Source organism: Dehalococcoidia bacterium (genome assembly GCA_030018455.1).
Lineage (GTDB): Bacteria > Chloroflexota > Dehalococcoidia > DSTF01 > JALHUB01 > JASEFU01.
Genome location: JASEFU010000005.1, coordinates 57,672 through 115,342 on the forward strand (window position 1 = coordinate 57,672; position 57,671 = coordinate 115,342).

The 57,671-nt window shown below is 65.8% G+C and carries 49 protein-coding genes (2 of these 49 cut by a window edge); 31 read left to right on the forward strand and 18 right to left on the reverse strand.

Going from position 1 to position 57,671, the window contains the following annotated elements:
• A protein-coding gene (locus tag QME71_07720) for a hypothetical protein (GenBank protein MDI6858181.1) crosses the window boundary here: on the reverse strand, positions 1–3,033 show its 5' portion. The gene continues 585 nt to the left of window position 1, outside the view; 3,033 of the gene's 3,618 nt are visible here — the first part of the coding sequence; the start codon lies at positions 3,031–3,033; its stop codon lies beyond the left edge, outside the window.
• Between the two features lie 520 nt (positions 3,034–3,553).
• Here QME71_07720 and QME71_07725 point away from each other — a divergent pair.
• From QME71_07725 to QME71_07755, 7 genes are all read left to right on the forward strand, one after another.
• Entirely contained in the window at positions 3,554–6,466 is a 2,913-nt protein-coding gene (locus tag QME71_07725) for a cohesin domain-containing protein (protein ID MDI6858182.1), read from the forward strand.
• Positions 6,451–8,055 (forward strand): hypothetical protein, encoded by a 1,605-nt coding sequence (locus QME71_07730; GenBank protein ID MDI6858183.1) that lies wholly within the window; start codon positions 6,451–6,453, stop codon positions 8,053–8,055. Before QME71_07725 ends, QME71_07730 begins: the two co-directional genes overlap by 16 nt.
• A gap of 104 nt (positions 8,056–8,159) precedes the next feature.
• The gene (locus QME71_07735; GenBank protein ID MDI6858184.1) at positions 8,160–8,867 is read left to right on the forward strand and encodes a cohesin domain-containing protein; all 708 of its coding nucleotides are present in this window, start codon (positions 8,160–8,162) and stop codon (positions 8,865–8,867) included.
• A 291-nt stretch (positions 8,868–9,158) separates the two neighbouring features.
• A complete protein-coding gene (locus tag QME71_07740) occupies positions 9,159–9,752 on the forward strand; it encodes a sigma-70 family RNA polymerase sigma factor (protein ID MDI6858185.1) in 594 nt (197 codons plus the stop codon).
• Position 9,753: 1 nt separating this feature from the next.
• The gene (locus QME71_07745) at positions 9,754–11,271 is read left to right on the forward strand and encodes a DUF5667 domain-containing protein (protein MDI6858186.1); all 1,518 of its coding nucleotides are present in this window, start codon (positions 9,754–9,756) and stop codon (positions 11,269–11,271) included.
• Between the two features lie 643 nt (positions 11,272–11,914).
• On the forward strand, positions 11,915–12,667 hold the full coding sequence (locus tag QME71_07750; GenBank protein ID MDI6858187.1) for a hypothetical protein: 753 nt from the start codon (positions 11,915–11,917) through the stop codon (positions 12,665–12,667).
• A gap of 84 nt (positions 12,668–12,751) precedes the next feature.
• Positions 12,752–13,513, forward strand: a complete 762-nt coding sequence (locus QME71_07755) for a hypothetical protein (GenBank protein ID MDI6858188.1) — start codon at positions 12,752–12,754, stop codon at positions 13,511–13,513.
• Positions 13,514–14,216: 703 nt separating this feature from the next.
• Here the strand turns inward: QME71_07755 and QME71_07760 are convergent.
• Complete coding sequence (locus tag QME71_07760; GenBank protein ID MDI6858189.1) at positions 14,217–15,812, reverse strand: HAMP domain-containing sensor histidine kinase; 1,596 nt, start codon at positions 15,810–15,812, stop codon at positions 14,217–14,219.
• Positions 15,802–16,491 (reverse strand): response regulator transcription factor, encoded by a 690-nt coding sequence (locus QME71_07765; GenBank protein MDI6858190.1) that lies wholly within the window; start codon positions 16,489–16,491, stop codon positions 15,802–15,804. Before QME71_07765 ends, QME71_07760 begins: the two co-directional genes overlap by 11 nt.
• 250 nt (positions 16,492–16,741) lie before the next feature.
• On the opposite strand from QME71_07765, the gene QME71_07770 reads away from it, so the two are divergent.
• From QME71_07770 to QME71_07785, 4 genes are all read left to right on the forward strand, one after another.
• Positions 16,742–17,290, forward strand: a complete 549-nt coding sequence (locus tag QME71_07770; GenBank protein MDI6858191.1) for a DUF2680 domain-containing protein — start codon at positions 16,742–16,744, stop codon at positions 17,288–17,290.
• A gap of 115 nt (positions 17,291–17,405) precedes the next feature.
• Positions 17,406–18,431 carry an alpha/beta hydrolase gene (locus tag QME71_07775; GenBank protein MDI6858192.1) on the forward strand — a complete coding sequence of 342 codons (1,026 nt, stop codon included), beginning with the start codon at positions 17,406–17,408 and terminating at the stop codon, positions 18,429–18,431.
• A 54-nt stretch (positions 18,432–18,485) separates the two neighbouring features.
• Positions 18,486–20,054 (forward strand): hypothetical protein, encoded by a 1,569-nt coding sequence (locus QME71_07780; GenBank protein MDI6858193.1) that lies wholly within the window; start codon positions 18,486–18,488, stop codon positions 20,052–20,054.
• A 15-nt stretch (positions 20,055–20,069) separates the two neighbouring features.
• Complete coding sequence (locus QME71_07785) at positions 20,070–20,921, forward strand: hypothetical protein (GenBank protein MDI6858194.1); 852 nt, start codon at positions 20,070–20,072, stop codon at positions 20,919–20,921.
• A gap of 94 nt (positions 20,922–21,015) precedes the next feature.
• Here QME71_07785 and QME71_07790 read toward each other — a convergent pair whose 3' ends face one another.
• From QME71_07790 to coaE, 5 genes are all read right to left on the reverse strand, one after another.
• Positions 21,016–24,249, reverse strand: a complete 3,234-nt coding sequence (locus QME71_07790) for a hypothetical protein (protein MDI6858195.1) — start codon at positions 24,247–24,249, stop codon at positions 21,016–21,018.
• 34 nt (positions 24,250–24,283) lie between these two features.
• Entirely contained in the window at positions 24,284–25,048 is a 765-nt protein-coding gene (locus tag QME71_07795) for a peptidylprolyl isomerase (GenBank protein MDI6858196.1), read from the reverse strand.
• 59 nt (positions 25,049–25,107) lie between these two features.
• Positions 25,108–25,644 carry a peptidylprolyl isomerase gene (locus QME71_07800; protein ID MDI6858197.1) on the reverse strand — a complete coding sequence of 179 codons (537 nt, stop codon included), beginning with the start codon at positions 25,642–25,644 and terminating at the stop codon, positions 25,108–25,110.
• A 176-nt stretch (positions 25,645–25,820) separates the two neighbouring features.
• Complete coding sequence (locus tag QME71_07805) at positions 25,821–26,705, reverse strand: CbbQ/NirQ/NorQ/GpvN family protein (GenBank protein ID MDI6858198.1); 885 nt, start codon at positions 26,703–26,705, stop codon at positions 25,821–25,823.
• Positions 26,706–26,722: 17 nt separating this feature from the next.
• On the reverse strand, positions 26,723–27,349 hold the full coding sequence (gene coaE / locus QME71_07810; GenBank protein MDI6858199.1) for a dephospho-CoA kinase: 627 nt from the start codon (positions 27,347–27,349) through the stop codon (positions 26,723–26,725).
• Positions 27,350–27,795: 446 nt separating this feature from the next.
• Between coaE and QME71_07815 the strand changes: the two genes are divergently transcribed.
• From QME71_07815 to QME71_07830, 4 genes are all read left to right on the forward strand, one after another.
• On the forward strand, positions 27,796–27,990 hold the full coding sequence (locus QME71_07815) for a hypothetical protein (protein MDI6858200.1): 195 nt from the start codon (positions 27,796–27,798) through the stop codon (positions 27,988–27,990).
• 59 nt (positions 27,991–28,049) lie between these two features.
• Positions 28,050–28,766: a DUF364 domain-containing protein gene (locus QME71_07820; protein MDI6858201.1), complete on the forward strand. Its 717-nt coding sequence runs from the start codon at positions 28,050–28,052 to the stop codon at positions 28,764–28,766.
• Between the two features lie 118 nt (positions 28,767–28,884).
• Positions 28,885–29,868, forward strand: coding sequence for a diguanylate cyclase (locus tag QME71_07825; protein ID MDI6858202.1), 984 nt, complete (start codon positions 28,885–28,887; stop codon positions 29,866–29,868).
• Positions 29,869–30,026: 158 nt separating this feature from the next.
• Complete coding sequence (locus QME71_07830) at positions 30,027–31,409, forward strand: FAD-dependent oxidoreductase (GenBank protein ID MDI6858203.1); 1,383 nt, start codon at positions 30,027–30,029, stop codon at positions 31,407–31,409.
• Between the two features lie 4 nt (positions 31,410–31,413).
• Here QME71_07830 and QME71_07835 read toward each other — a convergent pair whose 3' ends face one another.
• Positions 31,414–32,106 (reverse strand): phosphatase PAP2 family protein, encoded by a 693-nt coding sequence (locus QME71_07835; protein MDI6858204.1) that lies wholly within the window; start codon positions 32,104–32,106, stop codon positions 31,414–31,416.
• Positions 32,107–32,461: 355 nt separating this feature from the next.
• Here QME71_07835 and QME71_07840 point away from each other — a divergent pair, with 355 nt between their 5' ends.
• The 5 genes from QME71_07840 to QME71_07860 all read left to right on the forward strand — a co-directional run bounded on the left by QME71_07840 (position 32,462) and on the right by QME71_07860 (position 38,447).
• Positions 32,462–34,120 (forward strand): ABC transporter substrate-binding protein, encoded by a 1,659-nt coding sequence (locus QME71_07840; GenBank protein ID MDI6858205.1) that lies wholly within the window; start codon positions 32,462–32,464, stop codon positions 34,118–34,120.
• 120 nt (positions 34,121–34,240) lie between these two features.
• The gene (locus QME71_07845; GenBank protein MDI6858206.1) at positions 34,241–35,896 is read left to right on the forward strand and encodes an ABC transporter substrate-binding protein; all 1,656 of its coding nucleotides are present in this window, start codon (positions 34,241–34,243) and stop codon (positions 35,894–35,896) included.
• Between the two features lie 77 nt (positions 35,897–35,973).
• Positions 35,974–36,423 carry a GNAT family N-acetyltransferase gene (locus QME71_07850; GenBank protein MDI6858207.1) on the forward strand — a complete coding sequence of 150 codons (450 nt, stop codon included), beginning with the start codon at positions 35,974–35,976 and terminating at the stop codon, positions 36,421–36,423.
• Positions 36,424–36,457: 34 nt separating this feature from the next.
• Positions 36,458–37,834 carry a GMC family oxidoreductase gene (locus QME71_07855; protein ID MDI6858208.1) on the forward strand — a complete coding sequence of 459 codons (1,377 nt, stop codon included), beginning with the start codon at positions 36,458–36,460 and terminating at the stop codon, positions 37,832–37,834.
• A 169-nt stretch (positions 37,835–38,003) separates the two neighbouring features.
• On the forward strand, positions 38,004–38,447 hold the full coding sequence (locus QME71_07860) for a MarR family transcriptional regulator (protein MDI6858209.1): 444 nt from the start codon (positions 38,004–38,006) through the stop codon (positions 38,445–38,447).
• A 15-nt stretch (positions 38,448–38,462) separates the two neighbouring features.
• On the opposite strand, the gene QME71_07865 is transcribed toward QME71_07860, so the two are convergent.
• The 5 genes from QME71_07865 to lipA all read right to left on the reverse strand — a co-directional run bounded on the left by QME71_07865 (position 38,463) and on the right by lipA (position 43,722).
• Positions 38,463–39,173: a glycerophosphodiester phosphodiesterase gene (locus QME71_07865; GenBank protein ID MDI6858210.1), complete on the reverse strand. Its 711-nt coding sequence runs from the start codon at positions 39,171–39,173 to the stop codon at positions 38,463–38,465.
• 37 nt (positions 39,174–39,210) lie between these two features.
• Complete coding sequence (locus QME71_07870) at positions 39,211–40,392, reverse strand: glycosyltransferase (protein ID MDI6858211.1); 1,182 nt, start codon at positions 40,390–40,392, stop codon at positions 39,211–39,213.
• Positions 40,389–41,987, reverse strand: coding sequence for a glycosyltransferase family 39 protein (locus QME71_07875; GenBank protein ID MDI6858212.1), 1,599 nt, complete (start codon positions 41,985–41,987; stop codon positions 40,389–40,391). The genes QME71_07870 and QME71_07875 overlap by 4 nt, the downstream gene beginning before the upstream one ends.
• A 125-nt stretch (positions 41,988–42,112) precedes the next feature.
• On the reverse strand, positions 42,113–42,547 hold the full coding sequence (locus QME71_07880) for a protease inhibitor I42 family protein (protein MDI6858213.1): 435 nt from the start codon (positions 42,545–42,547) through the stop codon (positions 42,113–42,115).
• 278 nt (positions 42,548–42,825) lie between these two features.
• Positions 42,826–43,722, reverse strand: coding sequence for a lipoyl synthase (gene lipA / locus QME71_07885; GenBank protein ID MDI6858214.1), 897 nt, complete (start codon positions 43,720–43,722; stop codon positions 42,826–42,828).
• Between the two features lie 113 nt (positions 43,723–43,835).
• On the opposite strand from lipA, the gene QME71_07890 reads away from it, so the two are divergent.
• Positions 43,836–44,498, forward strand: a complete 663-nt coding sequence (locus tag QME71_07890) for a response regulator transcription factor (protein ID MDI6858215.1) — start codon at positions 43,836–43,838, stop codon at positions 44,496–44,498.
• A gap of 173 nt (positions 44,499–44,671) precedes the next feature.
• The gene (locus QME71_07895) at positions 44,672–44,917 is read left to right on the forward strand and encodes an SWIM zinc finger family protein (protein MDI6858216.1); all 246 of its coding nucleotides are present in this window, start codon (positions 44,672–44,674) and stop codon (positions 44,915–44,917) included.
• A gap of 19 nt (positions 44,918–44,936) precedes the next feature.
• Here QME71_07895 and galE read toward each other — a convergent pair whose 3' ends face one another.
• The 3 genes from galE to QME71_07910 form a co-directional block, all read right to left on the reverse strand.
• Entirely contained in the window at positions 44,937–45,914 is a 978-nt protein-coding gene (galE, locus tag QME71_07900) for a UDP-glucose 4-epimerase GalE (GenBank protein MDI6858217.1), read from the reverse strand.
• Complete coding sequence (gene fabF / locus QME71_07905) at positions 45,911–47,167, reverse strand: beta-ketoacyl-ACP synthase II (GenBank protein MDI6858218.1); 1,257 nt, start codon at positions 47,165–47,167, stop codon at positions 45,911–45,913. The genes galE and fabF overlap by 4 nt, the downstream gene beginning before the upstream one ends.
• A 62-nt stretch (positions 47,168–47,229) precedes the next feature.
• A complete protein-coding gene (locus QME71_07910; protein MDI6858219.1) occupies positions 47,230–48,576 on the reverse strand; it encodes a folylpolyglutamate synthase/dihydrofolate synthase family protein in 1,347 nt (448 codons plus the stop codon).
• 179 nt (positions 48,577–48,755) lie between these two features.
• Here QME71_07910 and fbp point away from each other — a divergent pair, with 179 nt between their 5' ends.
• From fbp to moaC, 4 genes are read left to right on the forward strand one after another with little or no spacing between them, the layout of a single operon-like run.
• Positions 48,756–49,850 carry a fructose-1,6-bisphosphate aldolase/phosphatase gene (gene fbp / locus QME71_07915; protein ID MDI6858220.1) on the forward strand — a complete coding sequence of 365 codons (1,095 nt, stop codon included), beginning with the start codon at positions 48,756–48,758 and terminating at the stop codon, positions 49,848–49,850.
• A gap of 17 nt (positions 49,851–49,867) precedes the next feature.
• Positions 49,868–50,479: an RdgB/HAM1 family non-canonical purine NTP pyrophosphatase gene (rdgB, locus tag QME71_07920; protein ID MDI6858221.1), complete on the forward strand. Its 612-nt coding sequence runs from the start codon at positions 49,868–49,870 to the stop codon at positions 50,477–50,479.
• A complete protein-coding gene (moaA, locus tag QME71_07925; protein ID MDI6858222.1) occupies positions 50,472–51,494 on the forward strand; it encodes a GTP 3',8-cyclase MoaA in 1,023 nt (340 codons plus the stop codon). The genes rdgB and moaA overlap by 8 nt, the downstream gene beginning before the upstream one ends.
• Positions 51,495–51,520: 26 nt before the next feature.
• Positions 51,521–51,997, forward strand: a complete 477-nt coding sequence (gene moaC / locus QME71_07930) for a cyclic pyranopterin monophosphate synthase MoaC (GenBank protein MDI6858223.1) — start codon at positions 51,521–51,523, stop codon at positions 51,995–51,997.
• Positions 51,998–52,046: 49 nt separating this feature from the next.
• Here the strand turns inward: moaC and QME71_07935 are convergent, their stop codons facing one another.
• Complete coding sequence (locus QME71_07935) at positions 52,047–52,754, reverse strand: thioredoxin domain-containing protein (GenBank protein MDI6858224.1); 708 nt, start codon at positions 52,752–52,754, stop codon at positions 52,047–52,049.
• A gap of 340 nt (positions 52,755–53,094) precedes the next feature.
• Here QME71_07935 and QME71_07940 point away from each other — a divergent pair, with 340 nt between their 5' ends.
• The 5 genes from QME71_07940 to QME71_07960 all read left to right on the forward strand — a co-directional run.
• Positions 53,095–54,414, forward strand: coding sequence for an MFS transporter (locus QME71_07940; GenBank protein MDI6858225.1), 1,320 nt, complete (start codon positions 53,095–53,097; stop codon positions 54,412–54,414).
• A 181-nt stretch (positions 54,415–54,595) separates the two neighbouring features.
• Entirely contained in the window at positions 54,596–55,462 is an 867-nt protein-coding gene (locus tag QME71_07945) for a transketolase (GenBank protein MDI6858226.1), read from the forward strand.
• Position 55,463: 1 nt separating this feature from the next.
• Positions 55,464–56,438, forward strand: coding sequence for a transketolase C-terminal domain-containing protein (locus QME71_07950; protein ID MDI6858227.1), 975 nt, complete (start codon positions 55,464–55,466; stop codon positions 56,436–56,438).
• A complete protein-coding gene (locus tag QME71_07955) occupies positions 56,435–57,541 on the forward strand; it encodes a DUF362 domain-containing protein (protein ID MDI6858228.1) in 1,107 nt (368 codons plus the stop codon). The genes QME71_07950 and QME71_07955 overlap by 4 nt, the downstream gene beginning before the upstream one ends.
• A gap of 22 nt (positions 57,542–57,563) precedes the next feature.
• Positions 57,564–57,671: the 5' portion of a lysylphosphatidylglycerol synthase transmembrane domain-containing protein gene (locus QME71_07960; GenBank protein ID MDI6858229.1), read on the forward strand. 972 nt of this gene lie beyond the right edge of the window; only the first 108 of its 1,080 coding nucleotides appear in the window; its start codon is at positions 57,564–57,566; its stop codon lies off the right edge, out of view.

The following is a 57,671-nucleotide window of genomic DNA, read 5'->3' on the forward strand; positions in this document are numbered from 1 at the left end:
TGCCGGGTCTGTGCCGAGGATGGACTCGACACCGTCGACGCAGCGGTCACCGTCGGTGTCGGCGACGTACGGGTCGGTGCTCACTGTGGCTTCGGCAACGTCGACTATGGCGTCGTTGTCGTCGTCCTGGTCGCAAGCGTCCCCCTGGGTGTCGGCGGTGGGGTTGCTGGAGACACCACCGGCGAGGAAGGGGCCGTTAGGCCTGCCGCGGCCCTCGTTGTTGGCCTGGTCGGGGTTGAAGATGAGCGGGCAGTTATCGTCGCTGTCCGCGGCCTCGCCGGCCTCGTTCAGGTAGATGGAGCCGAGACCGACCTCGTCAACGTCTGTCTTGCCGTCGCCGTCCGTGTCGGTAGCCTTGCAGCCGGGGTCGGCGGGAGGAGCGGCGTCCTTCTTGCCGTCCAGGTCGTTATCGATGCCGTCGGCGCAGGTGCCCGCAATCCACGCCTCCGGCTTGCTTGCGGCATTGTAGGGGTTGGAATCGAGGGCGCGCTCGTCAGCGTCGGAGGCGCCATCGCTGTCGGAGTCGGTGGCGTCGCAGCCGGGGTCGGCGGCGTCGGTGCGGCCGTCGGTGTCGTTGTCGATACCGTCGGCGCAGTTGCCGGCAACCCGGGCCTCGGGGACGCTGTTGGCGGCGCCGCCTAGAGGCGCTGCGGCGTAGTCGTCTTCCGGCTTGTCGAGGAGGCCGTCACCGTCGGTGTCGGGGTTCAGCGGGTTGGAGAACTGGAACAACTCGAGGTAGTCGGAAGCGCCGTCGCCGTCGGAGTCGGCGAGGAGCGGGTTGGAGCCCCAGGCGACTTCGAGACCGTCCGGCAGGCCGTCGCAGTCCATGTCGGCTGCGGTATCGAATTGGATCTTCTGCGCGGACGGCGCGGTGGAGCCCTCATTCAGCTCGATGGCAGGGCAGAGGACTCCGTTCGGTGAGTCGTCCGCGTCGACCGGGCGGCCGGGCTGGGCGAAAGCGGGATCGGCCAGGCAGTCGCCGTCGTCGTCGATGCCCGCGGGCATGTCGGGATCTGCGCGGCTTTCAGCGGCGCTGATCCAGCCGTAGCCGGGCGCGTTGGGGTCAGTGTCGAGGTCGACAGCGCCGTCGTCGTCGAACCACGTGCAGCGCCAGGTGTACCAGCGCTCGACGTAGCGGACGTCGCTGCGGCTGGCTGTGTCGGCGGCGCTGCCAGGCTTGTACGACATGCGGGCGTCTGCAACGGACTCGTGGGTTATCCACGCCGGGAAGAGGCCGGTGTTGTCGTCCTTGCCGTCGGCGTCATTCGCGCTGTCCCAGCAGCGGACGGTGATGGTGTCCCACTGGACGTTGTTGCTGGGGTTGGAGTCGGCGTTGCCCACGGGGACCTCAACGGCCTTTATCGGGACAAGGTAAGTGCCCTCGGTGGCGGGACACGTAATATCGAGCTCAGCCGTGAGGGCGATCTGGGGGCCGTTGGGCTCGTTGAGACCGACCTTGAGCCCCGCGCAAGCGCTTCCGCCGCCGGCTATGCAGCTAACAGACGTCGGCGTGAGGGGAGCGTTGGTGTCGGGGTCTGAGCCGTAGACTGCCGCGACCGAGGTGTTGTCGAAGTTGACGGTGATGTCGTAGGTGCCGCCGCCGTCGAGGTCGGGCGCTTCGGCTACCAGGTAGACATCGCTGGAGGCGCCGTTGGTGTGGCTGTAGTTGCGCAGCAGCGCCGTCATCTTCACGGTCGCCGTGTCGTTCAGCAGGAGCTGGACCTGGTCAGCAACCGACCTGCCGTCGGTCGTGATGGGCGGGTTCAGGCTTGAGCTTCCGCCGTAGGATACGGGCGCCCCCTCAAGCGTGATGACCTGCTTGTCAACGCTGCTGGCGGTGGAGCTGCAGTTCACGCGGATGGCAAAGCCGGCGACGTTGCTCTCGAGGTCGCTGTCGAAGGTGCCGGCCTTGGGGTAGGCGACATCCTTGATGGCGACGATGTAGTCGCCAGTGGCCTGGCAGTCGATGTTCAGCGTGCCGGTGTACTCGATCGCCGTGGCGACGGCGAGGTTATCCTCTGAGAAGCTGATCTGGGCGGTGCCGCCGCCGGCGACGGCCGGATCGCTGTCGTCCACCCAGGCGGTGCCGTTCCAGTGCTTCTGGTCGACGCTGCCGCCCCAGGTGGCGGCCACGCCGGCTGGAGCCTCGACGTGCCAGACGTCCTTGAAGTCGCCTGCCTCGGGTCCGGTGTTGACCACGCGCTTGACCACGTTAACGGTGCTGTCGCCGGAAACGAGGTTGGGCGAGGCCCACCAGCCGCGCACCTGCTTGTCGGAGCACTCGTAGACGCCGGTGTCACAGGGGGCGGCGCCGTCGCCGCGCAGAGGCGGCGTACCGGTCATGCCGACAGGCGTGGTCCATGTGCCCATGGTGTGGGACTTGGCCTCGCCGCCGCCTTGCGAGCAGGTGTTCGTGGGCGGCTCGGGGCCGCCGCCGGTCCAGACCATGCTTGCGCCCGTGCCCGGGTGCCACGGGAGCTGCATCGTCAGGATCTCCAGCGGCAGTGGGTTGGGGAGCGGATACGCGGTGGTTTTCGCCAGCCAGATGTGCGTGATGTCGGTCGTGAAGCGGGCCGACATTGGGAAGATGGCTCCCCTGGCCACCAGGTACTCCTTGCCCGCCGCTATGATGTCTGTGCTCCCCTCGTCAAACGTGTAGGGGGTGCAGCAGCTGGTGCCGGGCGCCGCCACGGCATCCCACTCGGCAGGGCTGGCGGAGTTGCAGAACAGGTCGACGCCCGTGAGGAAGTCGCCGAGCGGGTCCCCGTCGTTGACGGCGATGTCGGGGCTTCCCAGCATCCCGTGGCTGTAGGTGGCGTAACTGTCCGTGCGCTTCCCGAAGGACACCGTCTCCGGGGTGAAGCTGTACGCGTCTGTCCACTGTCCGAGGGCGGTGGTGCTCGTTCCCTGGTCGCCCTCGAAGATGCCTACGGGCTGGACGGGGCGGGTAATGCTGCCGCCCGCCGAGGCGCTAAATGCCCATAGGGCTGCTAATAGAATCGCTGCAAGTACGACTAGATAGCTACGTCTCATTCCATTGTTCCTCCTTGTTTGAACCGTGGACGCTTGTACAAACAGAAAAGCCGACCGCGGGGCCGGCCTCCCTTCCTGATTGCTGAAGCATTCCAGTGCTTGACTCCGGCGGCCCCGCCATCCGCCGGACATCGCTGTTCCGCAATCGGCTCAACTGTTGTGTTCGAGATTATACAACTACTGTCAACTTTCGTCCAGCAGGCGCCGGGAGTCTTTTCCGCTGCCCGCGGGGAGCCCGGCAGCCGCAGATCCCGAACGAAAAACGGGCAGAGATTTTAACGTCTTTTCTGACATTACATAACAGGCGGCGCCGAACGAAGGGCTATAATTAAGCCGCGAAGTTGCGCCCGGAGAGAGGCGCGCTTCTCTTGAACGCAGCGCTTGCAGCGATTATGGTAAGTGACAGCGCCCTGCCGCCGGCTGGTAGACAGGCAGCGAGCCTCTCAACGATACCCCCGCCAGCGCGAAGAATGGAGACGGCGGCGGTTTCGGCCGACTAACATACTAGGGGTCTCGCTTCTTGAAAGCGTGGCACTGGTTACTTGTTGTCTTTCTCGCGCTGCTGGCGCCGGGGCTGCTGCTGCTCGCCCAGAAGGACAGGGCCTCGGCGCAGCAGGCGGTGATGCGCGTCGACCCGCCGTGGCAGGAAGTGACGCCGGGGAGCCAGTTCGTCGTGCGCATCATGGTCGACGACGTGTCGAACTTGGGGGCGTACGAATTCATCCTCCAGTATGATCCCGCAATCGTAAGCTATAACATCGTCGCCAACGGGCCCTTCCTCGGAAGCACGGGACGGAGCGTCTTCTGCCCCTCGCCCATCCTCGACGCGAACACCGTGCGCTTCGGCTGCGTCAGCAGCGACTCGGGGACGCCGGGACCCGACGGTTCGGGGCTGCTGGCGGAAGTCCTTCTCACCGCCGTCAACGAGGGCGCAAGCCCGCTCGACCTCATATTGGTCAGTCTGGCCGACCCATGGGCGGTGGATATTCCAGCCTACCCGCAGAACGGCTCCGTGAGCGTCGTCGCCGGCACGCCGGGGCCGACGCTAACCCCCACGCTCAGCCCGACGCCCACCCTATCGCCCACGCCCACCCTGTCCCCGACGCCAACGCTCTCGCCCACGCCGGCGCCCCCGGTCACGTGCAACGCCGGCCCCGGCGATACGGTCGTCTGTCTCTACCCCACGGGACAGGTCGTGGAGAACGGACAGAACTTCAGCGTGAACGTGGTTGTGGAGAACGTGACTAACCTCGGCGCCTATCAGTTAGCGCTCCAGTTCGACCCCCTGATCGTAAGCTATGTGACCGCCGCCAACGGGCCGTTCCTCGGCAGCACGGGACGCATCGTCGACTGCGACCCGCCGAGCCTTGCCAGCAACTACGTCCGGCTCATCTGCCGCACCCTGGGCGCCGAGCCCGATGGCCCGTCCGGGACCGGCATACTGTCGACCGTCTCCCTTCGCGGTATCAGGGAGGGGATCGGCATGATGAACCTTGCCGACATGGTGCTGGCGGACATCGCCGCCCACCCTATTCCCGCTGAGACGATGGGCGCGTCGGTAGTTGTGGTCCCGGCGCCCACGCCCACGCCGACCGCCACCGTGACACCGGGACCCAGCCCGACGCCGTCGATAACGCCTACGCCCAGCAACACGCCGCCCCCCACGGCTACACCGACGGTGGGGCCGACGCGCACGCCGACGCCGACGCCCGGGCCGGTGACCGTCAAGATCGATCCGGCTTCCCAGAGGGCGACGGTGGGGAACCCGTTCTCGGTGGACGTGGTGGTGGAGAACGTGGTCAATCTGGGCGCCTATGAGTTCCGGCTCGGCTTCGACCCCGCGATCGTGAGCTACATGAGCCTGGTCAACGGCCCCTTCCTCGGCAGTAGCGGCCGCGTCGTGGACTGCTCTCCGCCTATCGTCGAGACCGACTCCGCTGCCATCGTCTGCCGCACGCTGGGCGCGGAACCGGACGGCCCGAGCGGGACGGGCGTGCTGGCGACGGCAACTTTCCTGCCGGTCGCCACCGGCACAGCCTTCCTGGATATCAGAAACACAATCCTTGCCAGTCCGCGGGCGACGGTAATACCGGCGAACGAGCAGGACGGGTCGGTCGCTGTCGATCCGGCGCCTACGCCTACGCCCACGCTCACCTATACCCCCGGCCCTTCGCCCACGCCGACGTCGACACCCTCGCCCACGGTCACGCGGACGCCTACCAGCACCCCCACCATCGGGCCGACGCCGACACGAACGCCAACGCCGGGCCCCGTCATCGTGAGGGTTGAGCCAGTGTGGCAGAGAGTGCCGGTGGGGACGCAGTTCACCGTCGATCTTGTGGTGGAGAACGTCATCAATCTGGGCGCGTATGAGTTCACGGTCGCATTCGACCCCAGCATTCTTCAATACGTTAGCGTGTCCAACGGGCCGTTCCTGGGGAGCAGCGGACGAAACGTCAACTGCCTGCCGCCGGAAAGCGACGGGGCAACGGTGAGGATGGTGTGCGTGACGTTGGGAGCGGAGCCGAACGGACCCAGCGGCACCGGCGTTCTGGCCACGATCAGGTTCCTTCCCATAGCCTTGGGAACGGGAATGATCGATTTGAGGGAGGTGATCCTCACCGATCCCATGGCGAACGAGATCCCCGCCGGCCTTCAGGACGGTTCTGTGACCACCGAGCCGGCACACACTCCCACACCGACCTCGCCTCCGACGAGCACTTATACGCCGGGGCCGAGCCCGACGCCGACCGTCACAGCGACGCCCGGCGGCCCCACGCTTACGCCCACCCCAACGCCGACGCGCATCCCCGGACAGGCGCTGGTGAAGATCGACCCGGCGTCGCAGCAAGCGGCGCCCGGCGAGTACTTCGACGTGAACGTGCGCGTGGAGAACGTCAACAACCTGGGCGCGTACGAGTTCACGCTCCAGTTTGATCCGCAGGTGATCAGCTACGTAACGGTAGCGAACGGAACATTCCTCGGCAGCAGCGGGAGATCGGTGTTCTGTCCTCCGCCCATCATCGACGTCGGCACCGTCCGCTTCGGCTGCGTCAGCTCCGACGGCTCGACCCCCGGCCCGAGCGGTTCGGGGCAGCTTGCCCAGATCGTCTTTCAGGCGGCGACGGAAGGGACGAGCCCGCTCAATTTCGTGATGGTGGCGCTGGCCGATCCCTGGGGCAACGATATTGGAGCCGGCGCAAGCGGAGGTTCGGTGACGGTGTCTTCCGGCTCGGTGCTGGCTGAGCCCGCCTTCCACATAGGGGTGCTGATGGCCGGAATCGGGCTTGCCGGCAGCGTCGGCCTGCTGATGCGCCGATCGGCTTCGGCGCCTCGCGGAAACCCGCTTTCCGCCGTTCGTCTGCCTGCCGCGGCGGAAAGCGCATTGAGAGCTGTAATGACCTTCGTGAGGTCGTTGTGGAAGAGAAGCTGAGGAAAGCGGGGAGAGCGCTTGTCGCGCGCTACATCGCCGCTGCAGAGACGGCGCGGTGGTGGCGCCTTTCATCGGGGAACAACACGAGACGGGAGAGGCGCCTGCGGCGGCTTCTCAGGAGAAACCTCAGGCGGCTGGTCAGTCTCTACTTCGCGCTGATTCGTGAGGGGTACGACGCCGCGCCGGCACTGAGGCGCAGGCTTTGGGGAGGGCTGGGGGGCGGCGGGACACTTGGAAAGAGCAGACTTTTCCCGGTCATCGTCCTGTCGTCGTGTGCGGCAATCATTGCGTTCTGGTCCGTGTCATCGTTCGTGCGCGGTTCGACCGCCACTGCGGCCGATCCGGTTGTCCTCTTCAAGAACCCATCTTCGGCTGACCTCTGGCTCTGCAATGAAGGGTCCGGCGATGGCCCCGGTCAGGGTGAAGTGGTGTTCACCGAGGAGGTGACGAACGTCGATAGCGGTCTCGGCTCCTTCGAATTCATGATCTTCTTCAGCAGGAACGTGGTCCGGGTCAGCGTTGAGGAGGGTCCCTTTTTAAGCAGCACAGGCCGGGAGACTCAGTGTCACAAGATCGATTTCGAGAACGCGGTGCGTTTCGGCTGCACGTCCACGGGCAGCGAACCCGGCCCAACGGGATCGGGGGTGCTCGCCTACATTACCGTCAGCCCGAACCCCGATCTGCGTTTGAGGCCCACTGCCAGGAACGGCGTGGTGCTTCGCCTGCTGAACGATTCCTGGCAAGCGGAGCTCTCGGACGTGACGGGGGAACCCATCCCCATAGACAGCGTGCAGAGCGCCACCGTCCTCGTTCGGGCGCTTGAAGGCGACTTCAACTACGATTGCCGGGTGAACGTGTTCGACGAACAGGCCGTCTCCGTCCGGTACGGCTCCTTCTTCGGTCTGCAACTCTACGATACCTTCTACGACGTGGAGCCGGCGATACCTGACTTCGATATCGACATCAAGGACCTTCAGTTCGTGTACGGTAGGGACGGAAACCAGTGCGAAGAAAGGGAAGAGACTCCTACGCCGACGCCGACGTCCACGGGTACTCCCCTGACATCGACGCCGACTGCTACAGGCACGCCTCCGACATCGACGCCGACGTCCACGGGTACTCCCCCGACATCGACGCCGACGGCCACCGGCACGCCTCCGACATCGACGCCGACGTCCACGGGTACTCCCCCGACATCGACGCCGACGGCCACCGGCACGCCCCCGACCGCAACACCAACGTCTGCCACGCCATCCGCGACGCCGACCTCCGTTGATCACACCCGGACGCCTGCTCCCACCGCCGGAACGTCTACGGCCACGCCGACCGCCACACAGAGCGCCGCCCCGGCGACGGTCACGCCTGCGCCTGCCGTCACTACTGCGCCGGAGACACCGGCCCCTGAAAGGACCACCGCTCCCACCGGACGCCAGCCCGGTGAGGCCGACGAATTGCCGGGTGCCGGCGTGGGGGCCGGTTCCGCCGGGCAGGCCTATCTTGGCTTGCTGGCCGGAGCGTTTCTCGTTGTCAGCGGCTGGGCGCTCATCGCAGCGGGCCTGCGGCGGGGGCAGACGCGCGGGGAAGAATAGATGATATGTCTACCGTCGCCGGAGCGTTATCATCTTGAGGTTGCCCGCGTTTCCCAATATCATCTTAACTACCTGTCAAACGACCGCAGGAAGAGGTGACCAGCATGAAGAATAGGCGCTATGGCGGCAGCCTGATGAAAGCGGCGGCACTGGGGTTCGTGCTCATGCTCGGTGCCCTCGGCACGGTCTCTGCCCAAGATGTCAAGCCGCGGGTGCTCGTGGAGGCGCCCGGGGAAGAGATAGAGATCAAAGAGGGGGGACCAAACTTCCAGGTGAACATCCTGGTGGAAAACGTCGAGAATCTGGCCGCCTTTCAGTTCAGCCTCTCCTACGACCCTTCGATTCTCAAGTACGTAGAAGTGAAGGAAGGGACCTTTCTCGGGAGCGGCGGGCGAGAGCCGAAGTGCCTCGATCCTCGCGTTGAGCCCGGCGATCCGGAAGTGCTCAGGTTCAATTGCGTGACAATGGGCTCGCCCGTTTCCCTGGGCGGCCCTGCAGGGCCCAGCGGCTCTGGTGTGCTGGCGACGGTGACCTTCTCGCCGGTCGGAGGAGGGACAGCCGCGCTTGAGCTTCTTGAGGGACGCCTTGTCGCAGCGGAAATCGACGAAGAAGAAATGCCCGTTGAGTTGGAAACGACGATTGCAAACGCCACTGTGGAAGTGATCCCACTCCCGACTCCCACGCCGGCGGAGGGAGGATCGTCCGGGCTGGGGGGCATCTCGTGGTTCGTTCTGGGGCCGATCATAGGGATCGGCGTTGTCCTTGTTGCGGGCGCCGCGGCCTTCACGCTGGCGCGGAGAAGAGAGCCGTAGGGCAGCCCGCTATTTCGTGAGCCATCATGCCGAGGAGAAAGCGCGTCTCTGTGCCTTCTCCTCCTGACATTCGACGCCGCTTCCGCAGCGGGACGCCTCTTCGATTGCGCTTCGCCGCCCAAGGGAACGGGAAGCTCGATCCGGCCAGCAGGCCTCTTTCGCCTTCCCCAAGGTTAACTTTTCTCCGACATGTGCGTTGTATCATGTGAAATCATGGCGGTAGACGGACCGGCTGGCGGCCGATATTATGTGGGTATTAGAAAGAGCTTCCAACTGGATGGGAGTTGACGGTTGGAGTTCATTTCCACCGCCGCATCTTCATCGGCCGAAGTCCAGCAGGAGACTATCGAAAGGGCCAAGAAGGGCGACCAGCAGGCCCTCGGGGAAATCTATGACTGGTATCTGCCGCGGGTCTATCGGTATGTGCTGGCGCGGGTGGGGAGCGTAGTCGAGGCGGAAGACCTTACGGAAGACATATTCCTGCGGATGCTAGGGGCCATGAAGGAGTACCGGCTGCAGAATATACCCTTTTCGGCGTGGCTGTTTCGCATTGCGCACAACCACCTTGTCAGCCATTTCCGGAAGAGCGCCGTGCGCGGCTTTCCGGTCATGGTCGACGACAGCTTCGCCGACACGCGACCCGGCCCGGCGGCGGCGGTGGAGCAGCGGCTCACGATGGAGGACGTGGTGCGGGCGGCCCGGAAGCTGCCGGAGGCGCAACGAGAGATAATCGCGCTGCGGTTTGCCGTCGGACTTTCCATCGCGGAGACGGCGCAGGTGCTGGGAAAGCGCGAGGGCAACGTGAAATCGCTCCAGCACAAGGCGGTAACAAAGCTGCAGCAGATGCTGATAGGCAAGCGAGAGCACCTGAGGGCAGAGGCGTAGCTTGGGCAAGTTCGAAGACCATCTGAACGAGTGCTTGACGGCGCTGCTGAACGGGGAGCGCACGGTCGAGGAGTGTCTTGCGCTCTACCCGGAGGAGGCGCGGCGCCTGGAGCCACTGCTTAGGACGGGCCTTTCCTTGAAGGGGGCGCTGCAGGTCGAGCCACGCGCGGCATTCGCCGAAGCGGCAAGAGGGCGGCTCCTGGAGATGAGCGGTCAAAGCCTCAGCGACGCCTTGAACGCCGGCCCCCGGCCCTCGTTCGCAAGGGCGGCGCGGCAGCGCTTCCTCGCGGCGGCGCAAAAGATGTTCGAGGCGCGGCAGCGCTGGCGGTTCCCTCTGCCCGCACCGTCGTTGCGCGCGCTGAGCGTCACCGTGTCCGCAGTTGTCATCGTCTTCTTCAGCCTCGGGACGTTCCTTGTCGCCACCTCCGGCGACGCGCTGCCGGGCGACTGGCGCTACCCGGTCAAGAGAGCGTCCGAGAACGTGCGAATGACCTTCACCTTCGATGGCGACGCCCGCCGCGACCTACGGCTTAGCCTGGCTTCCGAACGACTTTCGGAGATAGAGGAACTCGCGAAGAGGGGCCGCAGCATTGACGCGGGCCTCCTGAAAGACCTGCGAGGACAGACGGCATCCGCTCTCGGCAGTCTGAATGCCTCCCAGATCCAGCCGGAGAAGGCGAAGGAAATCGTCGAGCTGGCGAAGAAACAAAAAGAAGTGCTGGCCAGCGTTCAGCCACTGGTGGCGCCGGAAGACCAGGAGTTGCTGAAGGCGGCAGAGGAGACCTCCGATGCGGCCTACGTGAAAGCGGCGCAAGCGATGGCGCTCGCCCTATTCGAGGAGAAGAGCGGCGCGGCGGCCAAAGAGGTGCAAGAAAAGAAGGAGGAGTCTCCTGTCGAGTCGAAGTTGAAGGAGGCGCAGGAAGGCACGGACATGCCTATCGCGCCTGTGCCGGCGGAGGGCGGGAGCACGGCCGAGGCGCCGTCAGAGACGCTTTCGCCGGAGCCGCCGGAGGCCGCTGCATCGCCGCCGCTGGCCGTGATCGAGCACGGCGTGGACGAGGGCGGCGTCACGTGGACGTGGGACCGCGTGGTCATAGGGAGGTTCTCTGTTAAGGTGCCCGGCGAGGGAAGCGGCTGGCACTTCGTCGGTTTCGATTTCTCCGGCGACAACACCGCTCCCGCTCCCAACATGCTCCGGCTCGCGAACGCGGACAACACGGCGGTCGTCGTCATCAACCCTCGCAGCGGCGACACCTTCTGGTACCAGTACAAGGACGGCCTGTTCGACGAATTCATCGTGCGGGTAGCGGTCAGCGGCGATGTATGGCAGGCGAGTCCCGAGGCGCTCTCTGCCTTCCACGCCACGAACGGCCTCATCGTAATGGAAATCGTCAACTCGATAGAGATCGAGCCTCCGCCCACGGCGACGCCCGCGCCGGCCGCCACTTCGACGCCGGAAGGGACGGCCACGGTCGCCGCCGAGGGCTCGACCACAGCGAGCCCACGTCCCTCGCCATAAGAGCCGCTCCGGCTCGGGCCCCGGCCTTCCGCCAACGCCTCTTCTCCCCCCCCCGATGCCGATCGAGAATTCCGCAGAAACTGTTCGCGTAACCGCTTAGCGAGGGGTTGACAAAAGGTGTATAATCCCGTCGCTTAGACGACAGGGCTTAGCCCGAAAATTTCGTCCACCTCGTTGGAACGGGGTGTGGTTCCCCCAGGGGGCAGCGGAGCAGGCAACATGGTGGCGGGGGTTGTCTGCGGGGATGCCCGACTGCTTCTGTCTGAGTCGGAATGAAGCCGGCCAATCAGAGGTTTGGTCGGCTTTTGCTTTTTCTCATCTGTGACCCGCTTTCGAATCGGACGAGTGAATCTTCACTGTCGGCTCGGCGGGCGGCGGAGTAGAAGGTAGGGCTCGATCAGCGTATAAGACCAGACACGGGAAAAGGCCCCGGTGGCGGCATCCACCGAGGCCAGAGCTAAGGAATGCGGGCGCACACCCTAGCCTTTTCTATTCTATTTGTCGGCCGAGTAGGGAGTCAAACGTAATCGGTTGTCGACCGGAAAGGAGGTGACGGCGAGATAACTGCGGCGGGGAGGGAGACCCTGCCGAAAGAATCACCAGGACGGACCTACCGGAGGAAGCGAAAGGAGAACAAGGAAGGATGAAGAATCTGGCTCTCGTGATCGCGCTGGCCGTCCTCATCGGGGCGCTTGCCTCAGCGGGTGCCGGTGACGTGGCAGCGCACCAAGGATTCGAGAACTGCGCTTTCGGCAACGTTGCGGACGATGACGGTGATACGCTTGTCAACGATGGATGTCCGGTAGTCGGGACTCAGGGAGAAGACTTGAACCAGTGCGCCGCATGGAACACGTGGGACGATGACGGCGATACGGTTGCTAACGATGGCTGCTTTGGTGGCCCACCGGCAGCGGGCGCGAAAGGCCAGCCGGAGGTGACCAATGCCTGCGCCAATGCCACGGACGATGACAATATGGACGGCATGATCAACGACGGTTGTCCCGCTTTCGCTGCCCCAGAAGTCGCATGCCAGGACAACCAAGACAACGATGGCGACGGGCGAATTAATGACGGCTGTCCCGCCGTGGGCAACATGAGCGAAGGCTGCGCAGGCGTGATCGGGCCGCCATTCCCGGTGTTGGACATAAACCAGTGCGACGAGCCTCCGGGAGCTGCCGTGGACGACGACGGCGACGGAGCAGGCCCGTGGCCTGACACGCAACTGAATGACGGATGTCCTTCGCCGGTCGGCGGCGTGCAAGCGCTCCCGGATGCTCCCACCGACGCCGGTTCGGGCAACACAACGTTCTACGCCGCGGTTTCAGCGGCCGGGCTGCTGGCCCTGGTGGCCGTGACGGGGAGCGGCTGGTATGCAAGGAGGCGCTCGCTGAGATAGACGGTTAGAGTCACCAACATGGGTCGCCAAAGGAGAGTCAAGAGGCGGCCGTCGAGACGTCAGTTTTCGAGACGCCGCGGGGGAGTGATCGCGATTGCCGCCGCCGCCATCGCGGTCGCGGCGATTGCGGTCGGCGCGTTGCTGTTGCGGTCGGACTCCGCTGAACAATCCGCCTTGTCCGCCGCCATCGTCGACCAGCTCAGCCTGACGGCTCCCAACCCATCGTTCGCTGAGGAGGCCGGCGAGCTGCTGACGAACGCGGGCTACGAGGTCGACTACGTCCCCGGCGATGAGACGACGGTAGAGTTCTACCGCTACCTCCCGGCTAGGAAATACGACATCGTGCTCTTCCGCAATCACGCAGCGCGCCGCCCTGATGTTTTGGCCGCGCGCCTGCCCGATGAGGCGGCGCTGTTTACGTCTGAGGCGTACGACAGGAACCGGTACATCGAGGACCAGGACTCGCTTCGCCTGGTCAAGGTCAGCTATCCCGGCGCTGAGGAGGTGTTCTTCGGGATCAGGTCCGACTTCATCGTCTCCCGGATGGAGGGCGACTTCGGCGGCGCACTGATCGTCCTGATGGGGTGCGACGGGCTCACCACCGATCGCACGGCGGCGGCGTTCGTGGCGAAGGGGGCGGGAGCGGTCATCGGCTGGGACGGCCTGGTCACCGCCGACCACACGGACAAGGCGACGGCGAGCCTGTTGCGCCATCTGCTGATTGAAGGGCTGACGGCCGAAGAGGCGGTGGAAGCGGCGGCGAGCGAGGTCGGGCCTGACCCCGCGTACGGCAGCACAGTAAAGGTTGTATCAGTCGCCGCGCATTCTGGCGGGACCCCAAATTAGGAGGCGATGATGAGAATAGTCCAGATTGTCTGCGCAGCCCTCATCGCGGCAGGGATGATGGGATCGTCCGGCATGCAGGCTTTCGCTGTCACGCCGACTCCCTCCCTCACCCCGACGAATACGGCTCCCCCACCGCCTACTCCCACTCGGACTCCCACCCCCACCCCTACCCCTACCCCTTCCCCCTCCGTGACCCCTACTCCCACGAATACGCCGGTCTCAGGCGTCTTCTGCTATTGTCTGGCTAAAGACATTGTTCCGACCGGCAGTGGCACAATCGTGAATGTCCCTTCTCAGTCGGAATTCTGCAGCCCAGACTGCTACTATCTCCACACAGAAGTCACCGTCACAGCATACGGCATTGCGGGGTATGGCTGGTCGTCGTGGTCGGGGACTGACAACAATTTGGCCAACCCGACCACAGTGACAATGAGTTGGGCCAAAATCGTGACGGCCTACTTCGTATTGTTACCCACGCCTACGCCCCCGCCTCCGCCTCCACCCCCGTTATCGGTGGGCGGCATGCAGGCTGTGCCGGAACCGCTTGCCGATGCAAATCGCGGCCCTCCGGCGCTGCCCCTTGTCGCGACGGGCGGGGGAACACTCGCTGCAGCCGCAGTGGCCGCACTGGGGGGTCTGTATGTGCGGAGGCGTCACTTGCGTTAGGCCGAAAGTGAATCGCGCAAGAAAGAATCTCTTGTTCTCAGAGACCGCTGAGGGCGGGGAAGGCGATGGTGAAGGCTGAGCCGCGGCCCGGCTCGCTCGCCGCCGACACCGTTCCCCCCTGCGCCTCCGCAAGCTTCTTGACTATCGCCAGCCCCAGCCCGCTGCCGCTTCCGCGTGCCCGCGCCGCGTCGACCCGGTAGAAGCGGTCGAAGATGCGCGGCAGGTGCTCGGCGGCGATGCCGGGCCCCGTGTCCTCGACGCTCAGCGTGACACTCCCGCCGGACGCGCCGGCCCGCACCGTCACGCGGCCGCCCTTCGGCGTGTGCTTGAGGGCGTTGTCAAGCAAGTTGCCGACGATCTGGAGCGTGCGCTCGCGGTCGACCAGCGCCGCCGGGAGCGGCTGGGCCTCCAGATCGAGCGTGACCCCCGCCTGCTGCGCCTGCGGCAGCGCCCGCGTGACCGCCTGTCGCGCCAGCTCGGCGAGGTCGGTGGGGGCGCGCTCCAGCCGCAGCTCGCCCGATTCGGCGAGGGCGATGTCGCGGAGGTCGGTGATGAGCTTGCTAAGCAGGGCGGCCTCGTCGCGGATGACGGCCGCGTGCTCCTGGTCGGCGGGGATGACGCCGTCGATAAAGCCCTGCGCCGTGCCCTGGATGACGGCAAGCGGGGAGCGCAGCTCGTGGGCGATGTCGGCGAGGAGGCGGCGCCGCGTCTCGCGGTCGCTTTCAAGGGCGGCCGCCATCTGGTTGAACGACAGGGCGAGGTCGGCGGCCTCAGAGGGCGACGTCAGGTCGACGCGGTGCCCGAAGTCCCCGGCGGCGATCCTGCGGGCGGCGACCGCCAGGCGGCGGAGCGGCCGCGTGAACCCGTTGACGAGCGCTACGGCCAGCAGCGCGGCGATGGCGAGAGCGGAGAGCCCGCCCGCGAGAAGGGCAAGCCTTATCCTATCGAGGAAATCGCTGACACCCTGTTCGAGGAATGTGCCGCCGCCGGAGTAGACCACCAGCGTACCCACGCGCTCGCCGTCCAGCAGGACAGGGATGCTCTCGGTCTCGCGGCCCTGTCCCTGCGCGCTTGCTTCCAACTCCGCGCCCATCGCCGGCGCGACGTAGGCCGTGTCTTCGCTTCCCCCGTACCAGTCACCATCGCCGGCGCCTTCCGGCGCGCCCTGCTGCCGCTGTTCCGTCTGGCCGCCCGGGCCCATGGGCGCGTCGCCGGGGGCAGTCTCGCCTCCCGACGTCGAGCCTTGTCCGCGGCCGGGGCCCTGCCCGTCGCCCTGCCCGTCGCCGGGCGTCTGGCCATCACCGGGACCGGTCTCGCCGCCGGGGCCGCCGGGACCCCTGCCGGGCGAAGAATCGGCGACGGCGGCGCCTTGGGCGTCGAGGAGCTGGACGCGGCCCCCCGGGCTGGGCACCGACGATATGACGGACTCGACGCCCTCCCAGCTCCCCTGGGCCGCGTAGTAATCGCCCAGGTTCTCCACGAGCGTTTCCACGTAGGCGGCGTCGACGCTGGAGCGATACGAATCGAACTCGCGCGTGGCCGTTCGTTCGGCGATGACGGCTGCGATACCCACGGCGAGGGCGACAATGAAGATAAAGGAAAGGGCAAGACGGAGTCGCAGGCTACGAAGCATCTCCCGCCTCCAGTCGGTAGCCGACGCCGTGCACCGTTACCACGTACTTCGGGCGGCGCGGGTCGGGCTCCAGTTTCTGCCGCAGGTTCTTTATGTGGCTGTCGATGGCGCGCTCGTACCCCTCGTAGCTGTCGCCCTGCACCGCCTCCAGCAGTTGCAGGCGCGTGTAGACGACGCCGGGGTGGCGGGCCATCGTGTGGAGAATGGCGAACTCGGTGGGAGTGAGGTGGACGCGTCGCTCCCCCAGTCGCACCTCGTGGCGGCTGGGGTCGATGAAGAGCGGGCCGAGCGTGAGCGGCGCCCGCGGCTCGGCGGGACGCGCCCGTCGCAGGATGGCGCGAACACGCGCAAGCAGCTCCTTCGGCTCGAAGGGCTTGACCACGTAGTCGTCGGCGCCCAGCTCGAGGCCGACCACTTTGTCGACGGGGTCGTCGCGGGCGGTGAGCATGATCACCGGCACGTCGGACGACTGCCGGAGCGAGCGCATGACGTCCCACCCGGATATTTCGGGCAGCATGAGGTCGAGGATGAGGAGCGACGGCTTCTCGCGCCTCGCCGCTTCGAGGGCGCTGCGGCCGTCGAACGCCGCGGCCACGCGATAGCCGTCCTTCTCCAGGTAGGCGCGGACGATCTCGACCATGTGCTTGTCGTCGTCGACAACCAGTATCTTCTCTTTCATGTTGCCTCCGCTGCTATCTGTTGAGGCCGCGCTCGGCGCCGCCGCCGTCTCTCATCACACATAGTCTACGCGAAATATGTGCAGGATTCTTGGAGGAATTGTGGAGATTTCCCCTTTTTCCGCTTCCCGGGCGGGGCCTCAATCTCCATGCGATCTCCATCCTGTTTCCACTGCCCTTACACACGCCGCCGCTAAGCTGAAAGTGGATGCGGGAGGACCGCAAGAGCACACAGAGTAAGGAGGAAGAGTGATGGGAAAGAGACTGGCTGTAGTGGGCGGCGCGATCGCGGCGGTGGCCGTGGGCGTCTTGCTCTTCGGGACGGTGTTCGCGGCCGGGCCGGGACCCAACGCGGGCAACGGGGTCGACATCGGCGGGAGGGACATACCGGTGGCCGTGGCGTCGGAGCTGACGGGGCTAACGGAGGAGCAACTGCTCGCCGAGCTCGAAGGCGGCACGACTATCCCGGCGCTGCTGGAGGAGAAGGGGATCGACCTTTCGGTCTTCCACCAGGAGGTAGCGGAGGCGCGCCAGGCGGCGGTAGACGCGGCGGTGGCGGCAGGCACGCTCACGCAGGAGCAGGCGCAGCGCATGCTGGAGCGCATGGAGCAGAACCAGGCCTCGCCGGGCCCGCACGGACCGCAGTACGGTGAAGGCCGGCAGCTCGGCGAGTGCGACGGCGACGGCGAGCAGCACCGCTACGGCTCCGCTTCGGTTGCGGCGGCTGGCAAGAGCTGGGGTGAGCCTGGCGAAGGCACGGGCCCCGGCCTCGAGCACCGCTACGGCGGCTCGACCCGGTAGGCTTTCGAGCCATCGGTTGAATGGGGAGAGAGGCGGAGAACGCCTCTCTTCTCTCTTTTTCGTGGGGTATTCTGCGCCGATCTTGTTGACAGAAGGCATACAATGGTGAGGCTGAATGCGGGGGTACCCCAAAGTGGGCTGTTTTCGCCGTCTTCTTTTGCCTGCGCTATCGATTGCGCTGGCGCTGCTCGCAGCCGCGCCTGCCGCCGGCGCCGACGGGCAGCGGTACCGCGATGAGGTTTTCGACTCCGTGCTCGTCACGAGCGATATCGCGTACGGCGAGGCGATCGACGAGCACGGCGAGCTCGAGACGCTCTACCTCGATCTGTACGAGCCGGAGGGCGACGCGGCGACGGGGCGCCCCGCGCTCGTCTGGATTCACGGCGGCGGCTTCACTGGCGGCGACAAGGCGGACTCGCTGCACGTCGAGATTGCGACCCGCTTCGCAAAACGCGGTTACGTGGCGGCGTCGATCAACTACCGTCTGCGCGAGGGCGAATACTTCGAGCCGAACGACCCGGAGCTGCCGCTGGCCATCGCCGACGCGCAGCACGACGCCCAGGCAGCCGTGCGCTGGCTGAGGGCGAACGCCGCCTCCTACCGGATCGACCCCGGGCGCATCGCCGTCGGCGGCAGCTCGGCGGGGGCCGTCACCTCCCTCTACGTCACGTACAACTCGAGCGACCCCGGCGACAGCGGGAACCCCGGCTACCCGTCAGATGTTTCCGCGGGCGTCTCCGTCTCCGGCGCCATGGCCCCGCTGCTGATCGAGGCGGGGGAGCCGCCGGCGATGATGGTGCACGGCGTCGAAGACACGCGCGTCCCCTACGACCTAGCGCTTCAGGTGGTGGCGCGGGCGCAGGCGGTTGGGGTTACAGTGGAGTTCCACCCGCTGGATGGCATTGGGCACGGCGTGTGGACGCTGTACAAGGAGCCCGTCATCGCCTGGATGTCCGACTTCCTCTACCGGCAGGTCGCGTCACCCCCCGTCGGGGGCTTGGCGGAGCCGGCAGCGCTGCCGGCGGAGTGCGAAACATCGGTGCCGTTCGCGCCGATCGCCGCTGCCGCGGGGCTCGGCGGAGGCCTGCTCCTTGCCGTCGCATCCGTTGCCTTGCACAAACGGCTGTTTCGCTCCTCCTGATCGTCGGCTACAATGTCGGCGCCGTCATGACGGCAGCAGTGAAAGGCATTCGAAGTGAAGTGGCTCCCTATCCGCGCCGCAATCATCGCCGCCGTCGCGGCCCTTGTCGTCGCCCTCGCCTCGGCCCAGGCGCTGCCGACCACGCGGGTGAGCGTGAGCAGCGAGGGGCTGGAGGGCAACGGCAGGAGCTTCGAGCCCGCGATCAGCGGCGACGGTCGCTTCGTCGCCTTTCAGTCGTGGGCGTCGAATCTGGTCGAAGGGGACACCAACGTCTGCCGCGTGTTCCCGACGTTCGACACCGGCAACTGCCCGGACATCTTCGTTCACGACCGCGAGACGGGCACGACGGAGCGCGTCAACGTAAGCAGCGCAGGCGAGCAGGCGAACAGCTGGAGCTACAACCCCGACGTCAGCGGCGACGGGCGCTTCGTGAGCTTCGTCTCGGGGGCGTCGAACCTGGTGGAGGACGACACGAACGTTTCCTTCTATCCGGACGGGATGCCCTACCCGATGGAAGACGTCTTCGTGCGTGACCGCGAGACCGGACGGACGGCGCGCGTCAGCGTCGGCAGCGATGGCGCTCAGGCGAACGGGCCGAGCGACCGCGCCGCGATCAGCGACGACGGCCGCTACGTCGCCTTCCTCTCGACCGCCGACAACCTGGTGTCGGGCGACACGAACGGCCAGCGCGACGTCTTCCGCCACGATCTGCAGACCGGCGAGACGCTCCGCGTGAACGTCAACAGCGCTGGCGTCGAGGCGAACGGCTGGAGCTACCACGTCACCATCAGCGCCGACGGCCGCTTTGTCGGGTTCAGCTCCAGCGCTTCGAACCTCGTCGCCCCTCCCGAGGCGGAGATGGACATCGACGCGTTCCTGTGGGACGCGGAAAGCGGCCGCGTGGAACTGATCAGCGCGCCGAGCGGCACGGAACCAGCGGGCCCCTACGGCGAAGCGCCGTTCGTAAGCGCCGACGGGAGATGGGCGGTATTCAGCAGCGGCAACCCGAACCTCGTTCCCAGCGCAGATATGATCGAGGACGTCTTTCTGCGCGACAGGCTGACCGGCGAGACGCGTCGGATTAGCCTGACGATGGACGGGCGGGAGGCGGGCTCGGCGAGCTTTGTCATGGGGCTCACGTCCGACGGTCGCTTCGCCGTCTATCGCACCGCCTCGCCCGCCATCGTCCCCGGCGACACGAACGACCGCGAGGACGTCTTCGTCTGGGACAGGCTGACCGGGCAGACGGTGCGGGCGAGTGTGGACAGCGCCGGCCGTGAGGCGAACGGGCACAGTGAGATGGCGGAAATCAGTGACGACGGCCGCATCGTCGCCTTCCAGTCCGACGCGACCAATCTTGTCCCCGCGGACACCAACGGCGCCACCGATGTCTTTGCCCGCGAGATCGTAGTCTCTCCGGCGCCTTCGCCCACGCCTACGGCCGTCGCGACCCCAACGGCGCCGCCGGCAACCCCGGTCGCGCCCCCGCCCACGGGGGACGGACCGGGCGCCGCGGAGACTCCGTTCAATAGATTGGGACAGGGGCTCGTCGCTCTCGTCGCGGCGTGGTTGCTCGTAACGGCGGTGGGAGCGACGCTGAGCCGCAGACATCGCCCGCGGTAGGGCGGAGGTTCCGGCATGGCTCCTTCCGCACCGGGTGGAAAGGCCACGCGCGGACCCCGAAGGCGCCGCTTCTCGTGGCTGCCCGGAGCCCTTTTCCCCGTCGTCGCCGTCATCGCCGCCGTTGCCCTTGCGCTCTTTTTCGCCCGCAGCGAGGAGTCGACCTATCGGGCGGTCATCGTCGACCAGCTTGCGCTCACGGAGCCGAACGCTGCTTTTGTCGCGAACGTCACGGGAATGCTCGAGCGCGCAGGCTACGAGGTCGACTACGTCCCCGGCGAAGAGGTAACGGTCGACTTCTACCGCGGGCTGCCGTCGCGGGGGTATGAGCTGTTGGTGCTGCGCGTCCACACGGCAAGGTTCGAGGAGGAGAGCCTGACGATGCCCGACCCGGAGAAGAAGCAGGAGCTGCTGCAGACGTTCGGGCAGGACGTCTTCCTGTTCACCTCCGAGCCGTACGACCAGTCGAAGTACGCGCAGGAGCGGGAGCGGCGGCAGTTGTTCGCGGTGCGCTACCGGCAGGGCGGCGACGAGCGGTACTTCGGGGTGACGCCGCACTTCGTCCAGTCGACGATGCGCGGCGATTTCGGCGGCGCGACAATAGTGCTGATGGGCTGCGACGGCCTCCTGTTCGATAACACGCCGCGGGCGCTGGTGGAGCGGGGAGCGAAGGCGGTCATCGGCTGGGACGGGCTGGTATCGGGGGCGCACACGGACGCGGCGGCGGAGGCGCTGCTGCGTCACTTGCTGGAGGGCGCAACACTGGGGCAGGCGGTGCAGAAGACGATGTCGGAAGTGGGGCGGGAGCCGGCGTACGGGAACTCGCTGCGCGTCTACCCGCAGGCCGCCGCCGTCGAGACCATTCGCTAGCGGTTCGCGGAATACGACCCCTGCATTTGCCCGTGGCCCCGGCGGGCAAGCCTGCTCGCCTGAGGCGGGATGCCCGCCCTATTACAGCGCGGTCCTATTCGGTGAGGCGTCGGTAGAGGGTGGGCAGGCGGTCGGGCAGGGCCTCGATGTCGCCCAGGACCTCGTAGTCGATCTCCTCGCACATCTGGCCCAGGTAGTCGTGTCCCTCCTTGTCCACCGTCAGACAGAACGGCACGATGCCCTTTCGCTTCGCCTCCAGCAGCGCCTGGTGCGTGTCGTGAATGGCGTACTCGCGCTCCGTGCGGTCGCGCCCGTAGCCGTGGTCCTGTGGCCGGCCGTCGGAGACGAGGAAGAGGATGCGAACCTTCGCCTCGTAGCCTTCCAGCTTCGACGTCGCGTGGCGGATCGCCGGCCCCATGCGCGTAGAGCGGATCGGCGCCACCTTATCGATGCGCGCGCGCACCTGCTCGGCGAGCGGCTCGTCGAGGTCCTTGAGCACGTAGAACTCGACGTTCTCGCGCCCGTAGCCGGAAAAGCCGTAAATGCCGTACGCGTCGCCTATCGCTTCGAGGGCGCTGATCAGGAGGACGATGCTCTCCTTTTCGAGGTCGATGATCCGTTTGGGCGGGCTGAGAATCGCTTGCGCCTTGCGCTGCGCCAGCCACTCGTAGTAGCGGCGGGGGTCGTCTCCGAAGTCCTCCTCGGCGTACTTCTGCTTCCGCTTCTCGATCTCCTCGTCCGTCGAAGCGCTCATATCGAGCAGGAAGGCGACGGCGACCTGCCGCTCGATCTTGTTGCGACGCCAGTAGACCTTGTCGGTGAAGCTATGGCCCGTGCGCCGCTCCGTCAGGTAATCGATAACGAGGTCGATGTCGAAGTCCTCGCCGTCGTGGAGCCGCTTGATCTTGCGGAAGAGCTCGGGACGGAGCTGCTCGAACTGCTTGCGCGTTTTGGCGGCGAGTCCGCTGTAGCGCTGTAGCGTCTCTTCGTAGTACGTCTGCTCCCCCTCTTCGAGAGGACGCTGGAGCACGCGGCACCAGCGCGGCCTGTAGTCGGAGGCGCGGAAGTCCCACTCATCGTACCAAAAGACCTCCGGCTCGGCCGATGATGTCTGCTCTTCCTCGACGACGCCGTCGACGGGCTGGCCGTCCTTCATCTCGAGCTTCTGATCGGGGATAGGGGTGCCCGCCTCCTTCTCGAGGTTGGTGAGGAAGAGGCCGACGGTCGACGACAGGTCGCCCTCGGCCATGGCGCCGATGCTTATTTCGACGCTCTTTTCGAGAAGCTCCTTCAGTTGCTCTGGAGTGAGCGGCGCCAGCCCTTCCGGCGCCTCGACGCCTTCCTGAAGGCGAAGCCGCATAAGGAGCTGGACGAGCTCCGGCTTGAAGTCGCCGCGGAACTCGACGGGCTGCGGGCTCTCGTACTCCTCTTCGGTGCCCGTGGGCAGCGGCGTGCCGGAGGCGTCCGCGCTGCCCTTCGGCTTCATGAGCATGAACTCCATGCTCTCTTCGTCCATGAGCTCCCAGTCCAACCCGTCGATGTCCTGGACGCTGAGGTTGGGCAGGCGGGATGTCAGCTCGTAGAGTCTGAGGGCCGCCTCAGCCGAGTCCTCGACGCGGGCCTGCGGTTGGCGGACGGCGTGCAGCAGGCGCAGCCCTTCGATCATAAACGCCTCGAGCGAGCGCGGCCAGAGCATCGTGTGGGCGCCGTCGATGCTGGCGCGGACCAGGTTTTCGAGGAACGCCTGGCGCAGCGGCAGGCCGGGCAGAGGAGGGCGGCGCGCCAGCTCGCGCTGCTGGACGAGACGCCAGGAGCGGCGTATTCCCGGGTACTCGCGCGTCAGCAGGAAATCGACGCGGGCGTCCTCCGTGATCGTGAACAGGTCGGCGGCAAGGCGGCGGTCCGGAAAGAGGTCGAAGAAGCGTTCCATATCGGTGAGCGGCGCGGTGTCCTTGGAGCGCTTCGTGGGCCGCCCGCTCTTCAGCCGCCGTCGTCGCGAGGAGAAGATGTTCCCCCTGCGCTTGAAGTTGAAGAGGAAGCTGCCGAACTCGAGGTGGCCCGCCTGGTGGGTCGCGTACACCTTGTAGACGGCGAAGTTTTCTTTCTTGCTCTCGAACTCTTCGATGGTGGGAGGGAGATAGACCGCCGTCCCCTCGGTGGAAGGCAGCTCCGAGGCGACCCAGCCAATCCCTTTCTCGGCCAGCGAACTCGAGGGATGGATACAGACGTTGGCTCCTGTCAGCGCCTTGCAGTAGAGGCGGAGGATGTCGCTCACGCGGGACAGGTCGACGCGATGAGAGAGGCGCTCGAGGACCTCCTCGCCCTTGCCCGACTGCAAGCGGAAGAACGCTTCGCCGCCTTCCCGGGTTTCGCGCAATATTCGGGTTCCCGCCGCGTGCCACTGGCCGAGGCTTTCGGCGTCGATGCGCGCGAGGACCTCCGGTCCGCTCTTCAGGAACTCCATGGCTGCGATCGGTGAACTGGCGGCGAGGTCTTCCGCCATGGAGAGGAGCCGCGGATGCTCGTGGCCCTCGACGCGGCCGAGCGCTGCTGCCGCCTCTGCGAATAGCTGGTACGAGCGCGGCCCGACGGCGTCGGCGACGCTTCCGGCGAGTTGCATGAAGCGCGCGCGATGAGCGGCCTCGACGTTCTTCACCAGATTCGGGCCGTTCTCGCAGTAGTTGCGCGCGTCCGCCCAGCTCGACCTGACTATCGCGTGCGCGAGCTCGACGAACCCCTTCCTGTCGGCCGGTTCCAGTTCGGAGAAGAGGCGGGGCATCGCCTCCAGACAGCTCCCTGCGAGTTCATAGGACCTCTCAGCGAGGATTTCGATGAGTCCCTGGACGTGCTGGAGCTCTGCCACCCTCACCGAATCGAGAAGTCGGGCAGTAATGGAGAAGAAAAGCGAAGCCAGAGAGACCGATTTCCAGTTTCCCTGGTAGAGACGGCGCCCCATGGCGGCCCAATGATCGAGTTCGGCGAGGGAGAGCCGGCCCGCGCACTCCGGCCCTGCCTGAAAGTAGGCGGCGGCGATAATAGAAGAGTGGTCTGCCAGCTCCCGCCCTATGCGGGTCCAGCGACGAAGAGCGTCGAACGGCACAATGCGGATGACCTTCGGGCTGGCCCGAAAGTACTCGATGGCGGCTTCCCACGAGCGGAGCGACTGGCCGGCGAGGGCGATGCCTTCTTCGGCCCAGGTCCTGAGTTGCTCAGGGGAGAGGCGACCGGCCATCTCGCCGGCAGCCAAACGGATCTCTTTCGGCAGGCTCGCTGAGAAATCGGCGAGGCGTCTCTCGTACTCCCTTAGCTCCTGCTCCCTGTCGTCCACCGCTTCACCAGACCCCCGCGTTTGAGCGCCGCTGCTATTGCCCCTCCTGGATGACGATCTCCAGTATCTTGTCACCGGGGGTCGCATCCCGCTGAGGATTGTGGGGCGTCAACGACTCCAGGACGTCGAGTCCTGACGTTACCTCGCCGAAGATTGTATACTGGCCGTCGAGCTCAGGCGCTTCCTCGAACACGATGAAGAACTGACTTCCGCTCACCGGGGTGCCGCGGCCGCCACTCGACATACCGACGGTCCCTGCCAGGAACTTGCGGTCGCTGAGCTCCTCCGGTATGAAGTATCCCGGCCCGCCGCGGACCGGGTCGTAGAAACCGCGCTCGGAGGGGTCTCCCGCCTGCGCGAAGGGGTGCGGGATTCCCTCCGGCAGCGGCTTTTGTGCTACGCGGAAGAAGGTGAGGCCGTCGTAGAAGCCGGAGCAGGCAAGAAACACGAAGTTGTTGACGGTGTAGGGGGCGATATCCGGCAGGAGCTTGATGATGATGTCGCCCTTTTCCGTGCGTATGGTCGCGGAGTAGGAGAGGTTGGGGTCGATTATCATCGGGGGCATGCTTGACCACTGCCGCTGGTTGGTCTTCAGGCAGAGAGAGGCGAAATCGGCCGTCCTGGTGGGAATGGGGCCTTCAGGCGCGGGCACAGTGGCGAAGGGTGTGGCCCGAATCTGGGTGCCGCCTCCCGACTTCACTACAATCTTGTCGCTGTTGTCGCTGCCGCAGGCGGTCCACGCGAGGGTGGCAGTGAGCGCAACTGCGGCGAGTGTCGCGGGCGAGAGGAGTCTTCTCATTTCACCCTCCTCAATTTGAGAATAGCTCCCCCTGCATGAAAAACGCGCACAAAACGCGTCTATTTCTCTTCGACCGTTATCTCCAGCACCTTGTCGCCGGCGAACTGCGGGTTTTCCTCCGGGTTACGCGGGGTTATGCTTTCCACAACGTCCATGCCGGCGGTCACCTGTCCGAACACGGTGTAGCGTCCGTTCAGGCGCGGCTGCGGCTCCAGACAGATGAAGAACTGGCTGCCGTTGGTGTTCGGGCCGCGGTTGGCCATGCCCAGCGTGCCCTTCTCGAAGCCGCGGCTGCTTATCTCGTCCTGTATCACGTAGCCGGGGCCGCCGCCGCCCGTTCCCGTGGGGTCGCCGGTCTGGGCGACGAAGCCGGGCAACACACGGTGGAAGGTGACGCCGTCGTAGAAGCCTTTGCAGGCGAGAAAGACGAAGTTGTTGACGGTGACGGGCGCCACATCCGGAAAGAGTTCGACCGTGATGTCGCCCTTCTCGGTCTTGATAACGGCGGTGTAGCTTTTCGCCGGGTCGATTATGGTCGGCGGCGGGGCGGTGAACTGCTTCTCGCCCGACTTCTGGCAAGCCTCGGCGAAGCTCATGACCCGCGTGGGCAGAGGTGCCGACGTGGGCTGCTCGGTTGCCGCTTGCGAAGGCGTATCTACGGGCTGCGACTGCCCGTCTCCGTCCTCGTCTCCGCAGGCCAGGATGGCGAGCGATACGATGGCGCCGCCGAGGACAAGCGCTCTGATTAAGGTGTGTTTCATTCCCCGCTTCCTTACTCGAATATGGACGAGACGACCTCTTCGATGCTGCGCTGCAATTCGATGTCGTCGGTCAGCGCCCACACGACCGCCGACTGGCAGGCCTGGAGGGGCTCGATGCCCCTGGCCATCAGCTTGCCCGCGTAGATGAGGAGCCGCGTGCTCACCCCTTCTGCCAGGCCGTGCTCCTTCAGGTTGCGCACCTTCTCGCCCAGCTTCGCGAGGTCGGCGGCGATGTCCTCCGATATTTGCGCCTCGTGGGCGATGATCTGCGTCTCCTGCTCGCGGCTCGGGTAACCGAACTCGATGGCGATGAAGCGCTGGCGGGTGCTGTGCTTGAGGTCTTTCAGCACGCTTTGGTAACCAGGGTTATACGATATGACGAGCAGAAATCCGGGCGCCGCCTCGACAATCTGTCCGCGCTTCTCGATGGGCAGGATGCGGCGGTGATCGGTCAGAGGGTGGATGAGGACGGTGGTGTCTTTGCGCGCCTCAACGACCTCGTCGAGGTAGCAAATCGCTCCCGCCTTGACTGCGCGCGTGAGGGGGCCGTCGATCCAGCGCGTCTCTTCGCCCTCGAGCAGATAGCGGCCGACGAGGTCGCTGGCGGTGAGGTCCTCGTGGCAGGCGACGGTGACGAGGGGAAGGCCGTGGACCTTCTCGTTCCGACCCGCGTTGGTGACGTCTTTGATGATGGTGAGCGGCCTTCCCAGCCTCCAGGCCATGTACTCGATGAAGCGTGTCTTGCCAGAGCCGGTGGGGCCTTTGAGGAGGACGGGTATCTGCTGCTCGAAGGCGGCGGTGAAGAGAGGGACCTCGTCGTTGACGGGGAGATAATAGGGCTCCTCGAAGGCGTAGTACTCTTCGATGGCGTACTGGCGATAGTTCTGCTCTTCCACTCGTTGCTCGACCACGACTAAGTTACCTCTTTGCGGCTACCCGCCCTTATCCGACGCTGCAGCTCCTGCCAGAGTTCCTCGACCCGCTGCTTGAGCTCCTCGATACTCCCGTTGTTCTCGATTATCACGTCGGCGCGGCGCCGGCGCTCCTCGTTGCTGAGCTGCGAACGTATGCGCGCGTCGGCCTGCTCCGCCGACATCCCCTTCGTCTCCATCAGCCGCTGCCGGGTCACCCGCGGCGACGCGAGCACCACCCACACCTCGTCGGCGAGCGGCCGCCAGCCCGCCTCGATGAGTACGGCCGCTTCCAGAACGGCGACGGCGGTCCCGCGCGACCGCAGCGCTTCCAGATCCTGCGCCATCATCTTTGCCATCTCCGGCCAGACGATGGCGTTCAGGCGCTCACGCTGCCTCGGATCGGCGAATACGCGCTGTCCCAGCTTCGCGCGGTCGATCTCACCGTTCTCGTCGAGTACCTCTCGGCCGAAACTGGCGACCACGCGTTCGTAGACGGGGGTGCCCTTGCGATAGGACCGGTGTCCCACCTCGTCGGCATTGACGAGGGCGGCGCCCTTTTCAGCGAGCATCCTGGCGACAAGGCTCTTGCCGCTGCCGATGCCGCCGGTAAGTCCGATTGTTATCATGCCCGTCCAAAAAAGGCGCCCTTCTCGGGAAGGGCCCGCCGACTCACCGGGTGCTTTACGGTAATTCTAAGCGGACTTCCGATAGGCGGTCAAGTTGGGGAGGGAGGGGGTGGCCTGTCTGCGGATAGGGACAGATAAGCAGATGCGAGGGGCAGCCGCCGCGATGGCGGTTCGATGATCCACGTAGCCGAGGCTTCCCAGCCTCGGCCGGTAACGGCCCCACCAAATTGAGGCGGCTGGCAAGCTTCGGAACGCGGTGGAGCCTGCAGCCGGTGCACGGGTGGGGAACGGATGCGAGGGGGCGCGTTCATGCCGTATCGCGCTGCGCTTCAATGGGGACAGGCTGATCAAGATGGCGGAAGTAGGGTAACATACTTGTAGGAGCGCGCTCCCGCGCTCGTCGAATAGATGGGTCCCTTTCGTCAAGAATGGAGGGCAACGAGCAGATGACAGCGGAGGCGAGTCGAGAGGCGGTGGCGTTCGAGCCACACGATATCATGGAGCTGGCCCAGATTATCGTCGATCACGATGAGAAGGCCGCCTACGAGTTTCTGAAAGAGCGCGTCTACAAGCGGATTGTCTCCGCCCAGGCGATGCGTATAGAGCACGCTAAGCGGGGCCGTCATCTCGATCTGGACTGAGTGGTCTGAGCGCGGCAGCGGAAGGGGTCGCGCGCCCTCTGCTGCCTGGCCGTGAAGCTGTGGCTATACTTGCGGAAATCATCGAGACGCTGACCTCCGACGCCGCCGTGCGCGAGTTGCGCGCTGGCCCCTACTGGGTCGCCGTTTGGAGCCGCTACTGCGGCCTCGCCTCCACGCTTGCCGACCCTACTCGAATAGATGTCGAAAAGCTCGAACTCGCGTCCGCGCGGTCGCTCGCCCAGATGGCAGTCTCGCCCGTGTGGAAGGAGGCCGGCATCGGCATCGCGGCGATAAACTCGCTGCTGGAGGTCGATGAGACGCGTTGCCGGGACCTGAACGCGCGCGACCTGCTTATGGAGCGGGGCGCCGGGAAGAGGGTGGCGCTGGTGGGGCACTTCCCGTTCGTTCCCCAGCTCCGCGATGCCGTCGGCGAGCTTTCAGTGCTGGAGCTGCAGCCGCGGCCGGGCGATCTACCGGCATCGGAGGCCCCGCGCGTAGTCCCGGAAGCGGACGTTGTCGCCATCACCGGGACGGCTCTGGTGAACGGGACGATGGAAGACCTTCTCGGCTACTGCCGCCCGCAGAGCCTGGTGGTGCTGCTGGGACCAACGGTGCCCCTCTCGCCGGTGCTGTTCGACTACGGCGTGGACGTGATATGCGGTACGCGTGTCATCGATCCGCCAGCCATTCTCGCGCAGGTGGAGGCGGGCAGGAGTTACCGCGAGATGACCGGCGTGCGCATGCTGGCGATGCAGCGCGACGCGCAGGCGGGCTGAAGCCGGCTGCGCTCCCAAAGTCCCTATGTCTCAGAAGCTGTTGTTGCCGATAATTCCCTAGGGGACGCGGATTGCTGTCTCGGGGTGAACTGTGTCCGATGGTGCTTTGTCTGAAGGTGTGGCTCCCCGCGTAGTGCGCCACGCCTGTCTTGAGCTGGTGCGTGCGCTCCGGCAGATGCACGCGGCCCCAACTTCGGGCGCGCTGGCAGATGCTCTGCAGTCGCTCGTTGCCCCTGCCATCGGCGCCTCTGTAGCGTGCGTTCTTCTCGATGACGGTAGCGGCATGCTGGCGTTGTTATCAGGGGAGAGGGAGTCCGTGTCCGAGTTGTCGGCGCTGCGGCTGAGAGTTGCCGAAAAAGGGCCGGTGAGCGACCTCCTCGTAAGCGGTGAGATGATCATCTCCGACAGTCCGGCCGATGTGCTCGGCGACGCTGCCCCCGCCGTGCCCGCTCGTCGCATCATGCTCTGCCGTCTCGAATGGGAGGAAGAGAAGCTGGGCGTCGTCCTCTTCGGTGACGAGGGCGACGGCATGGATCTGGAGTTGTGTCCGGAGGTGGCGGGACACCTGTCGCTGGCGCTCGTTCGCTTGCGGGCGGCGCGAAGGACGTACCGGTACGGGGGCATCGACCCGATCCGCTGGATGTTCGACCGGGAGTGGTTCGAGGCGCGTCTCGAGGAGGAGACGGCGCGGTCGAGGCGCTACGGCCATCCGCTGGCCCTGCTGCTCCTCAGCTTCCAGAACCTGGACGAGATGGTGGAAAAGGGGGGGCGGCAGCAAAGCGAGGTGTTCCTGCGACGTCTGGCCGCCGTGATACGCGGCGAGATCAGGACTCACGACGTGTTGGCGGCGTTCGGCGACGCCGGGGTCGCAGTCCTCTTGCCCGAGACAACGCGGTCCGCCGCTGTCGCCATCCGACACCGCATTGCGTCGCGAGTCCTCCAACTGAGGCCCGCCGGCCCCGACGTCGCCGGCTGGAGACCCGATCTTCTCGTCGGGCTGGCGGCCTACCCGGAGGACGGGGACTCGGCCGGAGCCCTGATTGCCGCCGCAGAGTCGAGCCTGGCCCGCACCGGGCACGAAGAGCTGGAGAAGCCGGCCTGAGGCGGGTCGGGCCGCGCCTTTCTGCCTGACAGAAGTGTCCAACAAAGGAAACGCGCAGAGGATGGCCGCGCCCTCCGCATCCCTCTATAATTGGAGGCCGGGCCGCCTGCGTGGAGACCAGCCGGACTTGCGGCCTTCTGAGCAGGGAGTGTCGAAACATGAGCAAGCAGCAGAAGAAGCTCGTAGTCATCGGCGGGGGCGCCGCGGGAATGAGCGCCGCGACGACAGCACGGCGCCTTCGCCCCGATTGGCAGATCACCGTCCTGGAACGCGGTTCGCACGTCTCCTTCATACTCTGCGGTCTGCCCTATTTCATCTGCAACACCGTCAAAGACCTCGAAAGCCTCGTCGTCTACACGCCGGAGTACTTCCGGAAGGAGCGCGATATCGATGTGCGTATCCGGCATGAGGTGCGGCGCATCGATTCCCGCGAGCAGGTCGTAGAGGCTCTGGCAGTGGACACACGCGAGAAAGAGACGCTGCGCTACGACAGCCTTGTCATCGCCGCAGGCGCCAATGCCGTCCGCCCCAATATCCCCGGTATCGGTCTGAGGGGCGTCTTCACGCTGCGTTCGCTCGAGAGCGGGGTACAGATCAAGGACTATCTTAAGACGCGGCGGGTACGCAGGGCAGCCCTCATCGGCGGCGGCTATATCGGGCTGGAGATGGCGGAAGCGATGCGCACTCTGGGGCTGCGGGCCGCAATCGTCGAGGCGACGGACTCATTGATGCCCGGGAGCGAGCCGGAGATCGCGCAGCTCATCGAGGAGGAGGTCAGACGCCACCAGGTCGAGGTGCGGAAGCAACAACTCGCGCTGCGCTTTGAGCCCGACGCCACGGGCGCGGTACAGAGGGTGGTGACCGACCAGGGGGAGCTTCCGGCGGAAATAGTGATCGTTGCCGTCGGCGCAAGCCCGGACGCGAGCGTGGCCCGGGAAGGCGGCGTCGCCCTGGGCGAGACCCGCGCCATCGCTGTCGATGAAAGGATGCGCACCAACGTCCCGAACATTTACGCTGCCGGCGATTGCGCCGAGACGCGTCATCTGATAACGGGCAAGGCGATGTACGTGCCGCTGGGCACCACGGCGAACAAGCAGGGGCGCGTCGCGGGAGAAAATGCGGTTGGGGGCGACGCCACGTTCGCAGGCGTGGTCGGAAGCTCCGCCGTCAAGGTGTTCGACCTCGAAGTCGCGCGGACGGGGCTTTCGGAGGAACAGGCTAAGACGCACGGCTTTGATGCCGTGGCCGCCACCGGACAGTTCCCATCGCGCGCCCGCTTCTATCCCGGCGCGAAGACGGTGACCGGAAAGCTGGTGGCGGAAAGAGGAAGCGGCCGGCTCCTGGGAGCCCAGATGGCGGGGAACGACGGCGGCACGGTGGCCAAGCGGCTCGACGTGGCAGCCGTTGCCCTTCACGCCGGGATGACCGTGAGCGATCTCCTCCGCCTCGACCTCAATTACGCGCCTCCCTTCGCCGCCGCTTTCGAGGGGATACAGGCGGTCGCCCAGGCCTTGCAGCGCCGGCTGGAACGCGAGGAGTAGCCCCTCAGAGACGCCGCAGGCCGAGCGTATACAGCAGAAGGTCCTCGATTTCGCGCATCATAGCGTCGAGGCCTAGCAGCGGCAGCAACAGGGTGAAGCCCCACGCGTACCCGCCCACGATGTCGCTCGGCCAGTGGACGCCGACGTACACGTTAGCCCATCCCACGAGGGCGAGCACGGCCACCGATGCCGCAAGAAGCGCAGTCCTCGCGGCCCTCAAACGCAAGTCCAGCGAGACGTAAAAGAGAAAGCCGTAGAAGAACGCGCCGCTCATCACGTGGCCGGCGGGGAAGCTGTCGCTGGAGAAGCCGGCCCGTATATCCACCATGTCGGCGGGCGGGCGCGGCCTGTCAACGATCTCCTTCAGCCCCCATTGCAGGAGCGGTAGGACGATGAGCCCTACAGCAAGGAGGACCGCGAGCCGCCGCCGTCGGAAGAACCAGAGCGCGACGGCGGTGACGACGCCCAGCCCGATGACGACCTGCGTCGTCGTCATCAGGCGGATGAAGCGGGAGAGCGGCAGGCCGGGCACGGGAGGGTCCTGAATGCGCCGCAGGATGTCGAGATCGCCGGGGAGGCGGTCGTTGAGGGTGGCGAGGGCTGTGAGGGCGATAGCGCCGGCGAAGAGGGCCAGCCAGACCGGCCCCCAGAAGAACAGGACTCTGCGGAAGAGGTAGACGACGATTCCGTATCGCAACTCATCCTCAGTCTAGCACAACCCCCCGATGCGGCATCAGCAGCGCGGCCAACTGGCGCCATCGCTGGTCCGTCAACGGATGGAGAAACGGATAAGCGAACACAAGGGGCGGCGTGCAGGACGAGGAATCGACCTGTTTGACGCAGGCAGGGCTTTCCAGCCTCGGCCGGCCGAGCTCGCCTGCAGACCACGAAGCGCGCGCGGAGCCGTCCCGCGCTCTTTCGTCCCGCTTCTTGGACTATTGCAGCGTTAGGTGTAGAATTGGAGCGCCTCGGAGGGTAAGGGCTTGCTCGGGGCAAGTCGAACGATGTCCGAGGTCTCGAGGGAAAGTCAGGCGTCCTAGAGGAGAGGCGAAATGCAGGACTCAAACTACTGGCAGCGTTTTTCCAGGAAGCGCCTATCCAGGCGAAAGATGCTCACCGTGGGCGCTGCGGGAGCGGGGGCGGCCGCCCTCGCGCTCAGCGGCTGCGGTGGCGATGACGGCGGAGAGGAGCCCGCCGGCCAGACGCCGCGCGCCGAGGAAACGCCTCAGCCCGGCGGCAACATGATAATCGGCCTCGGATCCGACCCGGGACACCTCGACGAGCAGGAGTGCGTGACCTGTTACTGGATCGCCAGTCAGTTCAACGGCTTCCTGCACCACATTAACCTCCGCACTCAGGAAATGATGCTCCAGATGGCGGAGAGCTTCGAGCAGCCGGACAACACGACGTACATCTGGAAACTGAAGCCCGGGATCAAGTTCCACGACGTCGATCCCGTGTTCGGGCGTGAGGTAACGGCCGAAGACTGCGTCTACAGCTTCACGCGCAGGCGGGACGACCCTGCCTCCCAGAACGACAAGCAGCTCCTGCGCGATTTCACCGCCGGCTGGGAGGCTGTCGACACGTACACCTTCAAGCTGACGACGAAGGCGCCCTACCGCCCGGCGATCGACGAGCTCGGGAACCCCTCGTATCCCATAATCCCTCACGAGGCGGTGGAGAAGTTCGGCAGCCTGGCGCAGAACCCCGTGGGCTGCGGCCCCTACATACTAGATAAGTTCGTCCGCAGCGAAAGCGTGGTCATGCACAAGAACCCGGACTACTTCATCCCCGGCCGTCCGTACCTCGACTCGCGCGAGTGGGTGATAATCCTCGACTATTCGACGCTGCTGCAGGCGTTCAAGACAAAACAGCACGACTACAACGGCGCCCTGCTCGACAAGCTGAAAGTGGAAGAGCTGCAGAAGATCAACGGCGTGGTCGTCATAGAGGCGCCGAACTTCTGGCGGCACACGCTGCTGCTTCGGGTCGATAGGCCGCCCTTGAACGACAAGCGCGTCTGGGAGGCGATAGACCTGGCAGTCGACCGCGACGACCTCATCAACAAGATGGCGTTCGGCGAGGGAAAGTACACGGGCCCCGTGCCCGCCGACCTGGAGTACTACTCGCTGCCGCAGGACGAGCTGCGCGACTTCTACAAGGTGGACTTGCAGAAGGCAAAGCAGCTTCTCTCCGCCGCAGGCTACGAGGACGGCTTCGACCTCTTCACGCCCGTGGAGAACGTCACCGACATGACGAAGTGCGCGGAGGTGGTGAAGGAGCAGCTTGCGAAGATAGGCGTCAGGACCAACCTCGAGGTCAAAGAGCTCGGGGTATACCTGTCGCAGCATCTCTACGCGAGCGAATTCGAGGCAACCTGGTACTACAACCTGCCCTACGTGGAGCCTGATAGGCCTCTGTGCCAGTGGTACAGCAAAGGACAGGCAGGCTTTTCCTTCTCCAAGTACAGCAACCCCAAGATGGACGAGTGGGTGGAGAAGGAAAGGGCGGAGTTCGACAACGAGAAGCGGCGCCAGATCATCCTCGACGCCCAGCGCGAAATGATCCGCGAGCACGGGCCCCAGATCAACACTTACATCCCCCAGGCCTGGGCGGCGTACTGGGACTGGGTGCACGGCCCGGAGACGACGATAGACATCGGCGCGTGGGGCTACCTCGGCATCGATGTCTGGATGACGCCTCGCACATAATTCACGCGCGGCAAGCCGGAGAAACGTCCGGCGGCTCCATCTTGACCGGTTGGGCTGCCGGACTTATTCTTGCCCATGCTTCAAACATCCGTGTCCCGTTGGAAAGGGAAGGCACCCGAGATGTCCGAGTACTGGGAGCGTCTTAACAAGCGGCGGATATCACGGCGAACGGCGCTCAGGGCCGGCGCCGCTGCGATGGGGCTCGCGGGCGCGGCGCTGGCCGGCTGCGGCGACGATGGTGGGCGGACGCCCGCCGGGGAAAGCCCGGCGGCGGAACAGACGCCGCAGTACGGCGGCAACCAGGTGATCGGTCTGCCCGCCGACCCCGGCGGCCTCGATGTCCAGCAGAGCGTCACCGGCTACTGGGTTTCCGGCAACTTCAACGGCTACCTCCACAGCGTGAACCTCGACGACCAGAAGGTCTATCCGCAGATGGCGGAGAAGGTGGAGCACGTCGATGAGGTGACCTACGTCTGGACCCTGCGACGCGGCATCAGGTTCCATGACATCGACCCCACGTTCGGGCGCGAGGTCACGTCTGAAGATGTACTGTTCAGTATGGAGCGCCGCCGCGACGACCCCTCGATAATGAACGACAAGCAACTCCTGCGCGACTACACGGCGAGCATGGAAGCGCCGGACCCTTACACCTTCCGTCTCGTCAACACGCGGCCCTACGCCCCCGCTCTCGATGAGATAGGCAACCCCAGCTACGCAATCATCCCTCGCGAGGCCATCGAAAAGTGGGGCGACCTATCGCAGCACCCCGTGGGCTGCGGCGCCTTCATCCTCGAAGAGTACGCGAAGGCTGAGCGGGTGAAGGTGCGCAAGAACCCCGACTTCTACATGGAGGGACGCCCTTTCCTCGATTCCATAGACTGGGCGTTGATCCCGGATGTTTCCACGCTGTACCAGGCCTTCCGGACAAAGCAGCACGATTCCTGCGGGGCGACGCTCGATAAGTTGAAGGTCGAAGAACTGCAGAAGACCCCGGGAGTCATCGTGCGCGACTCGCCCAACTACTGGACCCGCTGCCTGTTGCTGCGCGTCGACAAGCCGCCGTTCACCGACAGGCGCCTCTGGCAGGCGGTCGACCTGGCGGTGGACCGGCAGGACCTCATCGACAAGATGGCGTTCGGGGAGGGCAGGTTCAACGGGCCGGTGTCGCCCTATCTGGAGTACTGGTGTCTGCCCCAGGAAGAGGTGCGCGAGTTCTATAAGACTGATATCGCAGAGGCGAAGCGGCTCATGGCGGCGGCGGGCTACGAAGACGGGCTCGAGGTCGACGCGCCGGTGATGAACACCGCCAATCTGACCAAGGACGCCGAGATCGTCAGGGAACATCTGGCGAAGATCGGCATCAGGCTGAACATACAGGTGAGGGACATCGCCGTGCTCCTGGCGCAACACCTGTACGCGGGCAACTTCCAGATGCTGTGGTTCTACAATCTGCCGTACGTCGAGCCTGACCGGCCGCTCTGTCAGTGGTTCAGCAAGGGGATCGCCGGCCTCAGCTTCACCGGCTACTACAGCGAAGAGATGGACAACTGGATCTGGCGCGAGCGATCGGAGTTCGACCCCGAGAAGCGGCGCGAGATAGTGCTGGCTGCGCAGCGGGCGATGATGCGGGAGCACGGCCCCCAGATCAACACCTATACTCCCCGTGGATGGGCGGCCCGCTGGGACTGGGTGCACACGCTGCGCGAGGGCACCGGAGTCGGGCTGACAAGCCGCAACTTCCTCGGCATCGATACGTGGATGACCGCCCGGCACTAGAACCTTCGCCGCTTGCGGCGGCGGACCGGGCGTCCCAGGAGCGTAACACGTCGAAGGGCGAAATGAAAGGAGTATCCGTGAGGCCCCTGGAGCCGCGCGACGTCGCCGCCTGCGAACGGATACTGCGCAGCCTTCCCGAGTGGTTCGCCTTCGAGGAGGCGGTGGCGCGTTACATGCGCGACCTCGAATCGCTGCCCGGGTTCGTGGCCGTCGACGGCGACGAGGTGATCGGCTTCCTCGCGCTGCGGCATCACAACCCACTGTCGAGCGAGGTCCACGTGATGGCCGTCCGCCGAGAATGCCACCGTCGGGGAGTGGGAGCGGCGCTGATGAGGACGGCGGAAGAGGCGCTGGCGGGAAAAGTCCGCCTGCTGCACGTGAAGACGCTAGGGCCCTCTCATCACGATGAAGGCTACAAGCGCACGAGGGCCTTCTACGCAGCTATGGGCTTCGTTCCTCTCGAAGAGACGACGGCATACTGGGGGGAAAGCCAGCCCACGCTTGTTATGGTGAAACCGCTCCCGTAGTAGGGGGCGCGGACTCAGGTCAGGAGGAGCGTGCATGGCCCGCGAGACTGTGACGCAAGAGGTCGACGCGGCGGTTATCGGCTCGGGGCCGGGCGGCGCGACCGTCGCCCGCGAGCTGGCACGGGCGGGAGTCCGCGTGGCGCTCCTCGAGAGGGGCAAGGACTACCGCCGCCGCTTCTACTACGGCAGCCACCTGGGAGCGCTGATCTACGCTGACCGGCGCAGTCTCCTGTTCACGGAAGAAGGGTTGAACGTTGTCCGGCCCATCATGACGGGCGGCGCCACGAACATGTTCTGCGGTTGCGCGGCGGAGCCGCCGGGCTGGCTGAAAGAACGTTACGGCGTGGACCTGGAAGAGGAGGCCCGGAAGACCATCGGAGAGCTGGCGATACAGCCTCTGCCCGATGAACTACTCGGCGAGGGCTCGCGCACGGTGATGGAGGCAGCACAGGAGCTCGGTTATAACTGGCAGCCTCTCCCGAAGTTCATGAGCCCGCAGGGCCGCCGCTTCAGTTGCGGGGCAAAGTGCATGCTCGGCTGCCGCTGCGGCGCGAAGTGGACGGCGAACGAGTACATCGACGAGGCGGTCGCGAACGGGTGCAAACTCGTCACGGGGGCGCAGGTGGACGAGGTCGTCATCGAGGGCGGACGGGCCGGCGGCGTGCGCGGCAAGGTCGCCGGCCGGCCGTTCGAGTTGCGGGCAAAAGTGGTGGTCGTCTGCGCAGGCGGCATCGGCACGCCGCTCATCCTCCAGCGGTCGGGCATCCCTGAGGCGGGACAAGGCATGGCGATGGACCCGACGGTGATGGTGTACGGCGTCTGGAAGGGCCGCGGCACGGCTTTCGAGCCCCCGATGTCGGTCGGCTACAGCGACCGGGAGCACGGGTATATGCTGAGCACCCTAATCGACCCCTGGGCGCTCTACCCGATCATGGCCACGCTGAAAGGGCTCCGGCGCGCCTTTAGCTGGCGCAACTACCGCCGCACAGTCGGCGTGATGATCAAAGTGACCGACGAAGTATCGGGGTCGGTTTCGATGGAAAAGCGGCTGCGAATCAGCAAGCCGATGACCGAGCGCGACAGGGAGCGTCTTGACCACGCGACGGGCGTTGCCACCCGCATCCTCGTCAAGGCGGGGTGCGAAGCCGGTTCCATCTTCGTTTCGCCTCTTCGCGGCACGCACCCCAGCGCGACCGTCCGCCTGGGCGAGCTGGTGGACAAGGACTTGCAGACGTCGGTCAACGGCCTCTACGTCTGCGATGCCAGCGTCTTTCCGCAGGCCCTGGGACAGCCGACGGTGCTTACGATTATCTCTTTCGCCCGGCGTCTCAGCTGCCACCTCCTCGAAGGCGCGCTCTCCAAGGAACGGTCGGCGCCGGCCGCGTCCAAACATCGTAATGCGTCTGTTTGACACACGGGTGTGCGGGTGCAATACTGGCTCATCCGAAGATCGGACGCCAGCCAGGCCTGCGGCCGGCCGTTGCGACAATCCTACCTCCCGGCGTCGTTCCGGCCTGCGCTGCGTGCCGATGCGCGTGGTGGACAGGGCGCGATGGCAGAAGGCAGGAAAGCAGTCGACGATGGCCCCTGTGCCGGCTGACAGGGAGGAATGGGCCGCCGTCTACACGGCGTTCGCCATCCTGCGAAAAGAAACGCAGCGCGTGTTCTCCCGCTGGGGGATTACAACGCCTCAGGCCACGGTGCTGGCCCTCCTCGCCGAGGCGAAGACTCCGCTCACAGTGAGCCGGCTTGCCCAGTTGATGATGCATGAGGTGCCCAGCATCAGCAGCATCATCGACCGAATGTCCGACGCGGGCATGGTGGAGCGGGTCAAGGACAATAGCGACCGGCGGGTGACGCGAATCAGACTGACGAATAAGGGCCGGAAGCTGCACGATTCCGTCCGGGTGGCTGCGGTACAGGTGAGCGAAGAGCTGTTCGGCGTCCTCTCGAACGAGGAGAGGGCGGAGCTGAAGGAGTTGCTGCAGCGGTTCCGGCGGCGCAACATGCAGCGGTTGCGCTGAGCGGTTGCGTCCGGTTCAGCGGCCTCCCAGGAGGACGCCGAGATCGGGGCTGATTATCCCATCCACACCCAGCGCCGTCACGCGCTCCGCTTCTCCCAGATCATAGACTGCCCAGCAAATGATCTCCACGCCTCGATCACGCAAGAAGCCGGCGGTCGACTTGTCGAGAAGTCCGGCGTGGACCGATACGCGACGGATGGGGTCGCCCGCCTCGAGGCGACGGGCCAGGTCGCGCCAGCGGCCGCGGTCTCCCACCGAGTAGTAGAGCGCGTACTCCGGCGTCAGCCTCTGCGCTTCGTCGAGAAGGGCCCAGTCGCCGCACAGCCACACCGTCTCCGACAGATCGGGGCCGCGTAGTAGCCGCGCCAGGGCTTCGGCGAATGCGGGGACGTCCGCTTGCCGCCGGGGAGGCTTGAGGTCGAGCAGCAGGCGGCACCTGCCGGACGCCATCGCCAGAAGCTCCTCCAGCGGCAGGGGGTCGGGATCGACGCGCGCGTGCCAGGGGCCGAGCGCGATGTCCCATCGCGGCGTCAGTGGGAGATGGCGCGGGCGGCGCCCCAGCAGGACGGGCAGGAGGGGGAGACGGCGGTCGTGGCGCATCCACAGGCGTCCGCGGCCCAGGCGCACGTCGCCTTCTATCATCTCGATGCCGCGGTCCAGCGCCAGCCGCACCAGCTCGCGGCGGTTGCCGAAACCGTGCGCGATGCGCATAGGGCCGCCGGGCATCAAAGTCCCTTCAAGCTGAACCGGTTGCGCGAGGGCGTTACACCGGCCTCAGGAACAAGCGCCAGATGACGGCCGCCATCTCGATGCCCACACTGAGCGAGGCCTTCGATTGCCCTGCCTTCCGGTCTTCGAACGTAATGGGCACTTCGATGAGGGGAATGCCCAACCGCCAGGCCAGATAATTCATCTCGACCTGGAAGGCGAAGCCGGTGGAGCGGACCGAGTCGAGCGGGAGGGCGGCGAGGGCGGCGCGGCCCCAGCACTTGAAGCCGCCGGTGGCGTCGCTGACAGGGACCCGCAGCAGGATGCGGGCGGCAAGGCTGGCGGCGCGGCCCACCAAGATTCTGCGCAGGGGCCAGCCCGGGGTCGACCCACCAAATACGTATCGTGAGCCTATCACCACGTTGCCGCCGGTCGCCGCTGCGGCGAGACGGGGAAGGTCGCCGGGGTCGTGCGAGAAGTCGCTGTCCATCTGGAAGATGAGGTCGGCCCCCAGCTCAAGCGCCCTCCGGAAGCCGGCGACATAGGCGCTGCCGAGGCCCAGTTTCTCGGGACGGCTGATCAAGTGGACGCGCGGCTCATCGCGCGCTATCGCCGCCACGATATCGCCCGTGCCGTCGGGCGACGAGTCGTCGATCACCAGCGCCTCGTACTCGCTGCCCAGCGAAAGGACCCGTTCGAGCAGCCGTCGGATGTTGGCGCTTTCGTTGTAAGTGGGCAAGACGACGACGCGCTTTCCTGAGAGCCCGGGCGCGGTAGCCAAGCCGGACGCGGGAACGAAAACGGGCGGGGGCGCAGCGCGCCACGTCCATGAGGCGCTCACTGTGAAGTTGATGCCGGACGCGACGGCGATCGCTATGAGGTTCGCAGGGAGGTAGTGGACATCCGCTGCTGAGGTGAGCAGCATGAAAAGGCTCAGGTTCACGGCCGCCGCCGTCGCCGCCGTGGCGTGGAACGCGAAGGCGCGCGTCCACCAAGGGCGCATCCTCCGGCCGGCGCCGAATGTCCAGATGTCGTTGAGCGCGAAGTTGCTGCAGATCGAGGTCTCGACGGCGAGCGCCGCCGCCGGCAGGGGCGCGAGGCCCAGGCGGCCGTGCAGGAGCCAGAGCGTGGCCATGTTCACGCCCACGCCGCTCAGGCCGACGAGGAGAAAGCGGACCGGTCGGGGAATGGGGACGTCTTCGCAACGCCGCCACCAGCGAAGAAGCGCCGTCTTCATCGCGTACGCTCTCCTTCGACCTCTGTCTGCGCCGGCGGGCGGGAAGCCGCGGCGTCGACGCGAAGGTACAACTCAGCATACTCGACCCGGCCCGCGTAGCGATAGTGGGCGTCGAGGTGCTGCTTCAGCTCGGCCGGAGGGCCCGACTGACAGCCCTCGAACTCGCGGTCCGACGGCTCGCACTTGAAGGTCAGCAGGACGAGCTTCGGGCGTCGCAGCTCGAGGTCGCGCACGACCTCCGTCATCATCGAGGGGTAGATGCCGTAGGCGCGGTTGTGCACCCAGCGGCTGGCGGGACGGCGGTCGGCGAGGAAGTAGATGTCGCTCTGGCGCCCGAACTCGTAAACGTAGTCGTCCGGCGCGGTGAGGGCGGCGACGTCGTCGGCGATGACCTCGGCGTCCAGCGAACGATGGGCGTAGTCGGTGTAAGTGTACTGGACGAGGAAGCGGTCGTCGGCGCCGGGCCGAGCGTAGAGGAAGAGGGAGACGCCGGCGACGACGACGGCGCAGGCCGCGAGCGCGTAGCCCTGCCATCGCCTGTCCTTGCGCCAGCCGTCGATGACGGAGTCGAGGCCGACGGCGCCGAGGACGGCGGCCGCAGGGAGCAGCCCCACGTTATAGTGCGGCGACGTCTTCCCCAGCAGGTGCGTCGCGAGCTCCGAGGAGACGGCAAAGGTGAGAAGAAGCCCGGCGACGCGGTCGCGACGCTGCCAGAGGCGCAGCCCGCCGAAAACGGCGAGCGCCCAGAGGAAGAGTCCGCCGAAAAGGGGCGGCGGGTTTAGCAGCAGCGGAGGCAGCAGCTTTGTATAGAAGGCATAGTCGCTGGAGAAGAGGAAGTTGAGGTGCACCGTGGCGTACCAGAGGTCATCGAGGGCGCCGTGGGCGCAGAAATAGGCGGCGAGCGGGGCCAGGCCGAGCGCCGCGCCGGAGCCGAGGAGCAGCAGCGACCGCAAGCGCTGCGTCCGCTCATCCGGGTTGCGCGCGGCAAGGACGGCCAGCCACAGAGCGTAGCCCGCCAGCGGGAGCGCCGCCGCCTGTTTCGTCAGGACGGCGAAGGTGGTGAAGAGGCCCGCGGGAAGGAACCACCACTCGCTGCCGCCGGCGCCCCTCACGACCGCCCAGAAGCCGGCGGCGAGGGGAAGCAGCATGAGAATCTCGGCGTTGGCGTTCGCCTGGAGGAAGGGGTTGGCGAAGGCGAGGGCGAAGAGCAGCGCCGCCAGCAGGCCGCGTCGAGGGCCGAGCAGGATGCGCGCCGAGTCCCAGACGAAGGGCAGCGCCGCCGCCGCCGCCAAAGCGGCGAGCAGCCGCGGGGCGACGACCGTCTCCCCGAAGAGCTTAAATGCCCCCGCGTACCAGAGGTACAGGACGGGCGGTTTGTTGTCCCAGAGGTCGCGGTAGGGGATGGAGCCGTCGAGCCAGCCGCGGGCGATGACGCCGTAGAGTCCCTGGTCGCGCTCGAAGGGAGCGTTGAAGAGGGGCATCAGGAAGAGGACGGGCAGCAACGAGAGGGCGATGAGGAGCGCCAAGAGAAGTAGGGCCCGTCGCAGCCCAGGGCTCCAGAGGCGCTCAACGGCCATCGACGCCTGCAACTCCATGTCGCCTCTCCCCCGGGTCCGTCCTCGTGTGCGACCTGGAAACGGGCCGGGGCGTCGCGAGGGTCTAATCGCAATCTAGCAGCCGCCGCATGGCTCGTCAAGGACGCGACAGGCAGCCCCCGCCACTACTTAACGACGATGGTTACAGCGAACGTCTTCTCTGCTTTCGTGCCGCCTTCCCACGGCTGGCTGTATTCGAGGGTCAGCGTGCTGGCGCCCTCCGCCGCGGCCTTGAACGTCCACTCCTCGTGGCCGCCTGCGCCTACCAGGGGCTCGCCGCCCGACTCCTGGGGCTCGACGTACACGTGGTCGACCGGCGTGACGGCCGCCTCGTCCGTGTTGCCGGCTAGCTGCCACTGGAACCCCGTGGTCGCGTTCGACTCAAGGGTCAGCTTTATGACGTCGCCGGGCGCCGCCTCGATCTGCTTTCCAGACTGCGAGTAGTCCACGGCGATCTCCCGCCCGCCCTTGTCGTCGCCGCCGGCCTGCGTCCAGCCTATCGCCCCGCCGACAGCGGCGAGCAGCACCAGAATTGCTACGATTACCAGTTGCTTCTTCACGTGTAGGTCCTCCTTTTCCCTTCCGGCTTTTGCTTCCACCCCCTTAGACGCCATGGGACGCCGCTTTGTTCCGCACGGCAAGGGCGATGCGGCAAGCGGGAAGCCGGGGCAACTTGAAAGCGGGTGAGACGGGCGCCGGGGAGTCCGGGAAGTCGCTAACGACGGGGAGCGGTTGCGGTGATCAGGCGTCACTGCGGCGGGGAAAAGGAGCCCACTAGCACCGCAGCAACTCCCCGCCGTCTACAGTATCGGCGGTTGCGGCGAAAGCTGAAGCGGCGTCAGGGCGCGCAGCCGCCGGGCACGGCGCTAAGGTGCGAGGCTGCATGGTAGGAGCTGCGGACGAGCGGACCCGACTCGACATGGAGGAATCCGGCCTCCTCCGCTTCGCGTCGCAGCTCATCGAACTCAGCGGGAGGGTAGAAGCGGACGACCGGCAACTGCTTCGCGCCCGGCCGCAGGTACTGGCCGATGGTGAGGACATCGCAGCCGGCCGCCCGGAGGTCGCCGAAGACTTCGCGCAGCTCCTCCCTGCTTTCGCCCAGCCCGACCATCAGCCCGCTTTTGGTTAGCGCGCCGCTCTCTCTGCTCCGGCGCAGCAGCTCCAGCGAGCGCGTGTAGTGCGCCTGGGGCCGGACCTCTCGATAGAGCCTCGGCACGGTCTCCACGTTGTGATTGAGGATATCGGGGTGGGCTTCGAGGACATGCGTCAGCGCCCGCTGGTCGCCCCGGAAGTCCGGTACCAGCACTTCGACGGTCGTGCCCGGTGAGACTTCGCGGATCGAATCGATCACGGCAGCGAAGACAGAAGCGCCGCCGTCCGGGAGGTCGTCGCGTGTGACCGAGGTGACGACGGCGTGACGCAGGCCGAAGAGGCGCACCGTCTCGGCGACGCGCCGCGGCTCCTCGCCGTCGAGGGCGGCGGGACGGCCCTTCCGGATGCCGCAGAAGCGGCAGGCGCGGGTGCAGACGTCGCCGAGGATGAGGAATGTCGCCGTCCCCGACTCAAAGCACTCGCCGATGTTGGGGCAGCCGGCCTCCTCGCAGACGGTGTGGAGCGCCGACCGTCGCAGCAGCGCTTGCAGGCGTAAGTAGTTCGGCCCGCCGGGGGCGCGCACCTTCAGCCATCCGGGCAGGCGGCGCGGCGCTGCCGCCCCGGGGGAATCGCCTTCTTTCATGTCTGCCTCACGCTCATGATATCAGGTTTTGCCGCCGTCCGTCCGAAGTAATATCCGGCGGGACAACGCTTCTGCTATACTGTTGGCGCAATAGCGAACATGCGAGCGAGGTAGTGCAGAGGATACTTGTCGTCGGGGGCGGCGAAAGCAGCGAGGAGATAGCGCGACAGCTCACGGACGCGGGGTACGACGTCGAGCTCTGCCGCGCCGCCCTCCTCCCGAAAGTGCTGGCGTCGAAGGCGTCGCCGACGGCGCTTGTCTTCGACCTCTCGCAAGTCGAAGGCCCCGCGGCCCGCGAACTTCTGCCGCCGGAAGAAGGCAGGGACCGCGTGCCGGTCATCGCGGTGCTGGGCGAGGCGCATGTCCTGCTGAACGAGAACAATCTCGCCGCGAGCGACTTCGTATTGTACCCGCTGCGGCCGGGCGAGCTGGCGGCGCGCCTGCGACGGCTCATCGGCAGGCCGGAGGAGGCGCCGGCGGACGTGGTAAGGCAGGGGGCGCTCCTGATCGATACGGCGAGCTATCGCGTGTACGTGGAGGGCGCGCTGATCGACCTGACATACAAGGAATACGAGCTGCTCCGCTTTCTGGCCACTCACCCCGACCACGTCTTCACGCGGGAAGCCCTTCTCGACAAGGTGTGGGGGTACGACTTCTACGGGGGCGCCCGCACCGTCGACGTGCACATACGGCGGCTGCGCAGCAAGCTGGAGCACGGCGGCCACACGTTCATAGAGACGGTGCGGAGCGTGGGCTACCGCTTCCACGCCTCCTGACGCCTTTCGTCGCACCAGATGGGCCTTGACGGGCGGCAGGGAGCAGCCTAGAATGTAATCGGTCGGAGGGAAGAGCCGCGGTGAGTGGCGTTACTCCAACTGAATACGTGGGCTTCTGAGGCATCGGCAGGTAGTGTCCGGTGCCTTTTTGACTGCCCGAGCAGGAGAGTGAAATGAACTCCAGCCTCATCGGCAAGATCGAGAAGGCCAAGCGCTACGCGCAGGAGCGGCACCGGCTGCGTTTCAACAGCTTTGCCGTCGATTTCCAGGGGGAGAACTCCTCCCACCACGTGACGTTCGAAGACGGGCGCTGGCGCTGCACGTGCGATTTCTTTGCCGGACGGGGGCTATGCTCGCACACGATGGCGCTGGAGCGGATCCTGGAGGGGATGTTGCCCCGGGAGGCGCTGACAAGCTAAGACTGTAGACGGGAGGCTGCTAGCCGCCGTAGCCGTTCGGGTGCGCCTGGTGCCACAGCCAGGCGCTTTCGATTATCTCCGCCAGCTCCGTAAAGCGCGGTTGCCAACCCAGCTCGCTGCGCGCCCGGTCGGAGCTTGCGACGAGGGCCGCGGGGTCGCCCTCGCGGCGCGGCGCCTCCCTGACGGCTATCGTGCGGCCGGTAACGCGCTGCGCCGTCTCCACCACCTCGCGGTTGGAGAAGCCCTGCCCGCTGCCCACGTTGTAGACGGCGCTCCCCGCCTCACAGCGTTCCAACGCCAGGAAATGCGCCTGCGCCAGGTCGGAGACGTGGACGTAGTCGCGGATGCACGTGCCGTCAGGCGTCGGGTAGTCCGTGCCGTAGAGATCCACGGCGTCGCGCTGCCCGAGCGCAGCCTGCAACACGACGGGGATGAGATGGGTCTCCGGGCGGTGGTCTTCGCCCAGGCGGTCGGTGGCCCCAGCGGCGTTGAAGTAACGCAGGGAGACGTAACGGAGGCCGCACTGCGAGTCGTACCAGCGCAGGAGCCGCTCCACCACCGCCTTCGATTCGCCGTACGGGTTGAGCGGGGCGAGCGGCGCGTCCTCCGGTATCGGCACCGACGGGGGGTCGCCGTAAACGCCGGCGCTGGAACTGAATACAAAGCGCATGACGCCGTGCGACACCATGCTGTTGAGGAGATTGATGACGTTGGAGACGTTGTTCTGGAAGTACTTGCCCGGCTCCTGCATCGACTCGCCGGCCGCGATGAAGCCGCCGTAGTAGACCACGCCGTCGAAGCGGCGGCGGGCGAAGACGTCGTTAAGCAGGGCCTGGTCCGCGAGGTCGCCGACGACAAGCTCTGCGCCCGGGGAGACTGCCTCCACGTGCCCGGTGACCAGGCTGTCGTAGACGACAACCTGGTGGCCGGAATCGAGAAGCTCCGCGACGGTGACGCTGCCGATGTACCCGGCGCCGCCTACAACCAGGACGTTCATCCCTCGAACTTCCGGAAGACGAGACAGGCGTTCTGCCCGCCGAAGCCGAAGCTGTTCTTGAGGATGACCCGCACGTCGGCCTTGCGCGCGCCCTCCGGCACGTAGTCGAGGTCGCACTCGGGGTCGGGGTGCTCCCGGTTGATGGTGGGATGGATGGTCTGGCTCAGGAGTGTCTGAACGCAGGCCACCGACTCCAGCGCGCCGGCGCCGCCCAGCACGTGGCCGATCATCGACTTCGTGGAGCTGATAGGGACCTTGTAGGCCTGCTCGCCGAAGAGCGCCTTGATCGCCCTGGTTTCCGCGGCGTCGTTCAGCGGCGTCGACGTTCCGTGGGCGTTTATGTAGCTCACCTCGGCCGGCGTCACGCCTGCGTCCTCAAGCGCCCAGCGCATCGCGCGGAGCGCCCCGTCGCCGTCTTCGCAGGGGGCAACGATGTGGAAGGCGTCGGCGCTGGCGCCGTAGCCGGCAAGCTCCGCCAGGATGGGGGCGCCCCGCTTCTGCGCGTGCTCCAGGCTTTCGAGCACGAGTATCGCCGCGCCTTCGGCGCACACGAAGCCGTCGCGTTCGGCGTCGAAGGGGCGGCTTGCCTTTTCAGGCTCGTCGTTCCGTGTCGAGAGGGCGCGCATCACGCAGAAGGAGGCCAGTCCGAGCTCGCTTATGCCCGCCTCGGTGCCGCCCGTCACCATGACGTCGGCCTTGCCGCGGCGGACGACTTCCAGCGCCTCGCCGATGGCCTGAGTGGAAGCGGCGCAGGCGGTGATCGCCGTGTTGTTGTAGCCTTTCAGGCCGAACTGGATGGCCACCTGGGCGGCGGCCATATTGGGCAGCATCTTCGGAATGTAGAAGGGGTCCATGCGCATGCCGCCCTTCTCGACCAGCGTGCGCATCGCCTCCTCCGTGTTGGGGAAGCCGCCGTTGCCGTTCCCGAGGACAGCGCCGATCCGGCTGCGGTCTTCCTTCTCGAGGTCGAGCGCCGCCGCTTCGATTGCCTGGCGGGCCGCCGCCACCGCAAGCTGCGTAAAGCGCGCCATCCGCCGCGCCTCCTTGCGGTCGATGTAATCGAGCGGGTCGAACCCCTTCACCTCGGCGTTGATTTGCGTCGGGTAGGCGCTTGCATCGAACTTGGTTATCCGGGTGACGCCCGAGCGTCCGTTCACGCAGCCGTCCCAGAACGACTCCACCGTCAGCCCCAGGGGGGTTATCGCTCCTAGGCCGGTGACAACGACACGACGGACCGGACCGCTTCCTCTCATGTTCTCCATCCTGTCTTGTGCGTCCTCTCTCGCGAGATTCTAATCGTCAGGTCTGCCCGGGTTCAAGCTCCGTGCTCCTCGATGCCGAGCAAATAGGCCCGCGCCTCGGCGACGACAAAGAGCGAGCCGGTGACGCAGATGAGGTCGTCGGGCCGGGCGAGGCCGCGGGCGGCGTCGACGGCAGCGCGCACGTCTTCCAGGACCAGCGTGGGCGCGTCGAGCGCGGCGAAAGCCGCCGCCACGTCGGACGCGGGCGCGCTCCTGGGGTGGGACGCCCGCGCGGCGATGACGGACGGCTCGAGCGGCGTTAGCTCGGCGGCGAAGGCGGCGGCGTCCTTGTCCTTCGAGAGGCCGGCGACGAGAATGCAGCGCGAGAACGAGAAGTCTTCCAGAAGCGTCTCCCGCAGCCGGCGCGCCGCTTCCGCGCTATGGGCGCCGTCGAGCACGAGCAGCGGGCGGCGTTCCACCACCTCGAGACGCCCCGGCCAGCGCACGCCCGCGAGGCCCCGGCGAACTTCCTCCGGCCCCGCGCGCACGCCGTACGGCGCCAGCGCTTCGACGGCGACCAGCGCTGTCGCGGCGTTCTCAAGCTGGTGGCGGCCCAGGAGCGGAAGCCGCGCTTCGTATGTCCGGACGGGGGTCTCAAGCCGGAAGTCCTGCCCGTCGAGGTCGTGCCCCAGGCGTTCGATGCGGCAGGTCTCCCCCGTATCGATCAGGGGTGCCCGTTGACGGCAACTGACGTCTCGTATCACTGCCGCCGCCGGCTCCGGCTGCCGCGCCATAACGACGACGGCGCCGGGGGTGATGATCCCCGCCTTCTCGCCTGCTATCTGCTCCACCGTGTCGCCGAGAATGTTCGTATGCTCGAGCCCGATGGGCGTGATTACGCAGACCTCTTTCTTCTCCACCGCATTCGTGGAATCGAGGCGGCCTCCCAGGCCCGTCTCCATCACCTGGACATCCGCCTGCGTCCGCCGGTAGTGCATGAACGACATCGCCGTGAACAGGTCGAAGGTCACGAGCTCGCGCCTGGGGAAGGCAGCTTTTACCTGTTCGACGGCCGGCGGGAGCTCTCCGGCGAGGGCGGCGAAATCGTCGCGGTTAATTGAGTCGCCGTCGATCTGAATGCGCTCTCGGAAGCTGTGGAGGTGCGGGCTTATGAAGGCGCCGACCTTCAGGCCGCACTCGCTCAGTATGGTCGAGATCATGGCAGCGACGCTTCCCTTGCCTTTGCTGCCGGCAATATGGACGGTGAGCCGGCCAAGCTGCGGGTCGCCGACCTCGCGCAGGAGTCGCCGCATGGGCGCGAGATCGGTGCGTGTGCTGAAGCGGCCGCTGCGTTCGAAATCGGCGAAGCTCAGGAGGTAGGCGATTGCCTGTTCGTAGTCCATGCTCCGGTGGTTACGCATAGTAGCATCGGATCCCTCCGCAGGCAAGGATGTCTGTCATTTGACGCCCACTTGACACCGCTGCTACCATTGGCCGTACAGGAAGAGTCTGATGGGGACGGGGACATCTCGCGCCATTTCTTGAGTGACCGCGGGTGTCCTGTTTTCTTGTCCGGCGCGGCGCCGCAAGGAGGTGAACAATGATTACCGTTAGTGTCATCAAAGCAGACGTAGGCGGCTACGTAGGGCATTCCTCGATGCATCCCGACCTTACGGAGTGCGCCAACCAGGGGCTCGACAAGGCCAGACAACAGGGCGTTCTCATCGATTTCCACGTCGACCGGTGCGGGGACGATCTCTTTCTGATCATGACTCACGACCACGGTGTGAACGACGAAGTGGTGCATTCCCTTGCCTGGGACATATTCCGCGCCTGCACTGAAGAAGCCAAGCGACTGAAGCTCTACGGCGCCGGCCAGGACCTGCTTGCCGAGGCGTTCTCCGGCAACATCCGCGGCATGGGGCCCGGCTCGGCGGAGATGGAGCTGGAGGAGCGGACCTCGGAGCCCCTTCTCATCTTTATGGCCGACAAGACATCGGCGGGCTCATTCAACCTGCCGCTGTTCAAGATGTTCGCCGACCCGTTCAACACGGCGGGCCTCGTCATCGCCGAGAACCTGCACGCGGGCTTTACGTTTGAGGTCCACGATATCGTAAACCATCGCAAGATACGTTTCCACGCGCCGGAAGAGATATACGATCTCCTAGTGTTCCTGGGTTCCCCCTCGCACTACGCCGTGAAGGCGGTGTACAGCAGGCGCAGCGGTGAGGTTGCCGCCGTCTCCAGCACCGACCGCCTTTCCCTTATCGCCGGGCGTTACGTCGGCAAAGACGACCCGACCTGCATCGTGCGCTCGCAGGGCGACTTCCCGGCGGTTGGAGAGGTGCTGGAGCCCTTCACTCTGCCGTTCCTGGTGGAAGGATGGATGAGGGGGTCGCACCAGGGCCCGCTCATGCCCTGCGCCGTCCATGACTCCAACCCCTCGCGCTTCGATGGGCCGCCCCGTATAGCCTGTCTCGGCTTCCAGCTAGCGAACGGGCGTCTTGTGGGGCCTCGCGACATGTTCGACGACCCCGGCTTCGACGAGGCGCGGCGCCAGGCCAATCTCATGGCCGACTACTTCCGCCGGCACGGCCCCTTTGAGCCGCATCGCCTGCCGCTGGAAGAGATGGAGTACACGACGATGCCGGCGGTGGCGAAGAAGCTGATGGACCGCTGGGAGCCCCTCGAATAGGCCTCCGGCCACGACCATTGCCACGTCTACTGCTCGCCACCAACAACCGCGGAAAAGTAACGGAATACCGCGCCCTGCTCGAAGACTGCGGCTGGGAGATCGTCACGCCTGCCGAGATCGGCCTCGCGCTCGAAGTCGAGGAGTCTGGTGCCGATTATGTCACCAATGCTAAGATCAAAGCGCAGGCGTTCGCGCAGGCGAGCGGGCTGCTCTCGCTGGCGGACGATTCGGGCCTCGAAATCGACGCTCTCGGCGGCAGGCCCGGCCCGCTTTCCGCCCGATACGCGGGAGATGCGGCAGACGATGAGGAGCGGGTCAGGAAGGTGCTGGCGGAGATGAAGGGCATCGAGCGGGCGCGGCGGAAGGCCCGCTTTCGCTGCGTTATAGCCCTCGCCGAGCCTTCCGGGAAGGTGCATTTCGCTGAGGGCGTGGCCGAGGGCGCGATCGCGGAGGAGCCGCGGGGAGAAAGAGGCTTCGGCTACGATCCCCTCTTTCTCCTACCCGAGCACGGCCGTACCCTCGCGGAGCTGCCGCTCTCTGAGAAGAACGCGGTCAGCCACCGCGGGCGGGCGGCGCGAAAAGCCTGCGCGATTCTGAAAGCGATGCTGAGTGAGCAGAGACGTGACTGAGAACCCGGAACAAGCGCTTGTCGACGGCTACGGGAGGCGGATCAGCTACCTGCGCGTCTCTGTCACCGACCGCTGCAACCTGCGCTGCGTCTACTGCATGCCCGAACAGGGCATCGATCTCGCTCCCATGGCGGAGATCCTGAGCTATGAAGAGATACGGCGCGTCGTCGAGGTGGCGGCGCCCATGGGGCTGCGGCACGTGCGGCTGACCGGCGGCGAGCCGCTGGCGCGCAAAGGCGTCGTCGATCTTGTGCGGATGATTGCGGCTGTCCCGGGCATCGAAGAGGTGACGCTGACGACGAACGGGGTCTCGCTGGCTCGGCACGCGCACGCGCTGGCGGAGGCAGGACTGCGGCGCGTCAACGTCAGCCTCGATACCTTCCGTCCCGACCGCTTTAAACAGATCACGCGCGTGGGGCGCTACGAGGACGTGATGGAAGGGATCGAGGCCGCCTCTGCAGCCGGTCTTCGCCCCATCAAGCTGAACGTCGTCCTCATTCCGTCGCTTAACGATGACGAGGCGCTGGATTTCGCGGCGTCGACTCTGGACAAGGACTGGGAGGTGCGCTTCATCGAGCTCATGCCCTTCCTGCCGTCGGAGAGCTGCGCCCGCGATACCACGGGGTCGGCCGGGTACGTGCCGAACGAGGTCGTCAGGCGCCGGATAGAGGAGCATCTGGGGCCGCTGTTGCCCGCGGAGACCGAGACCGGCAACGGGCCGGCGGAATACTACCGGCTTGAGGGCGCCGCAGGCCGGATAGGGTTCATCAGCCCCCTCAGCGGCGAGGACTTCTGCTCCCGCTGCAATCGCCTCCGCCTCACGGCCGACGGGCGGCTGCGCCCCTGCCTCCTGACCGATCGCGAGGTGGACGTGAAGGCGGCGCTGCGCGGCGAAGGCGGCGACGACGCCGTCCGGCTGGCGATCCTGCGGGCGCTGGAGATAAAGCCCGATTCCCACCACGTGAACGACGGCGACCGCCCCGTGCATCGCAGCATGATCGAGATCGGCGGCTAGGGCCTTCTGAGGGGCCGGTGGGAGAAATGAGCAGACTGAGCCACGTCGACGAGTCGGGTCGCGCCCGCATGGTGGACGTCACCTCCAAAGAAGAGACGTCTCGTGAGGCCACGGCCCGCGGCGAAGTCCGCATGAAGCCGGAGACGCTGGCGGCGATCCAATCAGGCGGCATAGCCAAGGGCGACGTGCTTGCCGTTGCCCGCGTGGCTGGCGTCATGGCGGCGAAGCGCGTCGATGAGCTTATCCCGCTGTGTCATCCGCTTCTCCTCACCTCCGTCGATGTCCAGTTCGAGCCGGTCGAGGCGGAGGGACTGCTGGGCATCACCGCCACCGCGAAGGCTGAGGGGAAGACGGGCGTGGAGATGGAGGCGCTGACAGCAGTCGCCGTTGCCGCGCTTACGGTGTACGACATGTGCAAGGCAATCGACCGCGCAATGCGGATCCAGTCCGTGCGGCTGGTGCGCAAGTCGGGCGGGAAGAGCGGCGAGATCGTCCTCGAATAGAAGGAAGCCGGCCCGAAAGCCGGCCCCCGTTCAACGTTCCCGGCGAGTCTTATTCAGCTTCTGCCAGCGCGGCGTCGATCACCTGCTTGAACGCCTCGAAGGGCTGCGCTCCGCCGAAATGCTTCCCGTTGATGAAGAAGGCCGGCGTGCCGAAGCGGTCGAGGCCCGCTTCCTGGACCGCCTTCTGCGCTGCCGTCATGTCCTTCTCTACGTCGTCGGTCTTCTCCCCCGAGTCGAGGCAATCGTTGAACTCATTGGTGTTCAGGCCCAGGGAGGCGGCGTAGGACTTAAGGCTTTCGACGTCCAGCGCCGACTGGTTCTGGAACAGGAGGTCGTGGTACTCCCAGAACGCCCCCTGATCGTAGGCGCACTCGCTTGCCTCAGCGGCCTTTAACGCGTCGGGGTGTATCGACGTTAGCGGGAAATTCATGAACACGAAGCGCACCCTGTCGCTGTATTCAGAGAGGATAGACGGCAACGTTTGCTGCGTAAACCGCGCGCAGTAGGGGCACTGAAAGTCGGAGAACTCGACGATCATCACCTTTGCGTCGGCGGGGCCTTTCGCCGGATTGTCGTCGACATCGATAGTGACGGGCCCCGGCGTAACGGCCGGCGAAGGTGTGTTCTGCGGCGTCTGGCCGGGCGGGACTACTGCGCTGCCGCCGTTCCCTCCGCCGTCGTTCGTCCCGAATATGGGCCAGGCGTGGTTTATGCCTGCCGCCGCAGCGACGACCGCCACTGCCGTCAGCAGGCTCACGAGGAAGGTAGCCCCTATATTCGGCGTCGGCCCGGATGGCGGCTGGCCCCCTCGCCTTGCGTGTGAAGACCCCGGTTCTGTTGTCAACTTTCCGACCTCCTGACGCCTAAACGGAAAAACCGGCCGTTTGTTGCCGGTCCCTCCCAAGCAAGAGTCTCAAGTACTTTACAGAAGTCGTTCGGGCAGTGTCAACTGCTCGAAGAACAGGGCGAAAAGGGGTATGCTAATCGAGAGGCATCCTGTTCCCGATTGAGGCCGCCCCGACTGATCGAGCGGGTGCCCGCACAGCCCGTCCGTTCCGTAGCGCCAGCTTACCGGCTGGACCCATCGTGCCATTCGTATGAACGACGCGCCGGAAGTGTTCCTGGAAGCGCGCAGGCCCGGCCTGCTGGGCGATCCCTCGTTTCTGCGGCTGCTGCAATCGCGCGCGATGGGGCAGGTGGCGCAAAACGCTCTGCTTTACGGGCTGCTCATCCTGATCGTCGAGGAGACGGGCTCCAGCATACACACCGTGCTCCTGGTTACCGCGGCCACGCTTCCTTCGATACTCTTCGGGATACCGGCGGGAGCCGTGGCCGAATGGTTGCCCCGCCGGGGGCTGATCGTCGCCGGCTATTTGCTCCGGGCCAGCATTGTGGGGGCGATGTTGTATTTCCGAGATGACGTCTGGGTGATCTACGCGCTGCTCTTTGGCTTTTCGACGGTAGGACAGTTGACGGGGCCCGCCGAATCGGCGGCGATACCACAGATGGTGCGGCCGGAGCAGGTTGCGGCGGCCAACTCCTTCTTCGTTCTGTCGGTCATGGCAGGACAGGTGGGCGGCGCGATCATCATCGCTCCCTTCTTGCTCAAGATATTCGGAGACCGCGCCGTGCTGGCCGTGGCGGCGGCGATATTCGTTCTGGCGGCGATGCTGGCCACAGGGATCAGAGGGTTGCGGAGGCAGCTGATCCATTCCGGCGAGGCGAAGATGGGGGTAGTCCGCGCTCTTGCCGAAGGCTGGAGGGTGATCAATTCGAGTGACAGGGCGTTCATGGCGATGGTGTACCTGACGATCACGGCCGCGTTCGCCCGTTCGATCGCGGTGCTGGCGCCGCATTACACGAGAGACATCCTGAAGATAGCCACGGAGGATACTGTGTTCGTGGTGGCGCCGGCGGCAATCGGCGCGCTGCTGGCGCTGGGGTTGACGCCCCTCGTCGCGCGGCTGTTCGGCGCGAGCAAGGCGGCGGCGGCGGGCTTCGTGCTGCTGGCGCTGGGGTTGATCGGCCTCGGGCTGGTGGTCTACGTGCGCGATTTCGTGGTGTCGCACGTCGATCTGGGCATCAGTTTTCTCGAAGACCGGGTGGGCGTGTCGTCCGTCATCACGATGGCGATGATCCTGGCCATCCCCGTAGGATTTGCGGTGACGATGGTGCAGGTGGCGTCGAAGGCCGTGCTGAACGGCGAGGCGCCCGCGGGGACGCAGGCGCGCGTGTTCGCCACCCAGAGCGCGCTGTCCGACGCGCTCGCGCTCGTGCCGCTGTTCGTGATCGGTACCGTAGCCGAGTTTGCGGGAGTGCGCGAGGTGCTGCTTGTGGCGGCTTCAGCGGGCCTAGCGGCGGCGGCGTATCTCTCGCTGCTGCGACGTCTGGCGAGCGCCGAACCGGCCCCGACCTGATTCCCCCGGTGTCGTCGCTTTGGTCTCGTCTCGGCGGGTGCGTCTTCAGAGCACGGTGTGCGGCGCGTCCTCCGCCGGCTCCGTTGTTCCTTGTGGACACCCCCCACGCGCTCCGTCTATAATTGGAGTGCATCTGCGGCGGCGGGCCGCTGATGCACATCCCGAAGGCAGGGTCCCCTTATTGATTGCCGCTGCGACAATCGAAGACATCGAAGCCACGGCAAAACGGGTAAGACGTCACATCGTCAGGATGATCGCCGCGGCGGGCAGCGGTCATCCCGGGGGCTCGCTGTCGGCAGTCGAAATCCTCTGCGCCCTCTACTTCCGCGTTCTCAGGCACGATCCAGCGCAGCCCCTATGGCCTGACCGCGACCGCTTCATCCTGAGCAAGGGGCACGCCGCCCCGGCCCTCTACGCCGTGCTGGCCGAGTCGGGCTATCTCCCGGTCGAAGAGCTGCTGACCCTGCGCAAGCTGGGTAGCCGCCTTCAGGGCCACACCTTCGCCTACTTCCCGCCCGGCGCCAACACGCTTTCGACGTGCATCCAGTCGATCCCGGGCGTGGAAGCGTGCGCGGGGTCGCTGGCGCAGGGGCTGTCGTTTGCCATCGGGCAGGCGCTTGCCGCCAGGCTCGATGGACGGGACTACCGCGCCTACTGCTTGCTCGGCGACGGTGAGCTCGATGAGGGCCAGGTGTGGGAAGCGGCGATGTCGGCCGCCCATCACAGGGTCGACAACCTCGTCGCCGTCGTCGACCGCAACCGCCTTCAAAACGATGGCTTCGTCGACGACATCATGCGCACGGACCCTCTGGACGCCAAGTGGCGCTCCTTCGGGTGGAATGTAGGCGAGGTGGAAGGGCATAATGTGAGAGAGCTGATCGCCGCCTTTGAGGCCGCGAAGGCCGTCAAGGGGAAGCCGAGCGTGATCATCGCCCACACCGTTAAAGGCAAGGGCGTTAGCTTCATGGAGAACAATCCAGAATTCCACGGGCGCGCTCCCAACAAAAAGGAGACAGAGAGAGCGCTCGCCGAGCTGGGCGGGGAGTGAGATGACCGTCACGTCGACGTCCGCCGCGCTGGGAACGGCGGCGACCCGCGAGGCGCTGGGGCCGACCCTCATCAGATTGAGGGAGGAAGGGCTGGATATCGCCGTCGTCGATGCGGACCTCGGCTCCTCGACCACGGCGCGCCTCTTCGCCGCCGCCTACCCTGACCGCTTCTTCACGGTGGGCGTGGCGGAGCAGAATATGATCGGGATTGCGGCGGGGCTGGCGGCGGCGGGGAAGATCGCGGTTGCCAGCACGTTCGCCGTCTTCATGCCCGGCCGCTGCTTCGACCAGATCCGTCTGAGCGTCGCCCAGCCGCACCTCAACGTGAAACTTGTCGCCAGCCACGGCGGGATCACGGTGGGTGAAGACGGGGTCTCCGCCCACGCCATCGAGGACCTGTCGCTTATCTGTTCGCTGCCCGGGTTCGGCGTGATCGTCCCCGCTGACGTCGTGGAAGCGGCGCAGGCAATCGAGACCGCCGTCCGCAGCCAGGGCCCCTTCTACGTGCGCTGCACCCGCTCCAAAGTGCCCACAATCTACGACGATACGTACCGGTTCGCGTTCGGGAAGGCGCATCTCATGAGACCGGGCAAGGACGTAACGGTGATAGCTCTGGGCGTGATGGTGAAGGCGGCGCTCGACGCGGCGGCGCAGCTCGAGCAGGAAGGGATCGATTGCCGGGTGCTCAACATGGCCACGGTGCGTCCCCTCGACCGCGAAGCTATCATCGCTGCCGCGCGCGAGACAGGCGCAATCGTCACGGCGGAAGAGCACCTGGCGCATTGCGGCATGGGCGCGATGGTCTCGCAGGTGGTGGCGGCGTCTCATCCCGTGCCGATGGGCTTTGTCGGCGTGCAGGACCGCTACGCCGAGTCCGGCCGCTGGGACGAGCTGCTCGAGAAGTATGGACTGACGGCGGAGGGCATCGCGCGGGAGGTGCGGTCGGTGCTCAAGCGCAAGAAGTCGGGACTATGAACAGCACGTCGGCAGAGCGCTCCCCGCCGAAGCCTGTCGTCGCCGTCCTCTATACGGGCTCGGCGTCGGTGCTCGATGACATCGGCAAGGCGATGCGTCTGGCGGAGTACACGAAGCACCTGCCGCCTTCGATAGCTACGGTCCTGAAGATAAACATTTCATGGCAGCACTACTATCCCGCCTGCTCGACGACGCCCTGGCAGCTCGAGGGCGTAATCCGCGCGCTTCAGCAGGACGGCTATCGGGAGCTGGTGCCGGCGCAGAACGGGACGGTCGTCGTCGACTCCCACAAGGGCGAGGTCAAGAACAAGCATAAGACAGTCCTCGACAAGTACGGCCTGACGAGCCTCCATCTCAACGATAAAGGCGTGCCCTGGGTGGACTACGAACCGAAGGGCGAGATGCTGGTCCTCGATAAGGTCTTTCCGGAGGGGCTCAAGATCCCGCAAGCGCTCATCGGCAAGAACATCATCCACATGCCCACGCTCAAGACCCACGTCTTCACGACGATGACGGGGGCGATGAAGAACGCCTTCGGCGGGCTGCTGGGGTTCAAGCGGCACTGGACTCATTCCGTCATCCACGAGACCCTTGTCGATTTGCTCACGATCCAGCAGGAGATACACCCGGGAATCTTCGCCGTGATGGATGGCACGATTGCCGGCGACGGGCCGGGCCCCCGCACGATGCGCGCGCATGTGAAGAACCTCATCCTCACCAGCGCCGACCAGGTAGCTATTGACGCCGTCGCCGCCAAACTGATGGGGTTCGACCCGCTGTCGCTGAAATTCATTCGCCTGGCGCATGAGCGCGGACTCGGCTGCGGCGACCCCGACAAGATCGAGGTAGTGGGGATGGACATCAGCGGCATCAACTTCGGCTTCCGCTCCGACGAAAACAATTTCGCCAGCCGCGGTCAGAAGCTGATCTACTGGGGTCCGCTGAAGCCGTTCGAGAAGCTCCTCCTCCGTACCCCCATCGTCCCCTGGTCGTTTTTCGCTTCCAATCTGTATTACAATTACCTCTGGTATCCTCTGGTGGGGCGAAAGCGGGTAAAGCAGGCCCTCCAGACCGAATGGGGTAAGCTCTTCCAGAGCTACTAGACCTCGAAAGGAAGCCTTCGCTTTGACCCTCAGCAACCTGCGGGGGAAGTTCATCATTTCGCTGCTCTTTGGAATGGCTGTTGCCGTCGGCCTGATGGCGTACGGCGATTTCGCGGAGATCATGGGCAGC

Coding starts and splice junctions, on each gene's coding strand:
- galE (MDI6858217.1), bottom strand. CDS start 45,914: ATGAACGTCCTGGTTGTAGGCGGCGCCGGGTACATCGGCAGCGTCACC.
- moaC (MDI6858223.1), top strand. CDS start 51,521: ATGAGCAGACTGAGCCACGTCGACGAGTCGGGTCGCGCCCGCATGGTG.
- QME71_07770 (MDI6858191.1), top strand. CDS start 16,742: ATGGGAAAGAGACTGGCTGTAGTGGGCGGCGCGATCGCGGCGGTGGCC.
- QME71_07910 (MDI6858219.1), bottom strand. CDS start 48,576: ATGCGTAACCACCGGAGCATGGACTACGAACAGGCAATCGCCTACCTC.
- QME71_07950 (MDI6858227.1), top strand. CDS start 55,464: ATGACCGTCACGTCGACGTCCGCCGCGCTGGGAACGGCGGCGACCCGC.
- fbp (MDI6858220.1), top strand. CDS start 48,756: ATGATTACCGTTAGTGTCATCAAAGCAGACGTAGGCGGCTACGTAGGG.
- QME71_07815 (MDI6858200.1), top strand. CDS start 27,796: ATGACAGCGGAGGCGAGTCGAGAGGCGGTGGCGTTCGAGCCACACGAT.
- QME71_07955 (MDI6858228.1), top strand. CDS start 56,435: ATGAACAGCACGTCGGCAGAGCGCTCCCCGCCGAAGCCTGTCGTCGCC.
- QME71_07855 (MDI6858208.1), top strand. CDS start 36,458: ATGGCCCGCGAGACTGTGACGCAAGAGGTCGACGCGGCGGTTATCGGC.
- QME71_07895 (MDI6858216.1), top strand. CDS start 44,672: ATGAACTCCAGCCTCATCGGCAAGATCGAGAAGGCCAAGCGCTACGCG.
- QME71_07765 (MDI6858190.1), bottom strand. CDS start 16,491: ATGAAAGAGAAGATACTGGTTGTCGACGACGACAAGCACATGGTCGAG.
- lipA (MDI6858214.1), bottom strand. CDS start 43,722: ATGAAAGAAGGCGATTCCCCCGGGGCGGCAGCGCCGCGCCGCCTGCCC.
- QME71_07795 (MDI6858196.1), bottom strand. CDS start 25,048: ATGAGAAGACTCCTCTCGCCCGCGACACTCGCCGCAGTTGCGCTCACT.
- QME71_07865 (MDI6858210.1), bottom strand. CDS start 39,173: ATGCCCGGCGGCCCTATGCGCATCGCGCACGGTTTCGGCAACCGCCGC.
- QME71_07860 (MDI6858209.1), top strand. CDS start 38,004: ATGGCCCCTGTGCCGGCTGACAGGGAGGAATGGGCCGCCGTCTACACG.
- QME71_07830 (MDI6858203.1), top strand. CDS start 30,027: ATGAGCAAGCAGCAGAAGAAGCTCGTAGTCATCGGCGGGGGCGCCGCG.
- QME71_07785 (MDI6858194.1), top strand. CDS start 20,070: ATGGCTCCTTCCGCACCGGGTGGAAAGGCCACGCGCGGACCCCGAAGG.
- QME71_07875 (MDI6858212.1), bottom strand. CDS start 41,987: ATGGAGTTGCAGGCGTCGATGGCCGTTGAGCGCCTCTGGAGCCCTGGG.
- QME71_07870 (MDI6858211.1), bottom strand. CDS start 40,392: ATGAAGACGGCGCTTCTTCGCTGGTGGCGGCGTTGCGAAGACGTCCCC.
- coaE (MDI6858199.1), bottom strand. CDS start 27,349: ATGATAACAATCGGACTTACCGGCGGCATCGGCAGCGGCAAGAGCCTT.
- QME71_07775 (MDI6858192.1), top strand. CDS start 17,406: ATGCGGGGGTACCCCAAAGTGGGCTGTTTTCGCCGTCTTCTTTTGCCT.
- QME71_07940 (MDI6858225.1), top strand. CDS start 53,095: ATGAACGACGCGCCGGAAGTGTTCCTGGAAGCGCGCAGGCCCGGCCTG.
- QME71_07750 (MDI6858187.1), top strand. CDS start 11,915: ATGAAGAATCTGGCTCTCGTGATCGCGCTGGCCGTCCTCATCGGGGCG.
- QME71_07800 (MDI6858197.1), bottom strand. CDS start 25,644: ATGAGCTTCGCCGAGGCTTGCCAGAAGTCGGGCGAGAAGCAGTTCACC.
- QME71_07840 (MDI6858205.1), top strand. CDS start 32,462: ATGCAGGACTCAAACTACTGGCAGCGTTTTTCCAGGAAGCGCCTATCC.
- QME71_07845 (MDI6858206.1), top strand. CDS start 34,241: ATGTCCGAGTACTGGGAGCGTCTTAACAAGCGGCGGATATCACGGCGA.
- fabF (MDI6858218.1), bottom strand. CDS start 47,167: ATGAGAGGAAGCGGTCCGGTCCGTCGTGTCGTTGTCACCGGCCTAGGA.
- QME71_07760 (MDI6858189.1), bottom strand. CDS start 15,812: ATGCTTCGTAGCCTGCGACTCCGTCTTGCCCTTTCCTTTATCTTCATT.
- QME71_07735 (MDI6858184.1), top strand. CDS start 8,160: ATGAAGAATAGGCGCTATGGCGGCAGCCTGATGAAAGCGGCGGCACTG.